Annotated in this window: 45 protein-coding genes, 1 tRNA gene and 2 pseudogenes (1 of these 48 running past the window's edge); 29 read left to right on the forward strand and 19 right to left on the reverse strand. The window is 68.2% G+C overall.

All coding sequences use genetic code 11. From position 1 onward, the window contains the following. The 9 genes from NDR87_RS29785 to proB all read left to right on the forward strand — a co-directional run. Window positions 1–1451: the 3' portion of a valine--tRNA ligase gene (locus tag NDR87_RS29785; protein ID WP_251916939.1), read on the forward strand. Its footprint begins 1243 nt before the window's first position; 1451 of the gene's 2694 nt are visible here — the last part of the coding sequence; the start codon falls outside the window, past its left edge; its stop codon occupies window positions 1449–1451. Window positions 1452–1519: 68 nt separating this feature from the next. Continuing rightward, entirely contained in the window at window positions 1520–2893 is a 1374-nt protein-coding gene (locus NDR87_RS29790; protein ID WP_251917106.1) for a folylpolyglutamate synthase/dihydrofolate synthase family protein, read from the forward strand. 38 nt (window positions 2894–2931) lie between these two features. Beyond that, entirely contained in the window at window positions 2932–3333 is a 402-nt protein-coding gene (locus NDR87_RS29795) for a DUF4233 domain-containing protein (protein WP_251916938.1), read from the forward strand. A gap of 46 nt (window positions 3334–3379) precedes the next feature. Further along, entirely contained in the window at window positions 3380–3796 is a 417-nt protein-coding gene (gene ndk / locus NDR87_RS29800; protein ID WP_251916937.1) for a nucleoside-diphosphate kinase, read from the forward strand. Window positions 3797–4323: 527 nt separating this feature from the next. Continuing rightward, window positions 4324–7728 (forward strand): translation initiation factor IF-2 N-terminal domain-containing protein, encoded by a 3405-nt coding sequence (locus tag NDR87_RS29805; protein WP_372494331.1) that lies wholly within the window; start codon window positions 4324–4326, stop codon window positions 7726–7728. 276 nt (window positions 7729–8004) lie between these two features. Beyond that, the gene (gene rplU, locus NDR87_RS29810) at window positions 8005–8316 is read left to right on the forward strand and encodes a 50S ribosomal protein L21 (protein ID WP_251916935.1); all 312 of its coding nucleotides are present in this window, start codon (window positions 8005–8007) and stop codon (window positions 8314–8316) included. Window positions 8317–8369: 53 nt separating this feature from the next. Next, window positions 8370–8636 (forward strand): 50S ribosomal protein L27, encoded by a 267-nt coding sequence (rpmA, locus tag NDR87_RS29815; protein ID WP_251916934.1) that lies wholly within the window; start codon window positions 8370–8372, stop codon window positions 8634–8636. 228 nt (window positions 8637–8864) lie between these two features. Then, window positions 8865–10322, forward strand: coding sequence for a GTPase ObgE (gene obgE / locus NDR87_RS29820; protein WP_251916933.1), 1458 nt, complete (start codon window positions 8865–8867; stop codon window positions 10320–10322). A gap of 66 nt (window positions 10323–10388) precedes the next feature. Next, the gene (proB, locus tag NDR87_RS29825) at window positions 10389–11498 is read left to right on the forward strand and encodes a glutamate 5-kinase (protein ID WP_251917104.1); all 1110 of its coding nucleotides are present in this window, start codon (window positions 10389–10391) and stop codon (window positions 11496–11498) included. 223 nt (window positions 11499–11721) lie between these two features. Here the strand turns inward: proB and NDR87_RS29830 are convergent, their stop codons facing one another. The 3 genes from NDR87_RS29830 to NDR87_RS29840 form a co-directional block, all read right to left on the reverse strand. Continuing rightward, window positions 11722–12804, reverse strand: coding sequence for a hypothetical protein (locus NDR87_RS29830; protein ID WP_251917126.1), 1083 nt, complete (start codon window positions 12802–12804; stop codon window positions 11722–11724). Further along, on the reverse strand, window positions 12801–13175 hold the full coding sequence (locus tag NDR87_RS29835) for a hypothetical protein (RefSeq protein ID WP_251916932.1): 375 nt from the start codon (window positions 13173–13175) through the stop codon (window positions 12801–12803). The genes NDR87_RS29830 and NDR87_RS29835 overlap by 4 nt, the downstream gene beginning before the upstream one ends. A gap of 93 nt (window positions 13176–13268) precedes the next feature. Then, window positions 13269–13973 (reverse strand): ESX secretion-associated protein EspG, encoded by a 705-nt coding sequence (locus NDR87_RS29840; RefSeq protein ID WP_251916931.1) that lies wholly within the window; start codon window positions 13971–13973, stop codon window positions 13269–13271. A gap of 301 nt (window positions 13974–14274) precedes the next feature. On the opposite strand from NDR87_RS29840, the gene NDR87_RS29845 reads away from it, so the two are divergent. Continuing rightward, a complete protein-coding gene (locus NDR87_RS29845) occupies window positions 14275–14775 on the forward strand; it encodes a DUF4254 domain-containing protein (protein WP_251916930.1) in 501 nt (166 codons plus the stop codon). Between the two features lie 380 nt (window positions 14776–15155). Here NDR87_RS29845 and NDR87_RS29850 read toward each other — a convergent pair whose 3' ends face one another. Both NDR87_RS29850 and NDR87_RS29855 read right to left on the reverse strand, forming a co-directional pair. After that, window positions 15156–15530 carry a hypothetical protein gene (locus NDR87_RS29850; RefSeq protein ID WP_251916929.1) on the reverse strand — a complete coding sequence of 125 codons (375 nt, stop codon included), beginning with the start codon at window positions 15528–15530 and terminating at the stop codon, window positions 15156–15158. Between the two features lie 109 nt (window positions 15531–15639). Then, entirely contained in the window at window positions 15640–16350 is a 711-nt protein-coding gene (locus NDR87_RS29855; RefSeq protein ID WP_251916928.1) for a GAF and ANTAR domain-containing protein, read from the reverse strand. A gap of 165 nt (window positions 16351–16515) precedes the next feature. Here NDR87_RS29855 and NDR87_RS29860 point away from each other — a divergent pair, with 165 nt between their 5' ends. Beyond that, a complete protein-coding gene (locus NDR87_RS29860) occupies window positions 16516–16968 on the forward strand; it encodes a pyridoxamine 5'-phosphate oxidase family protein (RefSeq protein ID WP_251916927.1) in 453 nt (150 codons plus the stop codon). Window positions 16969–16973: 5 nt separating this feature from the next. Here NDR87_RS29860 and NDR87_RS29865 read toward each other — a convergent pair whose 3' ends face one another. Then, window positions 16974–17909 (reverse strand): D-isomer specific 2-hydroxyacid dehydrogenase family protein, encoded by a 936-nt coding sequence (locus tag NDR87_RS29865; RefSeq protein ID WP_251916926.1) that lies wholly within the window; start codon window positions 17907–17909, stop codon window positions 16974–16976. Between the two features lie 14 nt (window positions 17910–17923). Further along, complete coding sequence (ligD, locus tag NDR87_RS29870; protein WP_251916925.1) at window positions 17924–18895, reverse strand: non-homologous end-joining DNA ligase; 972 nt, start codon at window positions 18893–18895, stop codon at window positions 17924–17926. Between the two features lie 115 nt (window positions 18896–19010). On the opposite strand from ligD, the gene NDR87_RS29875 reads away from it, so the two are divergent. After that, a complete protein-coding gene (locus NDR87_RS29875) occupies window positions 19011–19454 on the forward strand; it encodes a DinB family protein (RefSeq protein ID WP_251917102.1) in 444 nt (147 codons plus the stop codon). Between the two features lie 75 nt (window positions 19455–19529). On the opposite strand, the gene NDR87_RS29880 is transcribed toward NDR87_RS29875, so the two are convergent. Then, window positions 19530–20291 carry a hypothetical protein gene (locus tag NDR87_RS29880; protein WP_251916924.1) on the reverse strand — a complete coding sequence of 254 codons (762 nt, stop codon included), beginning with the start codon at window positions 20289–20291 and terminating at the stop codon, window positions 19530–19532. Between NDR87_RS29880 and NDR87_RS29885 the strand changes: the two genes are divergently transcribed. Then, window positions 20278–20499, forward strand: coding sequence for a hypothetical protein (locus tag NDR87_RS29885; RefSeq protein ID WP_251916923.1), 222 nt, complete (start codon window positions 20278–20280; stop codon window positions 20497–20499). The two genes, NDR87_RS29880 and NDR87_RS29885, sit on opposite strands and share 14 nt — an antisense overlap. A gap of 61 nt (window positions 20500–20560) precedes the next feature. Here NDR87_RS29885 and NDR87_RS29890 read toward each other — a convergent pair whose 3' ends face one another. Then, window positions 20561–21625 carry a P1 family peptidase gene (locus NDR87_RS29890; protein ID WP_251916922.1) on the reverse strand — a complete coding sequence of 355 codons (1065 nt, stop codon included), beginning with the start codon at window positions 21623–21625 and terminating at the stop codon, window positions 20561–20563. Between the two features lie 64 nt (window positions 21626–21689). Further along, window positions 21690–22583, reverse strand: a complete 894-nt coding sequence (locus tag NDR87_RS29895; protein ID WP_251916921.1) for an RNA polymerase sigma-70 factor — start codon at window positions 22581–22583, stop codon at window positions 21690–21692. Here NDR87_RS29895 and NDR87_RS29900 point away from each other — a divergent pair. Together NDR87_RS29900 and NDR87_RS29905 are read left to right on the forward strand one after the other, a co-directional pair. After that, entirely contained in the window at window positions 22582–25878 is a 3297-nt protein-coding gene (locus NDR87_RS29900; protein ID WP_251916920.1) for an AAA family ATPase, read from the forward strand. The genes NDR87_RS29895 and NDR87_RS29900 overlap by 2 nt on opposite strands. A 60-nt stretch (window positions 25879–25938) precedes the next feature. Continuing rightward, a complete protein-coding gene (locus NDR87_RS29905) occupies window positions 25939–26586 on the forward strand; it encodes an MBL fold metallo-hydrolase (protein WP_251916918.1) in 648 nt (215 codons plus the stop codon). Between the two features lie 34 nt (window positions 26587–26620). On the opposite strand, the gene NDR87_RS29910 is transcribed toward NDR87_RS29905, so the two are convergent. Continuing rightward, window positions 26621–28084 carry an NAD(P)/FAD-dependent oxidoreductase gene (locus tag NDR87_RS29910; RefSeq protein WP_251916916.1) on the reverse strand — a complete coding sequence of 488 codons (1464 nt, stop codon included), beginning with the start codon at window positions 28082–28084 and terminating at the stop codon, window positions 26621–26623. A 170-nt stretch (window positions 28085–28254) separates the two neighbouring features. Between NDR87_RS29910 and NDR87_RS29915 the strand changes: the two genes are divergently transcribed. Beyond that, on the forward strand, window positions 28255–29568 hold the full coding sequence (locus tag NDR87_RS29915) for an alpha/beta hydrolase (RefSeq protein ID WP_251916914.1): 1314 nt from the start codon (window positions 28255–28257) through the stop codon (window positions 29566–29568). A 58-nt stretch (window positions 29569–29626) separates the two neighbouring features. Next, window positions 29627–29699 (forward strand) — tRNA-Gln (locus NDR87_RS29920). Window positions 29700–29719: 20 nt separating this feature from the next. Here NDR87_RS29920 and NDR87_RS29925 read toward each other — a convergent pair. Further along, window positions 29720–30190, reverse strand: coding sequence for a hypothetical protein (locus NDR87_RS29925; RefSeq protein ID WP_251916912.1), 471 nt, complete (start codon window positions 30188–30190; stop codon window positions 29720–29722). A 467-nt stretch (window positions 30191–30657) separates the two neighbouring features. On the opposite strand from NDR87_RS29925, the gene NDR87_RS29930 reads away from it, so the two are divergent. Beyond that, window positions 30658–31713, forward strand: coding sequence for an AraC family transcriptional regulator (locus NDR87_RS29930; protein WP_251916910.1), 1056 nt, complete (start codon window positions 30658–30660; stop codon window positions 31711–31713). A 236-nt stretch (window positions 31714–31949) separates the two neighbouring features. On the opposite strand, the gene NDR87_RS37940 is transcribed toward NDR87_RS29930, so the two are convergent. Both NDR87_RS37940 and NDR87_RS29940 read right to left on the reverse strand, forming a co-directional pair. Then, window positions 31950–32765: a carboxypeptidase-like regulatory domain-containing protein gene (locus tag NDR87_RS37940; RefSeq protein ID WP_251917100.1), complete on the reverse strand. Its 816-nt coding sequence runs from the start codon at window positions 32763–32765 to the stop codon at window positions 31950–31952. A gap of 135 nt (window positions 32766–32900) precedes the next feature. Then, window positions 32901–35213, reverse strand: a pseudogene (locus NDR87_RS29940) (MMPL family transporter); the annotation flags it as partial. 940 nt (window positions 35214–36153) lie between these two features. Here NDR87_RS29940 and NDR87_RS29945 point away from each other — a divergent pair. The 4 genes from NDR87_RS29945 to NDR87_RS29960 are packed head-to-tail and all read left to right on the forward strand — an operon-like array spanning window position 36154 to window position 38615. Further along, the gene (locus NDR87_RS29945) at window positions 36154–36450 is read left to right on the forward strand and encodes a hypothetical protein (RefSeq protein WP_251916908.1); all 297 of its coding nucleotides are present in this window, start codon (window positions 36154–36156) and stop codon (window positions 36448–36450) included. Between the two features lie 38 nt (window positions 36451–36488). Further along, window positions 36489–37769 (forward strand): hypothetical protein, encoded by a 1281-nt coding sequence (locus NDR87_RS29950; RefSeq protein ID WP_251916906.1) that lies wholly within the window; start codon window positions 36489–36491, stop codon window positions 37767–37769. Then, entirely contained in the window at window positions 37766–38260 is a 495-nt protein-coding gene (locus NDR87_RS29955; protein ID WP_251916904.1) for a hypothetical protein, read from the forward strand. The genes NDR87_RS29950 and NDR87_RS29955 overlap by 4 nt, the downstream gene beginning before the upstream one ends. A 1-nt stretch (window position 38261) precedes the next feature. Next, window positions 38262–38615: a YbaB/EbfC family nucleoid-associated protein gene (locus NDR87_RS29960; protein WP_251916902.1), complete on the forward strand. Its 354-nt coding sequence runs from the start codon at window positions 38262–38264 to the stop codon at window positions 38613–38615. A gap of 48 nt (window positions 38616–38663) precedes the next feature. Here NDR87_RS29960 and NDR87_RS29965 read toward each other — a convergent pair whose 3' ends face one another. Then, on the reverse strand, window positions 38664–39224 hold the full coding sequence (locus tag NDR87_RS29965; protein WP_251916900.1) for a hypothetical protein: 561 nt from the start codon (window positions 39222–39224) through the stop codon (window positions 38664–38666). Window positions 39225–39566: 342 nt separating this feature from the next. Between NDR87_RS29965 and NDR87_RS29970 the strand changes: the two genes are divergently transcribed. Beyond that, window positions 39567–40172, forward strand: coding sequence for a dihydrofolate reductase family protein (locus NDR87_RS29970; protein WP_251916898.1), 606 nt, complete (start codon window positions 39567–39569; stop codon window positions 40170–40172). A 289-nt stretch (window positions 40173–40461) separates the two neighbouring features. Further along, window positions 40462–40758: a DUF222 domain-containing protein gene (locus NDR87_RS29975; protein WP_251916896.1), complete on the forward strand. Its 297-nt coding sequence runs from the start codon at window positions 40462–40464 to the stop codon at window positions 40756–40758. Window positions 40759–41145: 387 nt separating this feature from the next. Here NDR87_RS29975 and NDR87_RS29980 read toward each other — a convergent pair whose 3' ends face one another. After that, window positions 41146–42297: a DUF418 domain-containing protein gene (locus NDR87_RS29980; RefSeq protein ID WP_251916895.1), complete on the reverse strand. Its 1152-nt coding sequence runs from the start codon at window positions 42295–42297 to the stop codon at window positions 41146–41148. Between the two features lie 996 nt (window positions 42298–43293). Here NDR87_RS29980 and NDR87_RS29985 point away from each other — a divergent pair. Next, complete coding sequence (locus tag NDR87_RS29985) at window positions 43294–43797, forward strand: hypothetical protein (RefSeq protein WP_251916893.1); 504 nt, start codon at window positions 43294–43296, stop codon at window positions 43795–43797. Between the two features lie 493 nt (window positions 43798–44290). Here the strand turns inward: NDR87_RS29985 and NDR87_RS29990 are convergent, their stop codons facing one another. Next, the gene (locus NDR87_RS29990; protein ID WP_308212168.1) at window positions 44291–45316 is read right to left on the reverse strand and encodes an IS110 family transposase; all 1026 of its coding nucleotides are present in this window, start codon (window positions 45314–45316) and stop codon (window positions 44291–44293) included. A gap of 379 nt (window positions 45317–45695) precedes the next feature. Between NDR87_RS29990 and NDR87_RS29995 the strand changes: the two are divergent. Continuing rightward, window positions 45696–46019: pseudogene (locus NDR87_RS29995) on the forward strand (hypothetical protein); the annotation flags it as partial. Here NDR87_RS29995 and NDR87_RS30000 read toward each other — a convergent pair. Then, on the reverse strand, window positions 45952–46587 hold the full coding sequence (locus NDR87_RS30000) for a TetR family transcriptional regulator C-terminal domain-containing protein (RefSeq protein WP_308212170.1): 636 nt from the start codon (window positions 46585–46587) through the stop codon (window positions 45952–45954). The pseudogene NDR87_RS29995 and the gene NDR87_RS30000 sit on opposite strands and share 68 nt — an antisense overlap. 29 nt (window positions 46588–46616) lie before the next feature. Between NDR87_RS30000 and NDR87_RS30005 the strand changes: the two genes are divergently transcribed. The 3 genes from NDR87_RS30005 to NDR87_RS30015 all read left to right on the forward strand — a co-directional run bounded on the left by NDR87_RS30005 (window position 46617) and on the right by NDR87_RS30015 (window position 48664). After that, a complete protein-coding gene (locus NDR87_RS30005) occupies window positions 46617–47474 on the forward strand; it encodes an alpha/beta hydrolase (protein ID WP_251916889.1) in 858 nt (285 codons plus the stop codon). 455 nt (window positions 47475–47929) lie between these two features. After that, window positions 47930–48118, forward strand: coding sequence for a hypothetical protein (locus NDR87_RS30010; protein WP_251917123.1), 189 nt, complete (start codon window positions 47930–47932; stop codon window positions 48116–48118). 6 nt (window positions 48119–48124) lie between these two features. Further along, window positions 48125–48664, forward strand: a complete 540-nt coding sequence (locus NDR87_RS30015) for a GNAT family N-acetyltransferase (protein ID WP_251916887.1) — start codon at window positions 48125–48127, stop codon at window positions 48662–48664. Window positions 48665–48841: 177 nt separating this feature from the next. Here the strand turns inward: NDR87_RS30015 and NDR87_RS30020 are convergent, their stop codons facing one another. Then, window positions 48842–49915: a hypothetical protein gene (locus tag NDR87_RS30020; RefSeq protein WP_251916886.1), complete on the reverse strand. Its 1074-nt coding sequence runs from the start codon at window positions 49913–49915 to the stop codon at window positions 48842–48844. Window positions 49916–50665: the final 750 nt, after the last annotated feature.

The following is a 50665-nucleotide window of genomic DNA, read 5'->3' on the forward strand; positions in this document are numbered from 1 at the left end:
GGTGTATCTCGCGGCAGCTGTGGTGGGGCCACCGCATTCCGATCTGGTACGGCCCCGAGGGCGAAATCGTCTGTGTCGGACCGGACGAGCAGGCGCCCGAGGGCTATGTGCAGGACCCCGATGTGCTCGACACCTGGTTCTCCTCGGGGCTGTGGCCGTTCTCCACCATGGGCTGGCCGGACGCGACACCCGAGCTGGCCAAGTTCTATCCGACCAGCGTGCTGGTCACCGGCTACGACATCCTGTTCTTCTGGGTGGCCCGGATGATGATGTTCGGCACGTTCGTCGCCGACGATCCGGCCATCACCGCGGGCAAGCCCGCGGGACAGCGGCAGGTGCCGTTCCGGGATGTGTTCCTGCACGGGCTGATTCGCGACGAGTTCGGGCGCAAGATGTCCAAGTCGAAGGGCAACGGCATCGATCCGCTGGACTGGATCGACGAATACGGCGCGGACGCAACGCGGTTCACGCTGGCGCGCGGTGCGCTGCCGGGCGGCGACCTGTCGGTGGGCACCTCGCACGTGCAGGCCTCGCGCAACTTCATCACCAAGCTGTTCAACGCCACCAAGTTCGCGCTCATGAACGGCGCTGTGCTGGGCGAGATCTCGGATCGCGGCGCGCTGACCGACGCCGACCGCTGGATTCTGGACCGGCTCGACGCGGTGCGCGCGGAGGTGGACGCCGCCTTCGATCGCTATGAATTCGGCAAGGCGTGCGAGGCGCTGTACCACTTCGCTTGGGACGAGCTGTGCGACTGGTATCTGGAGCTGGCGAAGGTGCAGTTCGCGGAGTCCGAGCAGCGCGCCGAGAGCACTCGCGTGGTGCTCGGCACGGTGCTGGATTCGGTGCTGCGCCTGCTGCATCCGGTGATTCCGTTCGTGACCGAATCGCTGTGGCTGGCGCTGACCGGCGGCGAGTCGATCGTGATCGCGCCGTGGCCGCAGGCCAGCGGGGTGGCCGCCGACGACACCGCGGCCCGGCGCATCACCGACGCGCAGCGGCTCATCACCGAGATTCGCCGCTTCCGCAGTGATCAGGGCCTGACCGACAAACAGAAGGTGGCCGCCACACTGGTCGGCATCGACACCGCCGATCTGACCGGACTGTCCGCCGAGATCGCGAGCCTGGCGCGGCTCACCGAGCCGGGGGCGGACTTCTCGGCCACCGCCTCGGTCGAGGTGCGGCTGTCGGCCACCACGGTCACCGTGGAACTGGACACCTCCGGCGCGGTCGATCTGGATGCCGAGCGCCGTCGCCTGGAGAAGGATCTGGCCGCCGCGCAGAAGGAATTGGCCGGTACCACCGCCAAACTGGGCAACGAGGCGTTCTTGGCCAAGGCCCCCGACGAGGTGGTGGCCAAGATTCGCGCCCGAAAAGAGGTCGCCGAATCCGAGGTCGCGCGCATCGGCACCCGGCTCGAGGAGATCGCGCGGATGGGTAAGGACAAGTGAGCGAAGAGCCGCAGCACGGTTCGGCGGAGCGGCTGCACTTCGGGCCGTCGCCGGTGGAGCTGGCCGAAATGGCGCTGGTCGAGGCGGAACTCGATCAGCGCTGGCCCGAGACCAAGATCGAACCGTCGCTGGCGCGGATCGCGGCGCTGATGGATGTGCTGGGTTCCCCGCAGAAGGGTTATCCGGCCATCCACGTCGCGGGCACCAACGGCAAGTCCTCGGTCACCCGGATGATCGATGCGCTGCTGACCGCGCTGCATCGGCGCACCGGCCGGATCACCAGCCCACACCTGCAACTGGCGACCGAGCGGATCGCCATCGACAACGCGCCCATCTCCCCGGGCCGCTACGTGGAGACCTACCGCGAACTGCTGCCCTATATCGAGATGATCGATAAGCAGTCCGAGGCCGCGGGCGGGCCGAAGATGAGCAAGTTCGAGGTGCTCACCGGCATGGCCTACGCGGCCTTCGCCGAGGCGCCGGTGGATGTCGCGGTGGTGGAGACCGGACTGGGCGGCACCTGGGACGCGACCAATGTCATCGACGGCCAGGTCGCGGTGATCACGCCGATCGGCTTGGACCACATGGACTTCCTGGGGCCCGACCTGGCCTCGATCGCGGGGGAGAAGGCCGGGATCATCAAGAAGGCCCCGGCCGACGCACTGGTGCCGCGCGAGACCGTCGCGATCATCGGACAGCAGGAGCCCGAGGCCATGGAGGTGCTGCTGCGGCGCGCGGTGGCGACGGATGCGGCCGTGGCGCGGGCGGATTCGGAATTCCGGCTGCTGTCGCGGCGGGTGGCCGTCGGTGGTCAGGTGCTGGAGATCCAGGGCCTGGGTGGGGTCTACGACGAGATCTTCCTGCCGCTGCACGGCGAGCATCAGGCCCAGAATGCCGTGCTGGCGCTGGCGGCGGTGGAGGCGTTCTTCGGTGCGGGCGCGCAGAAGCAGCTCGATATCGACGCCGTCCGGGCGGGTTTCGCGAGCGCGGCGAGCCCGGGGCGCATGGAGCGGATGCGCAGCGCGCCGACCATCTTCATCGATGCCGCGCACAATCCGGCCGGGGCGCGGGCGCTGGCGGCGACGCTCAGCGACGAGTTCGACTTCCGCAAGCTGGTCGGCGTGGTCGCGGTCCTGGCCGACAAGGATGTCGCGGGCATTCTGGAGGCGCTGGAGCCGGTCTTCGACGAGATCGTGGTGACCACCAACGGCTCTCCACGCGCACTGGACATCGACGATCTGGCCAATGTGGCGGTGCAGCGCTTCGGCGACGAACGCGTCGTCACCGCGCCGACCCTGGCCGACGCCGTCGAGACGGCCATCGCCATCGCCGAGGAGGCCGGTGACGGTGGCGAGCCGGTGTCCGGGGCGGGCATCGTGATCACCGGATCGGTCGTGACCGCGGGCGCGGCCCGCTCGCTGTTCGGAAAGGACCCCGCATGAGCGGTCAGGGCCCGGCGGAGGCAGCGAAAGGACACAGCATGAGTGAGCAGCCCGTACCGCCACCGGCCACCGATCCCTGGAAGGGGCTGCGCGGGGTGATGGCCGGATCGCTGGTGCTCGAGGCGATCACGGTATTGCTGGCGCTGCCGGTGGTCGGGGTGGTCGGACGCGGACTGAGCTGGTGGTCGGTGACCTACCTGGTCGGCATCTCGGTGCTGATGATCGTCGGGGCCGGACTGCAGCGGCGGCCCTGGGCGATGACCTTCAACTGGGCGATGCAGGTGCTGGTGCTGCTGGGCGGGCTCATCCACCTGTCGATCGCGGTGATCGGGGTGGTGTTCATCGCGGTCTGGGCATTCATCCTGGTGCTGCGGGCGGATGTGCGGCGGCGCATGGAGCAGGGCCTGCTGCCGAGTCAGCGGTCGGGGCCGTCGGCCTGACCCGCTGGTTCTGTATCCGATACGGGTGGCGGTTAGGCTGTCGCCCGTGACTGAGCAGACGTTGGTACTCATCAAACCGGACGGCGTTGCCCGGAACCTGATTGGTGAGATCATCACCCGCATCGAGCGCAAGGGCCTGAAGTTCGTCGCCCTCGAGCTGAAGCAGGTGTCGCAGGACCTCGCCGCCGCCCACTACGCCGAACACGCCGAGAAGCCGTTCTACGGCTCGCTGATCGAGTTCATCACCTCCGGCCCGGTGGTCGCGGCCGTACTGGAGGGCCCGCGCGCCATCGCCGCGTTCCGCCAGATCGCGGGCGGCACCGATCCGGTCGAGAAGGCCGTCCCCGGCAGCATCCGCGGCGACTACGCCCTCGAGACCCAGTTCAACCTCGTCCACGGCTCCGACTCGCCCGAGTCCGCCAAGCGTGAGATCACCCTCTGGTTCCCCGGTATTTCTGTGTAGTCCGGTATCCACTGCGCCGATGCCGCGGTTCGCGGCCGTCTCGTCGTTCAGCGGTCGAAGCGCATGCGCGAAGCGCGAGTCTCGACCGCTGAACGACGAGACTTCGGGGCCGCGAACCCCGCCGGAGCGGAGCGGAGGCCGTCCCATACAGCGTCGGTGGCGAACTGTCGGCCTTGTATATGGGATACTGGCACTGGATGTGATCGTCGCCCACCGTTTGCGCGGGTGACGGACGCAACCGATGGCACCGCGGTTCGACGCCGATCATCGCTGCCCCGGACGGTTACCAAGACTCGGCTGTTCGGCGGCACGCTGGATGAGCGCTCGAGCCCAGGTGTTGAAGCCAACAGCCAGGCGCCGCGTGACCAGTTAGCCCGAACGACGAACGATACAGGTTATAACCGGGCACGCGGGGCGAGACCACTGACCTCGCGCCCTCCGGGCGTGAGGCGTACGGACAGTGCCCCCGCGTCGGCCGCGTCACACTCGTTTCGAGTGGGACGCGCCCGGGGGCCCGAGGAGATTTCGTGGCCGATCAAGAGCCGCTGGAAACGTCGCAGAGTAATGGTGATAGCGCTTCGAACGAGGCGATAGGGGCAGGGGAGGCGGCGCAGTTGCCGGAACGTATCCGGGTGCACGCGCTGGCGAAGCTTCTGGGCACCACCAGCAAACGCATTCTGGCCCACCTGACCGAGTTGGGGGCCGAGGCCCGCAGCCCGCAGTCGAGCCTGGACCGCACGGTCGCGGAATCGGTCCGCGACGCGCTCGTGCCGCCGGAGGAGGACCGGGCCGAGACCACCCAGACCACCGAGACCGACACCGCGGCCGCCGCACCGGTCGTCGAGGCGGAGACCACCGAGGCGGCCGAGCAGCCTCGGACCGCGCCCGCCGCACCCGAGCAGGCGGCGGCTACCGGCGAGCAGCCGCCGCAGCGCGTCCCGGCCATGGCGGGGATGAGCCAGCACGAGGTCGACGCGCCCCCGCCCGCCGAGCCGCCGCGCCCGCCGTCGCTGTTCTCCAGCCCCTTCCATCACGAACCGCAGGCCGCCGAGCCCGTGGTCTTCGAGCCCGCCGCCGTCGTCGCGGCCCCGCTGTTCCTGCCGCCGGACGCGGCCAAGGCCGAGGAACTGCGCCGCCCGCGCCGCGCCGAGCGCGAAACCAAGCCCGAGGAGAAGGTCGAGAAGCAGGCCGTCGAGCCGGTCGCGGAGGACTCCGACGCCGACTCGGACTGGGACGACGATCAGGAGCACGGCTCCGACGAGCGCGGCGAGGAGGGCGCCCGCTCCCGGCGTCGCCGTCGCGGCCGTCGCGGTCGCGGCCGCGGTCGTGGGGAGCAGCACTCCGAGCACGACAACGACGACGATTCCGACGACACCGAATCCGAGCAGCCGTCGACCGGTGAATCGGCCGATGCCGCGAGCGAATCCGAGACCGCCGACGCCGAGGACTCCGAGGACGGCGACACCCCCGTGCCGGAGGGCTCGAGCCGTCGCCGTCGTCGCCGTCGTCGCCGCAAGGCCGGTGAGGACAGCGAGAACGAGCCGGCCGACGACGATCCGCCGAATACGGTCGTGCACGAGCGCGAGCCGCGCAACAAGCGCCGGGCCGTCGACGAGGTGCAGGGCATCAGTGGTTCGACCCGGCTCGAGGCCAAGCGCCAGCGCCGCCGCGACGGTCGCGAGGCCGGTCGTCGCCGCCCGCCGATCCTGACCGAGTCGGAGTTCCTGGCCCGCCGCGAATCGGTGGATCGGGTCATGGTCGTGCGCGAGAAGACCTTCCCCGAGCATCCGAGCGCCACCATTCAGGTCGCCGTGCTCGAGGACAACATCCTCGTCGAACACTTCGTGACCAGCACCGGTCAGGCATCCATGGTCGGCAATGTCTACCTGGGCAAGGTGCAGAACGTGCTGCCCAGCATGGAGGCGGCGTTCGTCGACATCGGCCGCGGCCGCAACGGCGTGCTCTACGCGGGCGAGGTGAACTGGGAGGCCGCCGGGCTCGGCGGTAAGGAACGCAAGATCGAGCAGGCGCTCAAGCCCGGCGACACCGTGCTGGTCCAGGTCAGCAAGGATCCGGTGGGGCACAAGGGCGCCCGCCTGACCACCCAGATCAGCCTGGCGGGTCGCTTCCTGGTGTATGTGCCCGGCGGCACCTCCACCGGTATCAGCCGCAAGCTGCCCGATACCGAGCGCAAGCGGCTCAAGGAGATCCTGCGCGATATCGTCCCGCAGGACGCGGGTGTGATCATCCGCACCGCGTCGGAGGGTGTCAGCGAGACCGAGCTGGCTCGCGATGTCGAGCGGCTGCAGGCCACCTGGAAGACCATCGAGGAGCAGTCCAAGAACGGCTCCAGCGCGCCGAAGACGCTGTACGAGGAGCCCGACCTACTGGTCAAGGTCATCCGCGACCTGTTCAACGAGGACTTCTCGAAGCTGGTCATCGAGGGCGAGCGGGCCTGGACGACCGTCGAGAACTACATCCGCACGGTCGCGCCGGACCTGCTGGCCCGCATCGAGCGCTACGAAAGCAACGGCGTCGACGTGTTCGGCAGCTTCCGCATCGATGAGCAGCTGGCCAAGGCGCTCGACCGCAAGGTGTGGCTGCCCTCGGGCGGCACGCTGGTCATCGACCGCACCGAGGCGATGACGGTCATCGACGTCAACACCGGCAAGTTCACCGGTGCGGGCGGGTCGAACCTCGAGGAGACCGTCACCCGCAACAATCTGGAGGCGGCCGAGGAGATCGTGCGCCAGCTGCGGCTGCGCGATATCGGCGGCATGATCGTCGTCGACTTCATCGATATGGTGCTGGAGTCGAACCGGGATCTGGTGCTGCGCAGGCTCACCGAGGCCCTGGGTCGCGACCGTACCCGGCACCAGGTCTCCGAGGTGACCTCGTTGGGTCTGGTGCAGATGACCCGCAAGAAGCTGGGCACCGGTCTGGTCGAGGCGTTCTCCACCACCTGCGAGCACTGCCACGGCCGCGGCATCGTCGTGCACAACTATCCGGTCGAGACCGCGCCCGCCGAGGAGGGTGTCGGCCGCCGCGAGGGTCGCCGTCGCCGCAAGGAGAAGGCACCGGCCGCGACCGTCGCCCCCGCGCCGCAGCAGCCGCAACCGGAGCATTCGGAAGAGGACGCCGCGGTCAAGCGGGCGCATCCGGTTGCCCTGGCCATGGCCGCCCATCAGGCCGAGGAGGCCGCCGCCGTGGCGGTCGCCCAATCCGAGGTGGCGGCCGCGGCCGCCGAGGCGGTCGCGGCGGCGGTGGCCGACGAGGTCGAGGTCGAGTCGGCAGAGACCGGCCGGTCCGGTGGTCGCGGTGGCCGGGCGGGGCGTGCGGCCCGACGGGCCATGCGTCGCGAGGCACGGGCCGAGAGCGCGGCCGTCGCCGAGGCCGGGGCCGAGCCGGCGGGCACGGACGATGATCGGGCCGAGCAGACCGCGGGCGAGGAGGGCCGGTCGGAGCGGATCGCGAGTGCGGAACAGCAGGAACGTGATCCGGGTGACGTCCGGTCCGAGATCACCGCGAGCGACCGATCCGAGCGCGCCGCCGAGGAACCGGCCGCCGATGCCGATCGCGTCGCGAGTGGGGAGGAGCGGGCCGCGCGCAGCGGCAGCCGACCCGGCGAGGGCGATCGGTTCGATCGGGCGGCCGCGGTCGCGGACGCGCGGGCCGAGTCCCCTGCCGACGATTCCCAGGACGGGCAGCCGGCGGCCGACAGCGGTCGGCGCGGTCGACGCCGGGTGGCCCGCACGACGGCCGCCCCGAGTACCGACAGCAAGGGTGCGGTCTTCGTGCTGAGCAGTGCCGATCAGGAGCAGGGGCCGAGTTTCACGCTCGACGACATCGCCCCCACCGAGGTCGCCCCGCGCAGCCGTCCCCGCCGCCGGGCGGCCGGACGGGCCGCCGGAGCGCCGCAGCACTCCGACTGAGCGATGCGTGCCGGTGCCCCGCCAGGACGATCTGGCGGGGCACCGGCCGTTTCGGGGCGTGACGTCCGTGACCCCGGTTTGGTCGCGGAGCGGGGTGTCGGGTAGCCTTGGACAGTCGCTGCCCGGTGACAGCAGTCTGCTGCGTCATATGAGCCACCAGGCGCCGAGGCGGCATTATTACCAGACCAACTAGCGGCGGTCTCCGGTGTCAACCGGCAGGTGCGCCGCGCGAAGCCAAGTGCCGAGCACTAGTAGAGAGAAGAGGGCAGCCGACCGATGGCAACGTACGCGATCGTCAAGACCGGCGGAAAGCAGTACAAGGTCGCGGTCGGTGACCTGGTGAAGGTCGAGAAGCTCGAGGGTGAGCCGGGCACCGCGGTGTCGCTGGAGCCGGTGCTGGTCGTCGATGGCGCCAAGCTGACCACCGACAAGGACGCGCTGGCCAAGATTTCGGTGTCCGCCGAGGTGGTCGATCAGACCAAGGGCCCGAAGATCCGCATCCACAAGTTCAAGAACAAGACCGGCTACCACAAGCGTCAGGGCCACCGTCAGAAGCTGACGGTCCTGAAGGTCACCGGCATCAAGTAAGCGGCTACGGGGTTCTCGCCGAGAGAGTCCCAACGTACGAGGAGTCAACAGCTATGGCACATAAGAAGGGTGCGTCCAGCTCCCGTAACGGCCGCGATTCCAACGCGAAGCGGCTCGGTGTGAAGCGCTACGGCGGTCAGGTCGTCAAGGCGGGCGAGATCCTGGTCCGGCAGCGCGGCACCCACTTCCACCCCGGCGTGAACGTCGGCCGTGGCGGCGACGACACGCTGTTCGCCCTCGCGGCGGGCGCGGTCGAGTTCGGCACCAAGCGGGGCCGCAAGACCGTCAACATCGTGGTCCCGGAGCCGGTGCAGGCCTGAGCCGCACCGGAGCTTTCCGACACACTTCGAAGCGGGTCAGGGTGATAGCCACCCTGGCCCGTTTTCCTGTTTCCAGCCGACCGATTGAGGTCCGCGGCCCGGCTCGTTTCTGGACTGACGGAGCGGGGGAGCGAAGCGGAGGAGCGGAGGAGGGAAGGAACGAGCCTCGGGGGCCGCGGACAGCGGTGCCGGAGGCGCCGCCATCGAACACAGAGGATGATCAAAGGCATGTCCAAATTCGTCGATCGCGTCGTGCTGCACGTCCGCGCGGGCAAGGGTGGACACGGGTGCGCCTCGGTGCATCGGGAGAAGTACAAGCCGCTGGGCGGTCCCGACGGGGGCAACGGTGGCAACGGCGGGGATGTGATCCTCGAGGTCGATCCCAACGTGCACACCCTGCTGGACTTCCACTTCCATCCGCACGCCAAGGCCGGTAACGGCAAACCCGGTGAGGGCGGCAACCGAAACGGTAAGCAGGGCGAGGAACTGCTGCTGAAGGTCCCCGACGGCACCGTGGTGATGAGCACCGCCGGCGAGGTGCTGGCCGATATGGTCGGCGCGGGCTACCGGTTCGTCGCGGCGCAGGGTGGGCGCGGCGGTCTGGGCAATGCGGCGCTGGTGTCCAAGGCGCGCAAGGCCCCCGGTTTCGCGCTGCTCGGCGAGGAGGGGCAGGAGCGCGACCTCGTCCTCGAGCTGAAGTCGGTGGCCGATGTCGGCCTGGTCGGTTTTCCGTCGGCGGGGAAGTCGTCGCTGGTGTCGGTGCTGTCGGCGGCCAAGCCGAAGATCGCCGACTATCCGTTCACCACGCTGGTACCCAATCTGGGTGTGGTGCAGTCCGGTGACACCACCTTCACCGTGGCCGATGTCCCCGGGCTGATTCCCGGTGCCAGCGAGGGCCGCGGTCTGGGCCTGGATTTCCTGCGGCATCTGGAGCGCTGCGCGGTGCTCGCGCATGTCGTCGACTGCGCCACCCTCGAGCCCGGGCGCGATCCGATCTCGGATGTGGACGCGCTGGAGGCCGAATTGGCCGCCTACAAGCCCGCCCTGGCCGCCGACGCGGGGCTGGGCGAGCTGGCCGAGCGGCCGCGGGTGGTCATTCTGAACAAGGCCGATATTCCCGACGCCGACGAACTCGCCGAATTCGTGCTGCCGGAGTTCGCCAAGCGCGGTTGGCCGGTGTTCAAGATCTCGGCCGTGACCCGGGAAGGCTTGCGCCCATTGACATTCGCGCTCGCCGAGATGGTCCGGGCGTATCGCGAGGCGCATCCGAAGGCGGAGCCGAAGCGACAGATCATCCGCCCGATCGCCAAGGGCGACAGCGGTTTCCGCGTGATCCCCGATCCGGAGGTGGAGGGCGGGTTCATCGTCCAGGGCGAGCGGCCGGAGCGCTGGGTGCGCCAGACCCAGTTCGACAACGACGAGGCCGTGGGCTATCTGGCCGACCGCCTGGCCCGCCTCGGCGTCGAGGAGGAACTGGTGCGGCTGGGCGCCGAGCCCGGCGCGCCGGTGACCATCGGCGATGTCAGCTTCGATTGGGAGCCGCAGATTTCCGCCGGTGTCGAGATCATGATGACTCGGCGCGGCGTGGATCCCCGGTTGGATCAGACCGACCGCATCAGCGCCGCCGAGCGCAAGCACGCCTCGCGCGTGCGCCGCGGACTGGTGTCGGAGGACGACGAAGAGTAGCGCGAACAGGTTGGGGTCCAGGTGAATTCGAGTATTCCGCAGGCGCAGGCCGTGGTGACCGGGGAACTGAACGGGCTCAGTGACGCGCGGCGGGCCATCGCGACCGCGCGCAGCGTCGTGGTCAAGATCGGCTCGTCCGCGCTGACCAGCCTCGAGGGCGGGCTGTGCACCGATCGGCTCGACGCGCTGGCCGATGCGGTGGAGGCGCGCATGCGCGCCGGTTCGGATCTGGTGGTGGTGTCCTCGGGCGCCATCGGCGCGGGCATCGCCCCGCTCGGATTGTCCAAGCGGCCGAAGGATCTGGCGACCAAACAGGCCGCCGCGAGCGTGGGCCAGCTGGCCCTGGCGCATGCGTGGGGCACCTCGTTCGCCCGCTACGGCCGGGTGGTGGGGCAGGTGCTGCTGAGCGCCGGTGATTTCGGCCGCCGCGAACACCATCGCAATGCCCAGCGCACGCTGGACCGGCTGCGGTCGCTGCACGCCATCGCCGTGGTGAACGAAAACGACACCGTCGCAACGGAAGAGATCCGCTTCGGTGACAACGATCGCCTGGCCGCGCTGGTCGCGCATCTGGTCGGCGCGGACGCCCTGATCCTGCTGTCGGACGTCGACGGCCTCTACGACGGCGATCCCCGCAAGGGCCCCGCCAACTTCATTCCCGAGGTCCGCAGCAGCGCCGACCTGGACGGCGTCATCGCGGGCAGCGGCGGCGCCCTCGGTACCGGCGGCATGGCCTCCAAACTCTCCGCCGCCCGCCTGGCCGCCGACGCGGGCGTCCCCGTCCTGCTGGCCGCCGCCTCCGACGCGGCCGCGGCCCTCTCCGGCGCCACGGTCGGCACCGCCTTCGCCGCCCGCCCGGTCCGTCTCTCGGCCCGCAAGTTCTGGGTCCGCCACGCCGCCGACAGCCACGGCGCTATAGTCCTCGACGAGGGCGCCGTCCAGGCGGTCGCCCAATGCCGCCGCTCCCTGCTGGCCGCCGGCATCACCGAAATCCGCGGCCACTTCTACGGCGGCGACGTGGTAGACCTCATCGCCCCCGACAACACCCTGGTCGCTCGCGGCGTAGTCGAATACGACAGCACCGAACTGGAAACCATGAAGGGCCGCTCCACCACCGAACTCCCGGAGGGCATGCAGCGCCCGGTCATCCACGCGGACGACCTGGTGAAGGTGTAGCAACTAAAACAGCCGCGGCCCACCTCGGCCTTCGTGACCCACAGGGACCTGGCCTCGTCGTCGATCGGATACCAGACGCGGCCACCGGTGGTGACCTCGTACTGCCACTGTTCCGGCTCTCGGTCACCGAGTTTCACCGATCCGAGGTCCGCCTTCAGACGATGCCGCCGGCGCGGATTCAGTACTCCGTCGGTCAACATGGCCGATCGCTGTCGGAGCGACCTCAGCGGCCGGGGATTACGCCCGGCTGGTCGGGAGTGGTTGGGGTGGTCGACTGGTCGGGGATGGGGCCGGTGACGCCGGGTTGGCCGCCCTGGTCGTCGAGGGGTGGGCCGCCGGGTGGGGGTGGGGCCGGGGCTGGGGGAGGCGGTGTGGGGGAAGGAGTTTGGGGTGGGGGAGGTGGTGGTGGGGAAGACGACGGGGCGGGAGGTGGGGGTGTGGGCGTGGGGGATTCGGTGGTTGGGGTGGGTGGTGTGGGGGATTGCGGTGCGGGGGGTGGTTGCGGTGCGGGTGTGCTCGGCTGGGGAGTCGGTGTCGGCTGTGGTGCGGGCGGCGTGGGTGCGGGGGATTGCGATGGTGGGGGAACGGGCGATGGCTCCGGCCGGGGTGTGGGTGGCTGGGGAGCGGGTTGTTCGGGTGCGGTCTGCGGCTGGGGTGTCGGTGGTTGCGGCGTCTTTTGCTGCGGTGGAAGCGTGTGGGGCGCAGACGGTTTGGGCTTGGTTTGGCTGGGGGCGCCGGGCAGGGCGGGCGGGTCGGGGAGGGCCGGGATGCCCGTGCCCGCGGCCGAATAGGACGGCTTGTAGATCATATTCATGGCCAGCACCGCCTCCTGGCGGATGGCCTCGGCCGCCATGTGCGCATCGATGACGCGCATCGCCTCGAGCGCCCGGGCGATCGCACCGACCGGACCGGTATCCCCGGGCGGCATCACGGCCAGCTTCACGGCCTCGGCGGCCGCGGCCACCGCGCCCAGCCGCGCACCCACCTCGCCCATGACGGCGGCCAATTCGTCGATCGACTCGGCGAAGCTGCGCGTGCAGGCAGACGCCGCATCGGCGGCGGGTCCCTCCCACCGCACCTGGTCGATCACCCGATCGGCATTGCCCCGGGTGAGCGGCGCCGAGGCCGCCAGCGTCGCCGCCCCCTCCAGCCACACCATCGACGCCTGCAGAATCTGCCCCGCATCGATCTGCTGCGTCCCGGCATAGATTCGCTCGTGCGGCATGGACTCGAAATGCTCCATGGCGCTGATGTATTCGGGATCGGTGCGCCGCCGCTTGGGCCCGTACCGGAATTCCGTGGTCATCGGGGCAGCCTCGCCGCGGTGGCACGCAGGGCGGCGGAGTGCGCGAGGTCGGCCTCCTCGTACAGTCCGGCGCTGATCAGGAACGCCTCCTTCATCCGATAGGCGGCCGCGATGTACTGATCGAGCAGCGCCGCGGCATCGCGCGCCTTGCGCCCGAATCCGGCCTGTAATTGCTGCGCGGAGAAGAACCCGCCGAACCCGTCCGTCTCCGCCGCCGATTCCAACCGCTGCCGCAGCTGGCGCAGCCGCTGCGCCTGCTGTTCGTAGATCTCGGCGCAGCTGCGGGCCGCGGCCGGATCGAAGCGCACGGTGCCACTTCGGGCAGCCTGCAGGAACCGCGCGATGTCGGCCTGGCTGGTCTCGATGGTCATGCCTACCCCTGAGATCCGGTCGGTAGTGACTCAGCCTAATCGGTCGGCCATGTCCGGTCAGTACCTCTTGCCGGTATCGATGGCTCGAATCGGTCAGTGCGGAATACGTTTTTGCAGGTGAAGCCCGATCTGCTGGGCCGAGGCGGGGACAACGTGCACATCGTCCCCGGCCCGTATCAGATAGCGGCCGTCCCCGGCGACATCGATCCAGGTGTAGTAGACCGCGGGCGGCGGATCGTCGCGATCCAGCCGCGGCTCGATGCGGATGTGGCCCTCGGCGGTATGCGGTTTCACCAGCAGCCGCCGGATCCGCGGGGCCAGCGGCGCGGTGCCGCGCACGGTCTCCTCGTCGCGCACGGCCCCCGCGGGCGCCGAGCGCGCGGGTTCGCGGCCGGGCGGCGTATCGGGCAGCAGGGCGGCGATGCGGGCGCCGAGTTTGGTGCTGTGTCCGATCGAAATCGTCACGCGGCCGCCGAAATCCGGCGAGCGGCCCGGCTCCTGCACCGCCAGCACGGCATGGTCGTAGACGGCGGCCCCGAGCGCACGGATCTCGCTGCCGGGGGTGTGGCTGCCGCCGATCGCGACCACCCGGGTATGCGGCTGCGCCAGGATGCGCAGACATGCCGACAGATCCGGATCCGACCGCAGCGGCATGCGCTCCTGCAGGTTGCGGCGCAGGGCGGCCGCCTCGTCCTCGGTGCGCGGGGATTCCAGGATGCGGATCGGGAACGGGTGGCGATCCAGATCGGTCTCCCGCCAAATGTGCGCGAACTCGTCCGGTGTGAAAGACCAACTCACGCCGCCAAACACCCTTCACCCGATCGTCCCGAGCCTGCACGTAGCGTAGCCGGGTACCGGGCGGTCGGCCAGGCGACGCGAAAACCATTGCGCTGGGTCATCGGAAGGCCACCGAAAGGGCAGTGGGAGGGCCGGAGGAAACGAGCATCCTGTAATTGCACCCGGTGCCGCAAGAAGATGTCCCCTTCGCAAATTGCGGTGCCCCGGATCCGGTGCGGTCCGCCCTTGCCGCACCGGGCTCGCGGTCCGGTGCCCGTGTGCGGCGCCGGGTGCGCCCGATCGCCGCGTTGGAGGTACACGGATGTACGTACCGCAGCCGGACGGACGTGCGCAGACGCCGTCGTCCGGGCCCGTCGTGATGAGGCGACCCGCCTCCACTCCGCCCGACTGGCACGAGTTGCTGGCCGCGTTCTGCGGGCATATCGGCGATCAACCCGAGGACCACCCCGTCACCCGCTGGGCACGCGCGCTGGCCGAACTCCACCTGGCCCGTCGCGAACAACCCCTACACGCGGCCGAGATCGATTGCCGCCGTAACGAACTGGTCGCGCGCATCGACGACTGGATCGGCGCCAACACCACCCGCGGTCCGCGCTCGGAATCCCTCGGCGCGGTCGTCGACGGCATGGCCGCCGCGCAGGTCCGCGCCACGCACCTGCTCCGCAGCGTCGACGACGTCACCGACGAGCGCGTGCACGCCGCCTGGTTCCTGCTCGCCTCCATGGCCGACGGCTGGACCGACCTGGTGGAACAGGCCTTCGGCATCCGCCCCACCGCCCGCCGCATCGTCCGCGGCGCGTGACGCGGGCTTCGACACCGCCCGCGTGTCGGCCCATCCCGCGTGTCGGCCCATCCCGCGCACTGCCCAAACGCCGCCAGTGCGCCGACGCCCCGGTACTGCCCATGCCCCAGCGGCCGGGTGTGCGATGCCGCGCCGACCGGATGCCGCCGCCGCTTCGACGCGCGGGCAGCGCGCCCGAGGCGATGACAGGGCGATTGTTCGGACGCCGATGTCGTGCCGCCCGAGCGCTGCCCATGCCCCACGCCGGGGCCGCGAGGGCCGCGATGGCCGAGTACGCGCCAATTCCCCAGCGCCCGAGCGTGGCTCGTGATCTCGGCGCCGTCGCGCCCTTCTCCAGCCGCTGTGGTGATCCAAGCCTCCCGGGTGGGCGGAGCAACGCGTCAGGAGCGGCGGCGGCGTCGGTGAGGGCCTGCGGGGCGCACCGGGTTCGGGCGGGGTGGGTCGCGGCGGGTGGCCAAGTCGAGCATGGCGAGCCCGGCATCGCGGATCAGGGTGTCCAGGTCGTCGAGGACGGACAGGACGCAGTCGCTCGCGGTGCGGATCTGCTCGGGAGTGGAGGCGTGGCCCTCGAAAATCGCTCGGACCGAATGCAATTGCAGACCGATGTCGAAAAGGTGACGGACCAGGCGGTCGTGGGCCTCGGGGACCGCTTGCGGAATACCGATCGGCACGATGTCGACGTCGAACGGCGAGGAGACGGGTTCAGCGGTCGGCGCGGGCTCGGTGCGCACACGAGCGGCCTGGTCGGCGGACATGGCGGGCCTTCCTGCGTCGACGACGCGATCCCAGCCGCGCTACTGGACCGGGCGAACGGATACGTCAGAAGTGTAGCGCTACTGCCGCATTCGGACAGTATCCAAGTGGTCAAGAATTGCGCCGGATCGGTGTCGGGCGCGTCGGAACATTGAAATGCGGTGGAGTCGGATCATTTCCGGTAATCGCGCGAATGATCCCCGCCGCCACCGCGACGATTTTGATGTTCTCGTGCTGCGAGGCCACCCGCAGCACCTCGAAGGCCGCATCCCGGTCGCACCGGCGCTGTGCCATGGTGATCCCCAGCGCCTGATCGATGAGTGAGCGCGAGGCGAGCGCGGACTGCAGCTGCGCGGTCAACGCGGCCTGGCGCGCGCTCTGGATGGCCGCCGCCAGCAGGACCGCGGTGTGCGCGCTGGTCAGTGCGATGGCCGGCAGTGCGGCCGCGCCGAACATGTTCGGATGCGGCGAATACACATTGAGTGTGCCGACCGCCACCCCGTCGATTAGCAGTGGCTGGGAATGCGCCGATCGAATTCCCCGCGCCAGCATCCGCGCCGGATAGGCCCCCCAGCGCCGCTCGTCGGTCATATCGGGGATCGCGACGGGCGCCGCGGTGTGCAATGCCTCCAGGCACGGCCCCAATCCATGGTCGCGCGCCAATTCATCGATGAGCGAGGCATGCGGCCCGGTGGAGGCGACGGTCACCGTGTCCCCATTACGCCGCAACGTAACCGCGACCATGGGTCGATCGGGCAGCATCCGGGCGGTGATATCTGCGATCTCGCGCAGCGAATCCTCCACATTCGGGGTCGACAACACCAGCGCGGTCAGCTCCGACAGCCCGACCGCGAATTCGTCGAGGTGGAAGGGTTCTTCGGGTATCCAACCTTTTTAGCACCGGATTGGTTTGGTCAGTAGCGATTCGGGGAACGTGGATATGAACCGGGGGCCATCCGGTGCACGACGATCGGGGCAGACAGGGCAATGACCAGCCGAGCCGACGAATACCCGCGGTTCACGCGTCCGCCGAGCTCGGCCCAGCAGGTCTCGCGGGATCTGTCGACGGCCGAGGCACTACAGCTGCTCACCGAGGCTCGATTCGGTCGTATCGTCTACTCCCGCTATGCACTACCCACTATCCGTCCGGTCAACCACATCGTGGACGGCGAGACGATCGTCGTCCACGCCCACCGCGGCTCCAGCCTGACCACCGACCGGCAGGTGGTGGCCTTCGAGGCCGATACCATCGACGAGCGCACCCACCGCGGCTGGTGCGTCATCGTGACGGGCACCGCCGAGCCGATCACCGATCCGCAGGAACTGGCCCGCTACCGCACCCTGCTGCGGCCCTGGCTGCCGGGTCCACGCGACCATATGGTGCGCATCCAGCCCGACATAATCACCGGTATCGAGTACCTCGACCCCGATCCGGTCTGACCCGATCAGTATCCGGCGGCGAGGTCGATCCGGGCGTTCAGTTCGCGACCGGCGACGAAGCGGGCGACATTGTCGGCCACACGCTCGGCGAAGGCGACGGTGCGCAGCTGGGGCGGATTCGAATCATGCGGTGTGACAATGGCGTTCGGAAGATCCCAGAGCGGATGGCCGTCAGGGAGGGGTTCGGGGTCGGTGACGTCGAGACCCGCCCCGCCGATCGTCCCGTCCCGCAGGGCGTCGACCAGCGCATCGGTGTCGATCAGACGGCCGCGGGCGATATTGATCACCCAGGAGTGCGGCCGCAGCTGGGACAGTTCGTCCTTGCCGATCAGCTGTCGGGTCGCGGCGGTGGCGGGGGCGGCGACCACGACATGATCGGTGCGTGGCCACACCTCCGAAAGCCGTTCGGCTGGAATGGTTTCCAGCACCGTTGGATGGTCGATCGCCCGGCCCGAGCGATTGACCGCGATGACCCGCGCCCCGAGCGGTGCGAGCAGCTCGATGAGTTCGCGGCCGATGCCTCCGGCGCCGACGACGGCGACCGTGGCGCCACGCAACGTGCCGATGCGGGGGAAGAATTCGGTCTGCCGCCAGCTGCTCGCCCGGATGTGCTCGGGTAGGTGCCGGACGCCCGCCAGCAGCAGCGCCAGCGCGTGTTCGGCCACGCTCCGGGCGAAAGCGCCCGCGGCCGAGGTGAATACGACGTCGGGGTGCGCGTCGAAGACATCGGTCTCGAACCACTCCTCGACGCCCGCCGAGAACAGCTGGACCCATTCGATGCCCGCGGGCAGCCGCCGTGGGAAGCCCGCTGGGCCGCCGTCCCACACCAGGGCGCGGGCCCGGTCGAGATCCGACAGCGTGGCGCCGCTGCCGGTGATCGCCTGCCGGAGCAGATCGGAATGTTTGGGGCCCAGGGCGATTCGTACGGGCTCCGAGGTCATGCGTGGTGCTCCCATCAGTCCTGCTCGTCGGTGTCCTCGTCCAGATCTACCTCGAGCTTGTCGCGATCGGCCCATTCGAGCAGCGGGCTCAGGTCGAACACCGCGTCGTCGATACCGGCGTGCAGATCGCCGAGTTCGGCGTAGCGGGCGGGGACGGTGTTGATGGTGAACTCGCGCGGATCGATATCGGGGATCTCGTCCCAGCGGACCGGCGTGGACACGGTCGCGGCCGGGTTGCCGCGCACCGAGTAGGCGGCGGCGATCGTATGATCGCGGGCGTTTTGGTTGTAATCGACGAAGAGCAGTTCGGGGTCGCGATCGCGACGCCACCAGGTGGTGGTCACGTCGTCGGGCGCGCGACGCTCGACCTCGCGGGCGAAGGCCAGCGCGGCCCGGCGCACGTCCTGGAATCCCCACTGCGGCTCTATGCGCACATAGACGTGTAACCCGTGCCCGCCCGAGGTCTTCGGCCAGCCGACCGCGCCGAGTTCGTCGAGGACCTCGTGCACCACCCCGGCCACCCGCTGCACCCGCGGCCACGGGCAATCGGGCATCGGATCGAGGTCGATACGCCATTCGTCGGGCTTCTCGGTATCGAACCGCCGCGAGTTCCAGGGATGGAATTCCACCGTCGACATCTGCACGGCCCAGATCACATCGGCCAGCTCCCGCACGCACAGCTCGTCGGCGTGGCGTCCGTAGCGCGGAAAGTACACGCGCACCGTGGGAATCCAGTCCGGCGCCCCGGCGGGCAGCCGCTTCTGGTGCACCTTCCCGCCCGGCAGCCCCTTGGGAAACCGATGCAGCATGCACGGCCGATCGCGCAGCGCGTTGACGATGCCGTCGCCCACGCTCAGGTAGTACTGCACCAGGTCGAGCTTGGTCGCCCCGATCTCCGGAAAGTACACCCGGTCGGGGTTCGACACGCGCACCGTACGCTCACCGACGCTCAGCTCGACGGCCGGTACCGCAGACTTGCTGGCCACTCGTCCGACGATAGCGACTCGATCATCGCCAGGCACGCGTTAGCGTTGGTGGGTGAGCCCGTGCGCCGAATGTGGTTTCGTCTACGACCTGGACCTGGCCGCCCGGGTGTCCCGGCTGGCCATCGGGCATGCCGACGAATACGCCGACCTGCTGGGCGCGGAGCCCGCGGCGCTGCGTCGCCGCACCCGCCCCGAGGTCTGGTCCCCATTGGAGTACGCCTGCCACATGCGCGACGTGCTGCTCGTGCAGCGGGAGCGACTGCTGGCCGCCCGGCGCAGCGAGCGGCCGGTGGTCGGGCACATGGGCCGCGACGAGCGGGTCGAGCACGATGGTTACGCCCAGCAGCATCCGGACGACGTCGCGCGGCAGCTCCGGGATGCGGCGCTGCTGTTCGGCGGCGCGCTCGACCGGCTCGCGCCCGGCGACTGGGAGCGCACCCTGTACTTCCCCTTTCCCGATCCGGCCGACCCCACCGAGCGCTCGCTGCGTTGGCTGGCCGTGCACACCCTGCACGAGCTGCGCCATCATCTGCTCGACATCCGCCGCCAACTGGATTGAGGCGCAACGGTTCCGGCGTTGGATTGAACCCAATGCTCGTAGGAACAATGGAATTTATTCGACCTGCGACCGGGTTCAGGGGCGGCGGGTGGGGGATGTCGGGGTGGGACTGGGCGTCGGGGTGAGGGTGGGTGGCGTTGTCCTGGTGGGGGTTTGGGTCGGCCGCGAAGGTGAGGTGGAGGTCGGTGGCCGGGGCGTGGTGAGGGTGGGGCGCGGCGTGGGGGTGGGGCGGACGGTTGTGGTTCTGTTGTCCGGGAGCGTCGGGAGCGCCGGAATGCCGGGGAGGGGGACGGTACAGGCGGACGTTCGCTGCTGGACGGTGGTCGGCGTGGGGGTGGGTGTAGTGGACGAAACCGATGTGGGGGCAGGGCGGCTCGGGGATGGGCGGAGGATGCCGCAGGGGATGGGCGGGCGGCCGGGGAGGCGCAGGACGAGCTCGATTCGCAATTCCAGCCTCGGGGTCGTGGACGGGTGGTACCACGGGCTCGTGGTCGGGGGATGGGTGGTCTCGGAGGTGGTCGGGGCCTCGCTGGTGGTCGTCTCCGGGATCGTCGTCTCGGTGACGCTGTCCGCCGCGGCCTCGGTGGGGTCGGGCGTCGTGATCGACGGATCGGTGATCGGAGTTTCGCCGGTGTCGGTGTTCGACTCGCCCACCGGCTCGGTCGAGCCGCCGGTCGACGTATCCGGTGATTCGGCAGCGGGATCCGCGGGTGGGTCGGACTCGGTGTGCTCGGGAGCCGGTTCCTGCGCGGCGGGATCGGGGACGATCTCCACCGGTGTCGTCGGGTCGAAGGTCTGGGTGTACGGGTCGTCGAAGGTGGAGGTGGATGCGGGCATCTCCGCCGCCGAACTGGTTCCGGCGCTGTTCGACGCGGTGGGGAAAGCCGCCGAGGCGGACGTCATCAAACCCACCGCGGCCAGCGCCGACACGGTGATGGGAGCGGATATCCGCATCGACACACCGCCCTTCGCCGCCAGCGGTGCCACTGCCGACGAAAGCCATTGCCGGGCACGGCAATACACATCGGTCACGAACGCATGGTAGAAGAACCGATCCGCGTACGCCGGGGCTTTCGGGCGGTAAGTCCCGCTCCGCGGACCAACCCCTATCGGGCGGTGACGAGTTCGACCAGCCGTTCGATCGGGATACCGGGCACGCGGTGGCCCGCGCGGCCGGTCATGGTCCGGCCCGCGACCAGTGCGTTGAGCACCGCCTCCTCGACGGCCTGGACGACGGCGGTGTGGAAGGGATCGATGCGGTTCCACGAGATGGCGTGCAGCTGCTCGTAAGTCGGTTCGCCGGTGGGCATTCCCGTCCCGAACGAGCCCTTGTTGGCGGTGGAGAAGGCCAGGAAGATATCGCCGGAGAAGATCGACCCGGTCGTCCCGGTCCGGGCCAGCCCCAAGGGGACTCGGCGGGCCAGGGCGGTGCACTGCCCCGGTAGCAGCGGGGCATCGGTCGCCACGACGGCGATGACCGAACCGGCGCCCGGCGGCAGGTTCGTGCGCTGCTCGTCGGCGGGCAACCGGGTACCCACCGGAACCCCGCACACGGTCAGCTCGTGCCGGGCGCCGAAGTTGGCCTGTACGAAAACTCCTACGGTATAGACGGTTTCGCCGTAGGGAACCAGCCGTGACGCGGTGCCGCTGCCGCCCTTGAAGCCGTAGCAGATCATTCCGGTGCCCCCGCCGACCGAACCCTCGGCGACCGCCCCGGGCGCCGCCGCCTCGATCGCCGCGACCGCGTGCTCGGGCCGCACCCACGGTCCGTTGATGTCGTTGAGATAGCCGTCGTAGGTCTCGGCGACCACCGGCAGCATCCATTCCGCGGCCACCGCCGGATGGGCGCGCACCGTCCAGTCGATCACCCCGCGATGCACCGGCCCGACCGCGTGGGTATTGGTGATCAGCACCGGCAGCCGCAGCAACCCGGTTTCGGAAAGCCACGCGGTGCCGGTCATTTCGCCATTGCCGTTGAGCGCGTGCCACCCTGCCGCACACGGCAGCTGCACCTCCGCCCGCGGCCGCGGCAGCACGGCGGTCACCCCGGTGCGCACCGAATCGCCCTCGATCAGCGTGGTGTATCCGACCGCCACGCCGGGGACATCGGTGATCGCATTGTCCGGCCCGGTGCCACCGATCAGCGGCAGACCGAGTTCCCGTGCGCGCATACCGCTCCTTCCAGATCCTTCGGATACAAGCTACGGCCGATCTCGCGTCTCGAGCGCCCTCGGTTCACCGGGTCAGGACGGTTGCCTGATCCATGTGCGAGAGCTTTTCGGGATTGCGGACCGCGTAGATGCCGGTGACGAGCCCCTCGTCGATGCGCAGGGCCATGACCGTGTCGAGTTCGCCGTCGAGCCGCAGGACCAGGGCGGGGTGGCCGTTGACCTCGGTGGGCTCCAGCAGGGCGGCGACGGCCACGCTGTTGCTGCTGAGCAGCAGCCGCGCCACCTTGTCCGCGCCCGTGATCGGATTCAGCACCGCCTGCTTGATGCCGCCGCCGTCGCCGATCAGGACGACATCCGGCGCGAGCCGGTCGAGCAACTCGCGCATATCGCCGGTGGCGATCGCCCGCTGGAACGCCAGGAGCGCGTCGCGGGTCTCGGCGGCGGAGACCGTTCCGCGCGGTCGGCGCGCGGCGATGTGTGCCCGGGCGCGATGGGCGATCTGGCGAACCGCGGCCGGGCTCTTGTCGACCGCCGCGGCGATCTCGTCGTAGGCCAGGTCGAAGACCTCGCGCAGCACGAACACCGCCCGCTCGGTCGGAGCCAGCGTCTCCAGGACCAGCAGCATCGCCATCGATACGTGCTCGGCGAGTTCGATGTCCTCGGCGACATCGGGCGCGGTGAGCAACGGTTCGGGCAGCCACTGCCCGACATAGGACTCCTTGCGGCGGCCGAGCGCGCGCAGCCGGTCCAGCGCCTGGCGGGTGGTGATCCGCACCAAATAGGCCCGCTGATCCTGAACCGTGCCGAGGTCGACCCCCGCCCACCGCAACCAGGTCTCCTGCAGCACATCCTCGGCGTCGGCGGCCGAGCCGAGCATTTCGTAGGCGACGGTGAACAGCAGGTTGCGATGGGCGACGAAGGCCTCGGTGGCGGGGTCCGGGCGGCGGTCCTCGGGCATGACCGTGTTCCTGTCTCTTCGATCTCGACGGCGTCGTCCACGAGACGCCGCCTCCTCGCATTCTGTGACATCCGGGCGCTGTGACGGCCGTGACCCGGTTCGACCGTGCCGCCCGCACCCAAGAAGAAGCCCCGGCAGCCGGTACGGTGGGATTCGATATGGCCACCATCGAACAGCGACGTTGGGGGCGAGGGGCGTGGGGTTGATAGGGCGGGGGAGGGCGGCCGGGTGGCTGCGGGAGGTGTTGGGGCGCACTGTTTCCAGTCACGGTGGGGTGGTGTTGGTGTGTGGGGAGGCGGGGATCGGGAAGACCGCGCTGGTCGGTGAGGTGGTGGGGGAGGTGGGGGAGCGAGCGTTGGTGTTGGCGGCTACCGCGTGGAACGGGGAGGGAGCGCCGGGGTTCTGGCCGTGGGTGCAGGTGTTGCGCGGGTTGCGGCGGGCCGCGGGGCCGGGGCGGTGGGCCTCGCTGGATCGGGTGGCGGGGAGTGCGTTGTCGATGTTGATCGGGGAGACGCCGGTGGGGGCGGATGGGTCGACGCTGTTTCGGGTGGGAGATGCGATCACAGAGGCACTCGTCGCCGCCTGTGCCGTGCGGCCGGTGATCGTGGTGATCGATGATCTGCATCGGGCCGATGTGGCCTCGGTGCATTTGCTGAGTTTCGTGGCGCGCCATACCTGGTTCGAGCGGCTCGCCGTCGTGGCCGCGGTGCGCGACGACGAGATCGCCGAACCCGGACACCCGTTGCGGGAGGCGTTCGAGGAGTTGCGATCCGCGGCGCGCAGCCTGGAGCTGTCCGCGCTGTCGGCGGCGGAGATCGGCGAATTGGCCGCGGCGGCAACGGGTCGGCCGATCTCTGCGGACGAGGCGGCCACCCTGCACGCGCTGACCGGCGGTAATCCCTTCGCCGCCGAACAGGCCGCCCGGCTGTGGCATGCGGACGACGCGCTCGGCACCCTGAATCCCGGTGTCCGCCAGATTCTCTCGGCGCGCCTGGCGCTGCTGCCCGAGCCCGTCGTGGATCTGCTCACCACGGCCGCGCTGCTGGGTAACGAATTCCACGGTACGGTCCTCGATTCCGTCGCCGCCGCCATCGGACAGCACCGCGACAGCACCTCCGCGGCGCTGACCATGGCGATCCGTGCCCGGCTGGTGACAGCCGAATTCGCCGACCGCTATCGCTTCGTCCACGACCTCATCCGCGAGGCACTGGCCGACCGCCTCGGACCCGACGAGGCGCGAAAACGCCGCGCCGCCATCGTGTCCGCGCTCGTCTGCTCCGGCGCGGCCGCGGCCGAGATCGCCGAGCACGCCTACCTGGCCGCCGACGCCCTCGCCGCGGACGAACGGCTCCGCCTGCTGCTCGACGCCGCGCGCGATGCGTGCGGTCGGCTGGCGGCGGGCGAGGCGGCCCGGCACTACCGCCGGGCGGCGCAGCTCCTCGACACCGACGACGACCGATCCGGCGAGGTGCTGCTCGCCCTGGCCGACGCCCTGACCGATGCCGGTGATCTCACCGAGGCTCGAGGGGTCTTCGAAACGGTGCTCGACCACGCCACCCGGTTCGACCGCCCGGAACTGTTCGCCCGCGCGGCGCTGGGCCTGCACGAACTCGGCATGCCCGATCCGGAATTCGATGCCGACCGCGAGATCGCCCTGCTGGACACCGCGCACCAGCGCCTGACCGCGACCCGCCCGGAGACCGACCCGCTGGCGGTGCGGTTGCTGGCCGCGTCGCTGCGGGCCCGCATGCACACCGGGCGCACGCGGGCCGAGCGGAATATCGACGGCGACACCGTGTTGCGGCTGGCCCGGCGCTCCGGGGACGACGCCGCGCTGGTGGCGGGCCTGCTGGCGCGCCACGACGCGATCTGGCGGCCCGGCACCGCCACGGATCGCCTGACCGTCGCCAACGAATTGGTGGCCCTGGGAAACCGGCTGCGCCGTGACGAGATTCGACTGCAGGGCATGCTGCTGCGCTCGGCCGCGTTGCTGGAGCTGAGCGATCCCCGGGTGCACGCCGAACTGGCCGCCCTCACCCTGGACGCCGACCGGTCCCGGCTGCCCCGCTTCCGCTTCGTGGCGCTGTCGCGCTCCGGGGCGCTGCACCTGCTCACCGGTCGCTTCGCCGAGGCCAGGGCGGATATCGATGGGGCGTACGCGCTCGGGGAACGGCTCGGCGAGGTCGACCGGGTGCCGCTGTGGCTCGAACAGCGCTGGGCGCTGGCGATACTGGCCGACGATCCGGACGGCGCGGCGGCCTTCGTCGACCGCTATTACACGATGGCGGGGGAGTACACCGCGGTGACCGATCTCGTCACCGCCGCGCTCCGCGCCGATATCGAACGCGTCCGGCTGCGCCTCGAGGACGTCCGGCGGCTGGATCGGACATACCCCTTGCACTTCCAGGCCGCGATCCTGGTGGCACTGACCCATGCGGCGCTCGTCCTCGACGACCCCGAGCTACGAGACGCGTTGCGGCACAGGCTTGCTCCCCTGCGCCCCTATTGGGCGGTCGTCGCCGGAGGCGGCGCGGCCTACGGACCGTACGCGTACTGGCTCGGCCGCCTCGCCGCCGCCGCGGGCGACCACCGCTCGGCCACGACCGAACTGCGAGCCGCCGCCGCCTCGGCTCGCCGACTCCGCGCGCTCCCCTGGGTGGCAGCGGCCGAACGCGAACTCCGCCTACTCGCCCACGGCGATCTCGAGCCGCCCGACCCCGACTCCAATTCCCCAGCAAACATCCAGGCGGAGAACATTTTTCGCCGCGAGGGTGCGGTGTGGACCCTCCGTTTCGCCGACCGCACCGCGCACCTGCCCGACGCCAAGGGGCTGCGCGACCTGCACCTGCTCCTGGCGAATCCCGGATACGACATCCCCAGCATCGAATTGATCGGCGTCCCAGGCGATCCCACCGCACGGGCCGCCGAATCGCTCGGGGCCGAACCCATGCTCGACGAACAGGCCAAGGCCGCCTACCGTCACCGACTGGCCACTCTGGACGCCGAAATCGACCGGGCCACCGCACTCGGCGCCGACGAGCGCGCCGTCCGGCTGGACCGCGAACGGGCGGCCCTGCTGGCGGAATTGCGCCGCGCCGCGGGTCTGGCCGGGCGCACCCGCACCCTCGGCGACGAGGCCGAGCGGGCCCGCAAGACCGTATCGGCGCGGGTTCGAGACACCCTGCGCCGCCTCGACCGCGAACATCCCGAACTGGCCGAACATCTGCGGGCCAGCGTCGCACTGGGCGTGGTCTGCGGTTATCACCCCCATCGCGAGGTGCGCTGGGCGCTGTGAGGCCCGGCATCTCGCGCCGCGAGAACCGATCTCGCGCCTTCGGTGTGAAAGGAGCACACCATGCAGCAGATCGCCCCCGAACTCTGGGAAACCGAAACCGAGAACCCGGCCCCCGGCCTGACCACCCACGCCTACCTGTGGACCGGCCCGCAGGGAAATGTGCTGTTCTACAACACCACCCTGGCCGCGGATCTGGATCGCATGGCCGAACTGGGCGGCGTCGCCCATCAATACCTGAGCCACCGCGACGAGATCACCTCCACCCTGGCCACCATTCGCGAGCGCTTCGGCGCGAAACTGCACATCCACAAGGCCGATGCCGACCAGGTCACCCAGACCACCGTCGACGATGCCTTCGACACCCGGCACACCCCCTTCCCGGGCCTCGAGGTGATCCCGGTTCCGGGCCACACCCCCGGCAGCGCGGTGTTCCTCGCCACGATCTCCGGCCGCCGCTACCTGTTCACCGGCGACACCATCATCCACGGCGGGAACGGCCAGTGGTGGGCGGGTTACCTGCCGGAATTCAGCGACCGCGACACCCTGCTCGCCTCCCTGAACGTGCTGGCGACCCTGACCCCGGACGTCATCGTCTCCAGCGCCTTCATCGGCGACTCCGGCGTCACCGAACTCGGTGACCGGCCCTGGGCGGAGTGTGTCGCTCAGGCCCGCGAGGCCCTCGAGAAGGGCGTGCAGCCCGAGTGGTGATCCGGTGCGGCCCAGCAGAAATCGGGCGTGTCGATCATCTGATGTGGTAATCGGCGGGATCCGGTGCGGTGAGCAGCCGGGTCAGGGTGCTGCGGTCGAAGGGCCACAGGTCGATCGTGCCGTTCTCGCTGAAATACCAGGAATGGCAGCCGGTGTTCCACACGGTCGGCCCGAGCGCATCGGCGACGGCGGTATTGAAGTCGTCCGTCGCCTGCTGGGTGACCTCGACCTCGTCGAATTCGTGGTTCCGGAACCGCTCGAGCCAGCCCACGATGTATCGCGCGGTGAGTTCGGCCGTGTACTGCTGAGAGATCGACCCCGTGGTGGGATTCGGTCCCAGGACCGTGAAGAGGTTGGGGAAGCCGGGGATCGCCGTCATCCGGTATGCGCGCGGACCTTTCGCCCATACGTCGTCGAGGGTCGTGCCGTCGCGTCCCGTGATCGACATCGGGCGCATGTAGTTGTGGGCGTGGAAGCCGGTGGCCAGTACGACCAGGTCGACGTCGTGGTGCTCGCCGGTGACGGTTCGCACACCGCGCGCGGTGAACGCATCGATGGGGTCGGTCACCAGTCGAGCGTTGGATGCGCTGATCGCCCGATAGTAGTTGCCGGACACCACCTGTCGTTTACACAGGGGCTGGTAGTCGGGAGTGAGCGCGGCGCGCAGCTTCGGATCACGAACCTGGATACGCAGGCTCGTGCGCGCATACCACTGCACCAGGCTGCGCCGCCAGGACGGCGTCGTCGTGATATCGGCGAGAATGTCCGACGCCCGCAGCAGACGCCGGTAGAGGAGGTCGTGCCAGGCGGGCCGGCGCCGGAGCACCGCGGTAAGGGCCGACCACTGGCGCGCGCCGATGGGCGCCCACAGGATCCATTGCGGTGAACGGGCGAAGTGGACGACGGTTTCCGCATCCGGCTGGAGCGCGGAGACCACCTGCACCCCGGTCGAACCCGCACCGATCACCGCGATCCGCCGACCGGCGGTGGGCAGGTCGTGATGCCATCGCGCGGTATGGACGATCGGGCCCTCGAAGGTGTCCATGCCGGGAATGTCGGGCACGAACGGATGGTGCAGGACGCCGGTCGCGCAGATGACGAAATCGGCCGCCATCTTCTCACCGTCGGCGGTGGTAACCGTCCAGCAGCTGCCGACTTCGTCGTAGTCCAGCGCGGTGACCTCGGTGTCGAGCCGTAGCCGCGCGTCGAGTCCGAACCGCTCGACGACGTCGCGGTGATAGCGCCGAATATCCTCGCCGCTGGCGAAGATATGGGTCCAGTCCGGCTTCGGCGCGAACGAGAACTGATAGATCTGCGCCGGAACATCGCAGGTGAGCCCCGGATAACGGTTCCAGTGCCAGACCCCGCCCACATCGGAACCCTTCTCCAGGACGGTGAGATTCGTGAATCCGGCCTGCTTGATCGTGTAGGCCGTGGCGATTCCGGCCACGCCCGCGCCGATGACGATGACACGGACATCGCGGTCCCCGGTGCTCATCGGACGGCCCCCATGTTCACGCACTGCTCCTGTCGATCTGTCGGTGCGCTGCGCATTGCTACCGCTGGTATCAGCGTGTCTGGTCGCACGGGCGATGTCGAGAGCTCGCATCGGATTCGGCGAGTTGTTCCTCGGCGTCTCCCGTGATGGATGCCGGGATAGGCTGGGGGATGGCCAGGATGCCGGGCGAGCGCCGATGGTGGCATCGCGGGCTGACCGCGCTCTCGGCGGTCGTGGCGGTGCTGCTCGGCTGGGTGGCGGCGGTGGCCGCATTCTTCGGTGCGGCGCTCGCGGTGGCGTGGATACCGGTGCTGTTGATCGCGGCGGCCGTTGCGGGCTTTGCGATTTCGTGGGGTCTCGCCCGGTTGCTCACGCGGCTGACGCATCCGCGACCGCGGCGAACGGCGACCGTCGTCGCGGCGGTGGGTGTCGCCGTACTGCTGATTCTGGCCTCGCTGACGGTCTTTCAGCCGCTACCCACCACGCCGGAGGCGCACCGACCGGCGCAGCCCGCTGCCCCGATGCGGTATTGGACGCTGGAAACGGGCTCGACCCTGGCGGTGATCGAGATCGCCGCGGTGGGGCCGAGACGCGGGAGCCCGATCGTGATCGTCGGGGGCGGTCCGGGGGAGGCCGATGTGGCGGATCGGGCGATGGTCGAATTCTTCGGTCGGCTGGCGACGCTCGGCCATGACGTGTACATCTACGACCAGATCGGGGCCGGGCTGTCCGAGCGGTTGGCGAATCCCGCGGAGTACACGGTCGCCCGGCATGTCGACGATCTCGAGGCGCTGCGGCGGCGCATCGGGGTCGAGCGCGTGGTGCTGCTGGGCTCGTCCTGGGGCGGCAGTCTGGTGGCGAGCTATATGGCCCGGCATCCGGGCCGGGTCGAACGGGCGCTCTTCACCTCGCCGGGGCCGATCGACTTCGCGCAGTGGCGTAGCGTCGGAACGAAATCACCCTCGCTGCGCCTGCCCCCACGTGAGCGCCAGCGCGCGGACGACATGCTGCCGGGCGCGCCGCGGTTCCTGCTCTGGTATCTCCTCGGCATGGTAAATCCCTCGGCCGCACGGAATCTCATATCCGACCGGGAGGCGGACGCCTACTTCACCAGCTATCTGCACCTCGTCGGCCCGGGCACCGTCTGCGATCGCACCCGTCTCCCGAACCAGAACGTCACCGGAAACGGCTTCTACGACAACGTTTTCACCGTGCTCGACGCCGACAGCGGCACGCAGTCCCACGTCCGCGACGCCCTCGCGCGCGATCCGACACCCGCGCTCATCCTCACCGGCGCCTGTGACTATCTCCCCTGGGAGATGGCGCGCCAATACGCGACCACCTTCCCCGACGCGACCCTCGTCTGCTTCCCCGACGCGGGCCACGTCATCCGGCTCGACCAGCCGACCCGATACTTCGACACGATCCGCGCCTTCCTGTTCGACCAACCCCTGGCGCCCTGGACGCATCCGCAGCGCTGCTGAGCGCGGGACACGAAATTGGGGTGCGCGACCATGCCGCCGACTCGTAGAGTCGCTGAATTGTCCCGTGGTGCAATGGGTAGCACGGCGGAGTTTGGTTCCGCAGGTTCCTGGTTCGAGTCCAGGCGGGACAGCGCGGTGCCGGATCCGCGTGTCATCGCTGCTGTCCGGCCTCGCGCCGTCGGGTCAGCAACCAGGTGGTCAGCCAGGTCGCCGTCAGGACCGTGACCAAGATTTGGGCCAGGGCACCCACTCCGAGCCCGATCCCGCGCCAGACGGCCGCGCTCGCGGGCTGCGGTGGGCCGCTCGGCCGACCGTCGGGCCCGAGCCACAGGGCGAGGTCGTCACCGAGTCGGGCGGTGGAATCGACCTCGGCGGTGGCCTTTCCGTGCCTGCCCTCGCGGTCCCAGCGCACGGTGGCCTCGTAGTGGCGGTGGTACGCGCCGTTGGCGTTGGACCACGTCACCGGTTTCGGGGCACTGGTAATCAGCGCTGACACTTGGGTTTTCGACGCGTTCTCGGCGCGGATCTCCCGTTGGGCCGTGTGGTAGCGAGCCGTGCCGAGCGCTGCGCACAGGGGGACGGCGGCGAGGACCGCCACGATTGCCAGGATGCGGATTCCCATGGCAGTAAATTTGCCATCGTTTACTTACTGCCAAAAGTGGCAGTCAAGACGATATTCGCAAATATGCTGCCAATGGATCGTGCCTCGGCGGCTCGCACCGTCCGGCCGGATGTTCGCGAGCAACTCTCAGCGCGGACGGCTTGTCCAGCTTCCAGCGCCACTGCTCGGCATAGCCCTTGGATCACCGGGGCACGTCGCTGCGCACCTCGTAGACCGACCTGAGCTCGCCGCCGGTCCGTGCGATCACGGACTCGACGGCAGCGGTCGGCCAGATCCGGCGAAAGATTCGTTCCGCGTCGTGTGCGCCGCGATTCCCCACCACCGCGACAACATAACGAGACCACGCCGGGGTGGGCCATCGAATTAGCGCCTGCCGACGCGATCGCGATCGCTTACCGGCGATGAGAGCTCCTGTGTCGCTTACGATTACTGGACGGCTGGCGCGCAGACAGTGAGGGGTGGGCGCGATGGTGGTGGTGCCGTGGTCGCAGGACCTGAGCTTGTCCTACGACGTCTGCCGGGCTTCCCTGGGCGAGGAGTATTCCGCGGTCGACCGGACCGATATCTGGTGCGGCATGGTCGGTTGTGGCCTGGGTACCACCACGACGCGGTTCGGCTCCCCGAGGGGGTTCTGGGGAAAAACCTGGACGCAGCGGGCTCTGGCCAGGTGGGACAGGGATCCCGATCAGCTTCAGCTGATCGAGTTCGCCTCCGGCGCCGTCACCTACGATCGCAGCGACAAAGCCGCCGCGTCGGACGGCGACGACAGCGCCGGGCTCTACATCGCGCTCAACGGGCGGATCCGGTTGCTCCAGTCCGACCATGCCGCGGAATTGGGTCCCGGCCACATGGGTGTCGTCCGTTATTGCCAGGGTGCGCGGGTGTCTTACGACGACGGCTTTCACGGCTACCTGCTCAGTATTCCCTCCTACGCACTGCCCCCTGCCCGTGATCCCCACGGCCGGTTGGGTTTACGGCCGCAGAACGCCGTCTTGCGAACGGTCCGGCTGCTCGCCGACAACCTCGCCGCCGAACGCCTGGAGTTGGAGGGGGCGGAGTTCATCGCGATCAGCAGAGCGCTTGTCGATCTCGTCGCGGGGGCGCTGGACGAGCGACGGGCGCCGCAGCTGGATGTGTACGCCAGAATCGCGGCGGACGCGTGTCGGCGCATCGACCTGTACAGCGACGACCCGCGGCTGTCGGTGCAGACCCTGGCCGACAGCCTCGGATGTTCACGACGCCAGCTCGAGATAGCGATGAAAACCGTCAGCGGGACGACGCCCGGTGAGCAACTGCGCGAAACCCGGCTGCGGCGGGCGTACGAGCGGCTCGCCGATCCGGACAACACCCAGGCGATCGTCGACGTCGCGACATCGTCCGGCTACAACTCCCTGAGCGGATTCAGGGCCTCCTTCGCCGCTCGGTTCGGCATCCAGCCCGGCGAGCTGAAACTCCAGGCTCGCTCGACCGACCAGGCACAGCCCCGACCGAAGCCCCACAGACGATCCCCCGGTTCGCACTAGCAGCGCTCCTCGCTCGCCTGCGCGCTCTGCTGCGCAAAAACGGCTACGCAAAACCGGTTCCGCCGAAAATGCCGCGTTGACTAGCCTTTCCGTGACGGAACCCGCTACCGCGGGAGTGTGGTTTCGTCGGGCAAGGGAGGGGACGGCTGCTGCGGCGCCGCCGCAGCAGCTGCCCCGCGAATCGCCTTCGGCCGGCTGCCGCGATCGGCCTGGTTTCCGACCCGGGTGCCAGTCGCTTATGACAGCTCCACGTGTTCGTCGACGTCGAAGCCCAGCCGTACGTCGTGGTCGACTCGGCTGCCGCTGACGGTCACCTGCGCGGTCACCAGTGGGTAACCGCGCGCCACGACGGTGTACTCGCCTTCGGGCAGATCGGCCACCGCGTAGCGGCCGTTCTCGTCGGTGTGGGCGGTAGCGACGGTCGCGCCGGACCAGTCGAGCACGGTGACTCGGGCATCGCGCACCGCTCGGCCGTCGGCGCGCACCGTTCCACACAATGTCGCCATGGGCGCCAACTCGACGTCGAAACGCGACGAGCCGCCGTCCGGCACGGTGAGTGTCGTTGCGGTGGGGCGCATTCGAGCGGCGACCGCCACCAACGTGTAGGTTCCGGCCGCCACGCCGTGGCAGGCGTACGCGCCGTCCGCCGCGGTCACCGCCACATCGACCACCTCCCCACGCAGGTCGGCCACGGTGACCGTGGCGCCGGCCACCGGTTCGCGCGCGGAGGTGCGCACCACGCCGGACAACTCGCCGGACCGCCGCAGCGTGACGTCGAAACGCTGTGCGCCGCCGTCCACGGCGGTGACATTCACCGCGGTCGGTTGATGCCCCTGCGCCGAGACGATGAGGACATAGCTTCCCGGCGCGGGCGGCTCGATGGTGTAGGCGCCGCCGTCGTCGCCGGTCGCCCGCGAAACCTGATGTCCGCCCTGGTCGATCAGTGTCAACGCCGCGGCCGCCACCGGGTGCCCGTCGTCACGGCGAACGCGGCCACCGATCGTCCGGCCACCCGCCGAGGTGACGGCAGGTCCGGCCGCCAGGCCCGACATCCGGTGCGTCCCACCGTTGTTCGTGGTCGCGGATGGGACGCCACTCGCTGCGGGACCCGAGATTCGCTCCCCGATACGCCCCGCGCTGGCCTGCGCCGAGAGCTCCAACACCGCAGACACGGAGTGCGCGGCGACGACCGGCTCGGGCTCGTCGTGATCGGACCGCGGCCGCCGTGACTGTCGCAGCTTCACGCCCTCGACGTCGATATTCGGCAGGATGCGGTCGAGCCACTTCGGCATCCACCAGGACCATTTGCCCATGATCACCAGCAGAGCCGGAACCAGCACCATGCGCACCACGAAGGCATCGATGGCGACACCGGCGGCCAGCGCGAAGCCCATGGACTTCGCGGTGGCGTCGGACTCCAGCAGGAAGGAGCCGAACACCGAGATCATGATGATCGCCGCCGAGGTGACCACACGGGCGCCGTGGTGATAGCCAAGGATCATGGCGTCCTTCGGCGACCTACCGTGCACGTATTCCTCGCGCATTCGGGTCACCAGGAACACCTGATAGTCCATGGCGAGACCGAACACCAACCCGATCAACATGATCGGCAGGAAGCTGACGATCGGCCGCGGATCGGAAATCAGCCCGAAAGTGCCTTCCTGGAAGATCAAGACGGTGGCGCCGAAGGTCGCCGCCATGGAGAGCAGAAAACCCACGGCCGCGGTGAGCGGAACAAGGATGGACCGGAATACCAGGATCAACAGTACGAAGGCCGCACCGGCCACGATCGCCAGATAGGGAACGATCTTGCCGAGCAGGACGTGGTCCATATCGGCGTAGATGGCGGTGGTACCGGTGATGCCGTATTCGATGCCGTACCGCTGGCTCAGTTCGCCCTCGGCGTCGCGGGCGTCGCGCACCAGGTCCTTGGTGACCTGATCGTTCGGCCCCGACTTCGGGACTCCGCTGAGAATGGCGCCGAGTCCGTTCGCACTGAACTGTGGCACGGTGACGTAATCCATCTCCGGGAACTCGGCGAGCCGGTCGCGCAGCGCGGTGACCGCGGTTTTGCGCTCATTCTCCGGCACCGTCTCGAGGTCGACGGCGACGGTCAGGATGCCGTTGCTGCCCTCGCCGAAGCCCGCCGTCCGGATGTCGTAGGCACGCCGGACGGTGGAGTCGACCGGGAAGCTGTCCGCGCCCGGCAGGCCCAACTGCAACTCGAGCGCGGGGGTGGCCAGTGTTGCCAGTGCGGCGACGGCGAATACCAGTGCGACCCATGGCCTTTTACCGATCCGGCGAGCCACCCGCATGCCGTTGGTGACGGAGGCGTCGTCCTCCGGATCGTGCCGGGCGACCAACGGCATCTTCGGCCTGAACAGCAAGCGGCCGAAGACGCCGAGCAGGGCGGGCATCACGGTGATGGCGGTGAGGACGGCGAAGAAGGCCGCAATGGCGCCACCGAGACCCATGAAGGTCAGGAAGTTCACTCCGACGACGCTCAGCGCACTCAGGGCGACGATCACGGTGAGACCGGCGAACACCACCGCGGATCCGGCGGTGCCGACCGCGACGCCAGCGGCTTCTTCGGGACTTCCCGCTACGCGCAGTTCGTGCTTGTAGCGGGACACGATGAACAGGGCGTAATCGATGGACAGCGCGATACCGATCATCGATGCCAGGAACGTCGTGAAGCTCGGCACCTCGATGACCGAGGTGCTCAGCGAAATCACCAGCATGGCGGCGCCCAGGCCGACGATGGCGGTGATGATCGGCACGAAGGCCGCCACGATGGCGCCGAAGGCGATCACCATGACGACCAGTGCCACGCCCATGCCGATCATCTCGGCTCGGCCGCTCGGCTGCTCCTGCTCGTGCGCGATGGCCCCACCCAACTCGACGGTCAATCCCCGCTCGCGGGCGGCGACGGCCACGTCATGGGCGGCGTGCCGCGCTTCGTCGCTGATCTCCATCGGCGAGGCGATGTCGAACGGCACCGAAAGCACGGCGACGGTGGCCGGAGCGTCCTTGTTCAACACATTGAGCGGGGCGCCGGAGCACACGGTCGGGTCGGCTGTGGTCAGACAGCCCATCGCCTTGGTGGCGTCGACGGGGTTCTTCAATGCCGCGGCGTCCCTGTCGGTGACGAGCCGACGCTTGCCGCCTTCGACCGACAGCGCCTTCAGGTCTGCGATCAGCGCGTCGATGGCGGCGCTGTTCTTCTTGTCGGTCAGCTTCGTACCCTCGGGTGCCTTGATGACATAGGCACCGCTGACGGCGTGGATACCGAACTGTTCGGACATGCCGGGGAACTGCCTGTCCAGTATCTCGGTGGCGCGTTCCGACGGCAGCGACGGCATGCTGAACTCGTCACTCATCGGCTTACTCAGCAAACCGCCCGCGGTGCCGAGCACTCCGAGGAAGACGAACCACACCGGCAGAACCATCCATTTGCGGCGGAAGGCGAACTTCCCCCACCGATAGAGGTATGCGGACACGAACGGGCTCCTAGAGGTAACCGGGTTGTGCTGGTTTCAGGGCCCGCGTACAGAACCCTCGCGGCCCGCCTTGCCTGCGAACGGCTGCCCCGACGCCCTCCGTCTACCTTCCGCACGGTAGGGCGGCGGGTAGATGGATCGCTACAAGCGGAGGAGCAACCTCTGGGGTCGAGAGCTTACCGCACACCCTAATTCGGCATTTGGGTGTGCTGGGAAGTGTTGCCCGGCAAGTGATCCGAGCAGCCGACCAATGCCCGATTAGCGGCAATCGCGAATGTTCGGGTGGATCGGAAGAATTGGGACCGCGGGGCGCTTCGCTGCCGATGCCCGCTATCGGCTAGGGGACGGTAATGCGGGCCGGGGCCTTGGGCCCAGGCCTCCGGTCCGCATTCCTTGCTACTACGTTAAAGCGCGGCGATGATTGCGCCCAGCGCAATGCCAACGAAGCCGACGACCGAAGCGACGGCGAGACCGAGGAGACTTCCAACACCGGGGAGAAGCATGGTTCTTCTTCCTTTCTGTCGTTTGTTCCTGGCATTCGCGTACGCGCGATGCGAATGGGTGGAGCGTGATGCGGGCAAGAAGCCCCATCTGCAGGGTGGTGCGAGTCTGCAGGTCATACGTATGAGGTCTTGCCTGCTCGATCGACGTCGACACCGGCAGCGTACCCCCGTCGATCGACTCGAAAACATCTCGAGTGCAAGACTTTTGAGCAATCTACTGGCTACCGCAGCTGTGTCGAACCATCATTTGTGTGCGTGCCTCGACAGCGGACAACGGCGTAGTGCCAACCGCCGGAGCCTCACGATGGGGTGGCAAAGATGTTGGCGCGCAGGGAGTATCACCGCGGACAGGAGACCGCAGTTTCAGGGGCTGCCGGATCCCGAGAGTGGTGGCTTGAATTGTGGGATCCGGCACACTCTGGTGTGGAGAGAGATTCATGAGTGAGATAGTGCAGGCCGACTCCGATGCGCTGCGCGGGCTGGGGAAGGCCTTGGCGGGGCATGCGGATGCCATCGACGGGTTGAAGGTCGAGCCCGACGTCACGATGCCGGGCTCGCCGGTTCACGGCGCCGTCGACGAGGTCGGCAAGGCGGCGCAGGCGGCATTTCGCGCCCTGGGCAAGAACATTCGCCAGATGTCCCAGGCGACGCAATCGGGCGCGAAGGAATACGACGACTTCGAGCGGGCTTTCGTCGGCCACTTCCGGCGCTTGCAGAGTGAGAAGCCGTCGTGACGTCGGTCGGTCATGTTCGCGGGTGTGCCCCATCGACAATGGTGAGCTTCGCTTCCCAACTGCTCGGCCAGAGCAAGAACTTCGCCGGACGTGTCTCGCAGATGGGCCGCGACGTCGACAAGGTCGCGCAGGGCTGGCGCGGGAAGGGCGCGACGGCCGCGTCGGCGCGCGCCCTGGGTGAGCGCATGTCGGCCACCAATATCGACGAGGTCGTGGTCGCCGTCGCGGGCTATCTCAACCTGTACGGCAAACAGTTGGACCAGACGAGAACCACGCTGTTGAACATCGTCGACAAGGAGGCGGCGGGGGCCGGTATGAAGGTCGCCGACGACGGCTCCGTCACGCCGGCCACCTTCCCCAATTGCGGGCAGAATCCGCTCGTTTGCCGCGTCATGCAGCAGCGGCTCAACGAGCAGGCCGCCTTCGTCGAGGCCCGGATCAAGGAGCAGTTGAAGAACTTCGCCAATGGCGAGAAGCAGGCCGCGACGATGCTGAAGCAGGGGGTGAAATTCCTGCGCGTGCTGGAGAAGGCGCCGACGACGCCGATGCGGTCGAAGGATGGCCGCTATGCGCTCGGTATGCCGGAGCGGCCGGGTATTCCGCATGACGATACGTTTCCGTACAACACGAAGGACGCCAATTTCGGCGACTACCTGAGCATGTTGAAGTGGCAGGCGAAGTTGTCGGGTGCCGAGGCATTCACCGGGCTCGACGACGCGACCATGATGTATCGCCACTACTGGGAGAACAATGGCAAACCCATGGAGTTCGACCTCAGCGAGGCGTACCGCGAGGATTCGGTCATCAAGAATGCTATCGACCAGGAGATCGGTAGGGCGATCGCCGCGGCCGACCAGTTCGCGCAGGCCGGAAACAAGAATTTCCAGATGACCGGCGCCCGGACCGACGTCGATAAGAATCCGGCGACCGAGAACTGGCAGAAGACCATTGGCAGACACCACCAATGGAGTTACTCCAACGTTCGGGTCGAGGGTAACCGGGTCGTCATGGACGTCACCGTCGAGGCCAGGGACTACTACAACTTCAACAAGGGGGAGAACGATATCGCGACCGGAATATCCGATAAGCAGAATGGGCGATTCGCCGAGATCGGGTGGGCCAAGCCGTTCGAATCGCACGGCAGTTTGAAAAGGACCGTGTCCTGGGAGATGGGCCATCCCCCGGCGGCTGGGAGCGGCGACACCTCGGACCCGCAACGGAATCAGGGCCGGGAGGATCGAACGGACAACAGACATTCGGGTGACGGCAAGCGAGCCCCGGACAACGATCGGGACACCGGCCGGGTGGGGTACAAGTGAGGCCGCTGACCCGAGTGTGCGGCGCACTGCTGGCCCAGGCCGCCGTGCTCGCGACCCTCGGCTGCAACGTTCTCACACTCGATCCGGAACGACACGGCGAATCGAGCCCAGCGGCCGGTGCCGTCCGCCACGACCCCGAACCCTTGATGAAGAACTTCCCGCTCATCGGCAGGCCGGTAGCCGTCTCGTGGGTCACCTGGGACAACTCTTCCGGCAGGGCTCCGGGGCCCAGCACCTACTGGCTCGACGCGATAGTCGAGCTCGAGCCGGAGACGGCGGCCGCCCTGCGAAGTCGTTACACGCCAACGGAACCCGCGGATCCGCCCGCGCTCCACGACGCCCTGCGATCCGCCGTGCCCAGCGGCCCATACCTGTCCGGGGCCGAATTCGACGCCGTGCTCGGCGGTTCCGAGCAATGGGACGGCAGCGCGACCGGATATCTGCATCGCGACCGGCCGATTTTGGTATTCCAGGCCTCGGCGGGGGGATGAGGTGGCAAGCCAATACGACGAGCTGGGTTTGAAGGTCCAGCGCGCCCAGTACGAGCTGGAGCAGATCCGCGGGAGCGGCACCGTCGACGGCGTGACCGTGGAGGTCGACGCCGAGAACCGCCTGATCTCCGTCGATGTCCCCGGCGGCGAAACGATCGTCGCCGCATACCGAGCCGCCCTGCGGGATATCGAGCCCAAGGTGGCCGAGGCGACCCGAGAGCTTTTCGCCGACCCCCAGGTGCAGTCCGCACGAGTTTTCGCCGAGGCGAATTCCGCGCGACTGGAGGCGGAGCGACGAGCGCAGCAGCAGTCCGAGGACGCGAGCGGCGGCTCGTATCTCAAGAACAGCTGGTGAGCTGGCTTGCGGCAGTAGGGTGCATCCGCGAGTGACCTCGCGAGTCGATCATTGCTCGAGGCGGGTGGGGGATGGGGTGTGCTGGGTAGCCCAGCCGGGAAATGGGTTCGAGGAGCATCCCAAAGTGATCCCGGTGTGGTCCAAGGTTCGGACCGCGTCGAGTGTGTAGCCGTCGGGGAGGGCCGCCTCGAGGGTGGAGTCGCCCACCTCGTTCGTCCCCGCGGTGACTCGCCAGCCGAAGTGGTTCCAGATGTCGGCGACGTCGGCGAAGGCGGCGTCCTGGGGTCCCGTGGGGTAGCCCAGCAACCAGAAGTCGAGCCAGTATCTGCGGGGTACCGGGAAGGCGCCGCCGTCACTGCTGCCGAGCCAGCCCACCGGCGGTACCTGGGCCGTCCTTCTCGGCGACTTCGGCTTGTCTGGATTCTCGATGTCCAGATGGGTGCCTGCGGGCATCGCGCGAATCGTACGCAGCAGAAAGTCGATACAGGCGTCCTGCGCTTGCTGGGCGGTGGCTGCTGGTGCGGCCTGGGCGGGAGCCGACAGCGTTGAGGGTGTCGCAAGTGCGATGGATCCGCTGAGCAGGGCTATGGCTAGCTTCTTCGTGGGCATGGATGTCACTCCTGATCGCCGTAGCTGTCTAGTAGCTAAAGGATAGCATCAATTGGTAATTTGGATTTTCAGTTTCCCTTACGCGGGGCGGGCTGGGCGCGTGGACTGCCGGGGAGTGACGGCCCGCTGTCCCTTCAGCGCTGCACGATTCGGCCCCCGGATCGGCACGGTCAGCGTCTCGACGTCTCTTCGGTCAACAGCGCTTGCCACGTTGGCTCCCACTCCTCGGGCGAGACGATCGGCCGCCGCGTCATGGGTTTGCTCGTTATCCCACGGCGCGGCCGATGAGTTTGTGGCTTCCGGCCGGTCGAAGCTCGTGACCCCTTTGGAAAGGACAGTGCCATGTCGGAGCTTCTCGTCGACTTCATCACCTCTCTCGACGGCTACGCATCGGGAGAGGGATGGCCCGGGTTCTGGGGCCTCGAGGGCCCGGAGTACCTCGCTTGGCTCGGCGAGCAGCCCGAGGCCACCTACCTGATGGGAGCGAACACCTACCGCCTGATGTCGGGCTTCGCCGCCGGCGAGGTCCCGAGTGGCCAAGACGAGTTCAGGCCCGAAGAAGAGGCGTCCGTCGACGAGCTGACGCAAGCGTCCAAGGTGGTGTTCTCCTCCTCACTCGAGGAGCCACTGACGTGGGCCAACTCCACGCTCGTCCGCGACGACGCCGTCGAGGCGGTCCGCGCCATGAAATCGAGTGGCTCGGGGCTCCTCAGCACGATCGGCAGCCTGAGCCTGTGCCGGTCCCTGCTGCGAGCCGGACTCGTCGACCGCTTCCGGGTCGTGATGTTCCCGGTGATCACCGGTGCCACGGGCGCAGAACGCATCTATGACGGCTATCCCGACGTCGCCCTCGAGATGATCGAGCACCGCACCTTCGACGGCCGCATCCAGCTGGTCGAGTACAAGCCCCGCGTGCTCGAGCACCCGCCGCTCGGCGCCCCTGCGTGACGTCGTCCGTCCCCCGGTCCGGACAGCCGCCAGGCATGGCACCCCACTCTCCGTAGTGGCCGCCGGGCGGGCGGTGCTCGCCGCGAGATCGGCTGCGGCGCTGAACGTCCGGTATGGCCTGCGGTTTCAGGCGGTCGTCGCAACGCGTCGTCGAGTGCTTCTGATGGTGGCTTGTCCGACACTCTTTCGCGGTGCGGCCCGAACACGGTGTACCCAACTCGACCGATTATCGAACATAGGTTCGATATGGTGCGGTAAGCTGCTTCGGGTGAACACACATTCGACTGCAGTGGCACCGGATGCTCCGGCACGGAGATGGTCGGAACTGGCCGATGTCGATTTGTTGCGCACCCTCGTCGAAATCGAACGCCGTCGGCGTCGACTGGGTGCGGCCATGGTCGCGGCCGTCGCCGAGGCGGAGCGCCGTGGTCTCGCCGCCGACACCGGCTACCGCGACACAGCGGAGCTATTGAGCGATTTGCTGCGGATCAGTACCTCCGAGGCGCGTCGGCGGATCGAATACGCCGCGCCGCAGGCCCGCTCGCGTTCCCGAAAGGCGTGGAGGGCGCTGACGGCGGCAGGCTGAGGCCGAGCCTGGGTGCGGGACGGTGGATCCAACGGTGTTTCCGACCAGATGCTGAACCGATTCAGCTGGGGCCGCGGCGGCCCGGCCGTCGTAGTCTCGGAAGCCACGGAGGGTCTGCGCTTCGCGAATTCGATCCTGTGCGCGCTGCTTGGTCGTGTAGACGCCGAGTGGCTTGATGTCGTCTCCCTCTCGCTCGTCCCATCAGAGCGAGACGGGCCTACCCCCGCCAGACGACACCGCGGCGCTCCAGCGTACTGCGCCACCGCCAGCGTGGCGGCTGGTCCGGATCGGTCATCGTCCACTGACGCGAGCGGTTCGACGAACAGTCCGACCGTTAGGCGGCCGGAGGCTGCGCCGGGCCTGGATCGCGTTCGCGCGCGGAGCTTTTCATTCGCCGGGTCGTGAGGCCGGTGCGATGCGCGTGGCGGCGGCCACCAGGAGATCGATGAGCCATTCGATCGGGCCGCGTCCAACCACGCGCAGCCACAGGTGTGCCCCCACCGCGAGGACGGCCAATTCGGTGATCAGCACGATGGAACGGTTCAGCGTGTCGAGTGGTAGACCGGCCGTTCCCAGAATGGCCGCGGTGTAGGCGGTGAGCGGCAGTGAGCCGACGGCCGTCACGGGGGCCAGCCAGCGCCACAACGCCTGCGGGACCGCCAGGACCAGACCCAGGATCAGCGCGGCCACCCCCGCCGACCCGATGATCGCCAATATCGTAGCCGGAGAGGACGGTCCGGCCGCGAGCATAGAATCGAGCGCCGGGTCCGGGGCCATCCCGATCGCGACACCGATGATGCTGTCCGTGTCGAGGACGCACTCGGACACGATCTCGGTCCAGTCCGAATCCATCCGGGATGCTTCGGGATCGTTCCGGGCGAGTCCGAGCAGCCAAATGGCACCGTAACCCAGTATGGCCGCGCCGAATCCGAAGCCCAGCAGGCGGTTTCGGGTTCGGAAGGCCGTCAGATCGGTGCGGCCGATCGCGACACCGACGAGGAGGAAGGGCGCCCAGATCAGGACGGGATAGGTGTGGGTGAGGGCCAGCGAGGGGATCGCGCCAATGCTTTCCGACCGGTCCGCCAGTGTCGGGTGAAACAACCCCACGACCAGCGGTCCGACCACCCCGAGGATCGCGGCGGCGATGAGCAGCCGTCGTGGCCGCCACCCCAGGACCCCGATCGCCAGAGCGACGAGCACCGCGAAACTCTCCAAAATCACGGTCTGCGATTCGGTTACGGCGAGGAGTGCGCCACCCAGGACGAACAGCAGCCCGGCACGCACCAGCACCGCCAGTCGCGCCGAAACCAGCGACTGCCCCTGCTCGAGCGCGGCCCCACCGGTCGACAGCCCGAGCGCGACCCCACCGAAGACCACGAAACACACCGCCGCACGCCCAACCGCGACCGCATGCCAATGCTCGGGCTGCGACCACGACAACGGAAAACTTCCCAGCACATCGGCGACGATCATCCCGATCACCGCCACCCCCAACGCCAGTGCCACCGCCGTCGCGCTGCGCTGCCCTTCTTCCACCACCCGGGCAGTCTCTCTATGCCGCGACCGTCGACTCAAGATCGAAACACTACCGGCTTGACGAAACATCAGAACCGAACTCCGCGGCACCGGCGAAGCCCCGTAGGTCTCGGCTGCACCGATCATCGTCAACGCGCCGCTTTGAGCGGTGCCCTTCCAGTCCAACACATCGGACCCGCTAGCGATGGCCTTGTCAGTGGACACGGCCACCGGTTTGGTCCGGCCATCGAACCACTGCCATCGCAGGTAATCCGAGCAATGGAGCGACGACCTGGTCGTGCGAACGCACTACTTTGCCGCGTCGCGCGCGATTCGGAACGGTCACGCGGCATCCGTAAAGGTCAACGGGCAGAGATCACCTCAGGCTTCCGAACCTCCGCTCATGCCGAGAAGCGGGTATCCCGGTGGGCATGCGCTTCGGCCGCTGCAAACCATCCGGTACTGTCCGCAGAAGCTTCCGATCGGGAATTCCGTATGATCTTCACCCGGGATCGGGGTCGGGCTCGGATATTGCCGCTTTAGCTAAACCTGTTGCTGCGTAACGGGTTTGAGTCTCTTATATCGCCCCTTGTCGTGACCTTCCGTCCGAGACGTTGGATGGAGCGACCTGCGCCCCGACCGTTACGCGCCTTGCTCGTTCATGTTCCTTCTGCGCACCCCTCGCGCCGAAAAGGGCTCGCACCCTAGATAAGAGAAGCCGCGCAGGATGTCGAGTGATGGTTGGTGCCGCGGTCGAGCCCGAAACCGACCCGTATCAGTGCGCTTCACGCGAAGGAGGCTGAGCTCAGCGATCTCGCACGCTCCGGGACTACATCGGAGGGCCGCTCGCCGATCAGCGGTCCGGGCCGACTCGCTCACCAAATACATTGCGAGCGAACATGTTCCATTTCCTCGCCGGTGACACTTGCTGAAATCCGTTGGCCTATCGAGGTGTTGCGAGACCTGTCTCGGGTACTTCACAAACGTCCGAGATCGAAGCTCTGTCAAGGAGATAGAAGGATGGACATCAAAACCGATTACCCCTACTACATGGTGCTCGGGGACGACCCCGGCCGGGGAGTGACCTTCGAGGCTTACAGCAACTGGGACTGGGTGCTGTTCGCGAATGAGGCCGGCACTCCATCGGAGCCGACCGGCACTCCGGTGAGGTTCACGCGCGTCGATCGCGGCTACTACCTGATCCACTCAACGGGGTGCAACTGGGCCGACTACCAGACCTGGCGGGCCGATTCAGGATTCGCCCGCCCCGGTATCTGCCTGGTTCCCGACAACCTGGACAACCCGAAGACGCGGGAGCGACCCACTGTGTGGCACGTCGACTGGTGGTTCGGCGACACCTTCAGACTCCAAGCAGATTACGGCGGGCGGGAGCACCAGGTGACCTGGAGCACCAGCGGCAAGCGCTGGCTGGCACATGCCAACCGCGATAGCGATCTACAGTCGGATGTTCCGGGCATCTCTGGCACCTATGCCTGGGCGTCATTCAAGCTCCTCGAGGCATAAGGGATCCTCGATCCGCTGCCATATCCGATGCCAGAGGCAGCGGAGGGTTCACCACACCGCAGGCCCCGTCATCGATGACACCTGTCAGCGGTTCTTCGACGCAATCGATGCAGCGTCTTTCCTGACTGGCTACAGAATCGGTTATCTGTAGGACCAGCTCCAGAGCAAGCAGTCCGATGAAGCGGCCACGTCCGACGACCTATCGGGCGTGGGCGCTTCTGAACCATGGTCTGCAACACCGCCACCTCGACCTCCCACTGACCATCCCCGTGCCTGGTCGTCACCTGCCACCGAGGCGCGCCATCGGCGGGCACCGCCGCCGCCCTGCCGGAACATCCGCAAATGGCTCCCCTTTAGGTCAAGGCCTTGTTGGCGTGTTGGGGTTAGCCTGGTGGGTGGGTCCGGGTTGTGGCTTGTCCGAAGGGCCGGTGTGCGGGTTGGAGCCGGTCGCGCTGGAGCCAGTAGTCGTTCCCGATTGCCCTCCCGGGCCCGCTCATTCACGCCGCTGCTGGTCGGAAAGCATTTGTGCGTAAACGACATTCGACAGGCGGCGTTTGAGCGCGCGGAGTGCTTCCATCGAGGTCTTGCCGCCGCTGCGGCGGGCGTCGTAGTAGACGCGGCCGACGGTGGGGTGGCGTAGTTGGACCACGGCCATGATGTGGAGCACCCGGTTGATCTTGCGGTTGCCTGCGCGGGAAAGCCGATGCCGCTGCTGCTGTCCGGAGGAGGCGTCCAGGGGTGCGGTGCCGTTCCAGGATGCGAACCGGTCCCGGTTGGCGAACCGGTGGATATCGCCGGTATCGGCCAGAAGCCTTGCCGCGGACGACGGTCCGATCCCGTGCAACTCCATCAACGTCGAACCACGCGCCGCGACCAGTTGCCGCAACTCCTTGTCGGCTTCTTTGATCTTGCGGTCGATGCCTTCCAGTTCTTCGATCAATTCCACGACCAGTCGCTTGTGGACCTGGGCGACGGGGTCACGCGGTGCGATCGTCGCGACCAGCTCGCGGGCTTGGCGGGCGGACAGGAACTGTTTGGCGCCGCCGGGGATCAGTTCGAGCAACTGTCGATGCAGGCGATTGATGGTGTCGGTGCGAGCGCGGCCGAGGCCGTCACGGCGGTCGGCGAGAAGTCCGAGCGCGACCAGTTCCGGATCAGCGGTGACGCGACGCAGGTTCGGTGCACGCAAGGCCGCGAGCGCGACCGAATGCGCGTCGACGGGGTCGGTCTTGCGGCCGTTGCCGGTGGCGAACACTCGCACTTGTGCCGACAGTTTCGTCGGCACGTCGATGACGGTCTCTCCGTCGTGGACCAGCCGATGCGCCAGATGCCGGCCGATACCATTACAGCCTTCCACCGCCCACACCCGATCAGCGAATCGCCTGCCCGCGGTGAGCATTTCCGCATACCCAGCACTGTCGGTGGCGTATCGGCCGGTGGCCAGGACACGTCCGGTCGGGTCGATGGCTTCGATGGTGGCCGAGCGTTTGTGTGGGTCCATCCCGATGATGACGGTCATCTTCGCTCCCGTGGTCGGCGACAATGCGGTGTCCGTGCGGGAGGGCACCGCTAGTTCGAGCCGCGGGCACACCACCTTTCGAGCCACTCCCGGCACGGCACCCGGTGGGAGGCAAGCCAATTTGAGAGCCACACCAGCGAAGACGGTGGGCAGCCGCTGTGAGAGCACCCCACCGGGCACCTGGACCGAATCCTGGCCGGGACCCGATCCTGATACCAGTTTCTAACTAGCCGCGTGGCGCGCGATTCGGAACGGTCACGCGGCATCCGTAAAGGTCAACGGGCAGAGATCATTTCAGGCTTCCGAACGTCCCCTCATGCCGAATTGAGGACGTCGGGAACCGTCGGATCGGCGAGCGCACCAGCGTGGTACACCGCCGGACGCCGGTGCCGAGGATCTGCGGGACGTGGTGTGGGTCGAGCCCCGTTACGTGGGCGAAGTCGCTTTCACCGCGTGGACCCGCGAGCGGATTCTGCGGCGTCCGACGTGGCGCGGCCTCCGGCCGGACAAGCACGTCGATCAGATCGACTGCCCGCCTCGGAAATCTGAGACGCAAGCCGGTGCGGCCAGCCCGAGGGCGCGATTCATGACCTGCGTGATCTCCGCGCGGTCGGGTTCGCCGGGAGTGGCGAGCCTTAGGTGCAGTCGAAGAGGCGGTCGAGGTAGTAATCGATGGCCGCCAGCGCGGCCTCGGGATCGATGACGTCGAACTCGAGCAGCGGGGTGAAGCCGGTCAGCGCGAGCAAGAGGTTCGTCTCGATCGCCGGTTCACGATCCGGGGGGAGGTGGCCGTCGGCGATCGCCTGCCTGATCAGGCGTTCGGTGAGTGCTCTGCCGTCATGGAGTCCGAGGCGGGCCTGCTCGTGCAGCTCCGGGTCGTGGAGCGCCTCGAGGGTGTAGGCGGCGCTCATCCGGCTGGTGGCGCGGGCATCCGGGTGCAGGGGGAGCATCTCCATGAGCGTCACTCGCAGCACGTCTCGGGGGTGCGGAGGTGAGCCGAGACGGTCGAGGCCCTGGGTGACGCGCCGTGCGGTCTGTTCGGCAGCGAATTCCATCGCGAAGACGAGCATCGCTGTCCGGGAACGGAAATAGTGCTGGACCTGCCCCAGGGAAGCATCCGCCTCACGGGCGACCTCGCGCATCGTTGCGCGGGCCCAACCTTGTTGTTCGACTACTCGCCACAGGGCGCGCGCGATGGTTTCGCGACGTTCTCGGTGGTCGACCTGTTTCGGCACCCGAACCCTTTCCATTCGTTTCCATACGTCTGACATAATACAGTTGACTTGCAAAAGGAGATGCGATGAGTACATTCGCCACCCCTGAGCTGGAGGCAGCATATTTCGGGGCCTACGACGCGGTGCTGGCCCACTGGCCGGTACCGGTCGAGACGGTAGATCTTCCGGGTCGGTACGGAACGACGCGGGTCACCTCCGCCGGCCCGGCCGCGGCGCAGTCGCTGGTCCTGCTGCACGGATACGGCGGCACGTCCGGGATGTGGTACCCGGTCGTCGGTGCGCTGGCCGAGGAGCATCGCGTGCGGGCCGTGGACATCATGGGCGAGCCGGGCCGCAGCCGGCATACCGGCGCGGCCTTGACCAGCATGGACGATCTCGTGGACTGGCTGGCGGAAACGTTCGATCTGCTCGGGCTACCCGCGGCCGACCTGTGCGGCCAGTCCCTGGGCGGTCACCTCGCGCTCCGGTTCACGCTCGCCCATCCCGAACGGGTGCGACGGCTGGTCCTGCTCGCCCCGCCCCTGGTCTTCGCCGGGCTCAGTCCCGAATTCGAGGAGCTGGGCCGAAACCGCGACCCGCACCCCACATTCGAGGCCGCCCGCGCGATGCTGGCACCGGAGGGCCCAGGCAGCGGGCCGGCGCACGTGGAGGCCTACTTCGATCTGCTCGCGCACGGAGCCGCACACTTCCCGGCCTCGCCGATCGTCTATCCGCACCTGCCGGATGGGCTGACCCAGCTGCCGGTCCCGACCTTCGTCGCACTGGCCGGGGCGAGTGAGGTGCACGATTCGGCGGTGGCCGCGGAGGCCGCGCGGCGCGCCGGGGCCCATACGATGGTTCTCCCCGGTGCTGGGCACGGCCTGCTGGCCGACGTCGAACCCGTCCGCGGCCTCGTCCTGGAACACCTCCGGCTGCACGACTAGCCTGGTCCAGGCCGCCCAGGCACCCTTCTCGCAGACCGGCGCGCGGCCCTCGGCGGTGCGGCCGGTCTTGGCGATGGACGGGTCGCCGGCCTCGTCGCGGCCGGTGCCCACGTTGTACGGGCCGGTCGACTCGGGCAACAGCCCATACGCGTGCACTTCGAAATGCCTCGAACGTCCGCTACTGCCGCTGGTCGGGCGATCTGAGCGGTGAGATCGACTGCGGTGCAGACTGTTCGACGATGCTGGCGGCACGTCCGGTTTCCTGGTAACAGACCCGACCTCATGTCCACGTGGACGTGAAAATCGCACCCATAGATGGCTGTCGATGTTACGGCGGGCAGGTCGTCGACTATGGCCTGCGTTGGTGGGTCAGCGACTCCATGTACATCCGCTCATGCCGACGAGCGTGCAAAAAGGCGTGGCGTTTCGTCGGGCGTTCTGATTAGTTCGACCGTATGGATTGGGTGCGGGATTTCTACTCCGTCAGTGGCGGGTCGTGGGCCAAGGCCGATGCGAAGGTCACCGATCACCTGGTCACGCTCGTCCGCAACGGCGCTGTCTTCCACAAGGGCAAACTGCTGGAGCAACCCATCGATGTCACCTCTGCCAACCCCGATGAATCACACGCCACGGCAGTCGCGTGAAACACCATGAACAGCGATGAGGTAGTCCTCCGACGCGCCATAGACTCCGACGCATCGGCCATCGCCGACGTGTGGCTGCGGTCCTTCGCGGCCGCTCTGCCGACCGTCCGCCGCGCCCACGACGACGAGCAGGTCCGCCGTTGGATCGCCGATCTCGTCGTCCCGCACCACGAGACCTGGGTCGCGGTCGCCGCAGGCTCAGTAGTCGGGCTGCTGGTGCTGGACGGCGAGGAGCTGGAACAGCTCTACCTGGAACCAGCCTGGCGTGGCCGCGGCCTGGGTGACCGGCTCGTCGAGTTGGCCAAGCAGCGCCGACCACAGGGCTTGCGACTGTGGACTTTCCAAGTCAATACCGCAGCGCAACGGTTCTACCGACGGCACGGCTTCATCGAGACCGACCGCACCGACGGCATGCGTAACGAAGAACACGAGCCGGACATCCGCTTGACATGGCAACCGACACGCTCACAGTGCCCCGGCCTCGATGCACTCCGGCGCGACCGCCACGAATATCTTGCGATCCTCCCCAGAACACCCGACACCTGAACCACATACGCACATGCCGCGTTCCGCGCGGTCGTGGAAGTCCGCTCGGAACGCGGAACATCAACTGGCGGAGTCATCTCAGCTGGCTGAACGCGCCAAAATGCCGAATACAGTGCGCGGCACCCTCCGGCTCGGAATTACGCATGGATTTCAGATTTCTGTCAACGCGGTCGCGAGTCAGGCGGTCGGGAGGAGGCGGGTGAGGTTGGCGCGGATTCGGTCGGCCAGTAGTTGTGCGCCGGTGTCGGGTCTGACGACGTCGATGGTGAATTGCCCTTCGAAGGTATGCAGGATGCAGCTGTTGCGGGGATAGGACCATCCCAGTGCGTCCACGTCGCCCGGTTTGTACGTGACCAGGTAGGGACGGAAATCGTCGATGGTCAGCCCGTCGGGGGTGGCCAGCTTCGGGATCACGCCCCAATTCGTCGTCGACGCACTGGGCATCCCCGAGCGCGGGTAGGTCATGCCGAGGCTGTGCTCCGGGTGGCGTAGGTAGTAGCGCTGGACCTCGCCGGTGGCGAGATCGCGGGCGAGTTGGTCGGTCACCGCCTGGGCGAGTGTCTCGGTGTCGGTGGCCGTCTCGGGTGTGGCGGCGAATACGGCCAAACCGAGGATGTTGGTTCCCTCGGCGTCGCCCACCGGCGGGGTCAGCCGGGTACGGAGATCGACCGGATACCCGTAGACCGGCTGATCGATCTCGAGCCCGTCGACCTCGGCCACGGCCTGCAGCAGCGCCGCGGACGCCAGGCCGTTGAGCGTGGTCCCGGCTCGGCGGGCGAGCTGGGTCAGCGCTGCGGTCTGCTCGGCGGTCAGCCGGACACGCGGGCTTGTCCGCAGTGTGGGGGCGATCATGGGCGGCTTGGGCGGCGGCAGCTCGCCGGGTTCGGACTTCTCGGCGGTGATGCCGCGTTCGGTCAGCACCTGTTCCAGGGATCGGGGAAAGTCGCTACGGCACGGTCGCACCGCACGCCCTTCGGTCAGGCCGGTGTAGTAGTTCCACAGATCGGCCAGCAGGTGCACCGAGTGCCTGCCGTCGGCGGCCGAGTGGTGCGTCAGCAGTGTCACCCATGCCGTATCGGTGCTTTCGCGCACGATATGCAGCACCGCTGCGCGGCCGTCGAGGTCGGGTAGCGGCTCGTCGCTTCGATCGGCCCAGATGAGCAGCGGCGGGGCCGCTGGCTTCACGAAGACCGCCCGCCCGTCCGGGTCGTCGACGATCCGGCACGACAGCACCGGATGCGATCGTGCCAACGCCGCGAACGCTGCGGTCAATACCTCGGGGGCGAGGCGACCACGGACCCGGACGGAGTACCCGACGTAGTGCCCGACCGTAGCGGCCTGCCTCTCCAGGGGACCGAGGGGGCGTACTAGCGTGCCCGTTGCGAACGTGCCGGTCATGCCGATCACTTCCTGCCTTGTCTCGCATCCGTCGTCACTCAGCCACTCGGTCGCCTGGTGCGGCCTCGGTTGGCGTTGTGGCGGTCGGGGTTTCTTCGATCGCCCCTCACCTCCTCAGAATACATTCACGCATTGCTATGTATTTATGTGATTGCGGTCTCAGTGCCGCAGACAATGGGTACGCGATGCGGCCGTAGTCGGGGGCCGGTCCGCTCGAATCGCGAACGTCTGCTCGCGGCTGGCGTGCATCACGGAGCGGAGGGTGACGGGCGTCACCCCGAACAACGGTCGACGACGCCCCGAATGCAAACGCCACCACGATCGGCCAAAACCCAAGAGCAACAAGCTGGAAACCGCCGCGGCTCAGACGTAACGAACGCACCATAATGCCGCGACCCGCGCGTTTCGCAGCGACCCACGCATGCGACGGAAGATCAATGGGCCGAGATCATCTGGCGCGGCCGAATGCCCTCAATTGGCACCCCTTTAGGTCAAGACCTTCTCGGGGTGTGGGGGTTAGCCTGTGTGGTGGGTCCGGGTTGTGGCTTGTCCGAAGGATCGGTGTGCGGGTTGGAGCCGGTCACGCTGGAGTCAAGAGTCGTT

The sequence above is a fragment of the Nocardia sp. CDC159 genome, from assembly GCF_023740735.1.
Classification (GTDB): domain Bacteria; phylum Actinomycetota; class Actinomycetes; order Mycobacteriales; family Mycobacteriaceae; genus Nocardia; species Nocardia pulmonis.

Bases quoted from the DNA above. Each gene is read 5' to 3' on its own strand.
- NDR87_RS29790 (WP_251917106.1), top strand. From the start codon at position 1,520: ATGGCGCTGGTCGAGGCGGAACTCGATCAGCGCTGGCCCGAGACCAAG.
- NDR87_RS29795 (WP_251916938.1), top strand. From the start codon at position 2,932: ATGAGTGAGCAGCCCGTACCGCCACCGGCCACCGATCCCTGGAAGGGG.
- rplU (WP_251916935.1), top strand. From the start codon at position 8,005: ATGGCAACGTACGCGATCGTCAAGACCGGCGGAAAGCAGTACAAGGTC.
- rpmA (WP_251916934.1), top strand. From the start codon at position 8,370: ATGGCACATAAGAAGGGTGCGTCCAGCTCCCGTAACGGCCGCGATTCC.
- obgE (WP_251916933.1), top strand. From the start codon at position 8,865: ATGTCCAAATTCGTCGATCGCGTCGTGCTGCACGTCCGCGCGGGCAAG.
- NDR87_RS29830 (WP_251917126.1), bottom strand. From the start codon at position 12,804: ATGACCACGGAATTCCGGTACGGGCCCAAGCGGCGGCGCACCGATCCC.
- NDR87_RS29835 (WP_251916932.1), bottom strand. From the start codon at position 13,175: ATGACCATCGAGACCAGCCAGGCCGACATCGCGCGGTTCCTGCAGGCT.
- NDR87_RS29845 (WP_251916930.1), top strand. From the start codon at position 14,275: ATGTACGTACCGCAGCCGGACGGACGTGCGCAGACGCCGTCGTCCGGG.
- NDR87_RS29850 (WP_251916929.1), bottom strand. From the start codon at position 15,530: ATGTCCGCCGACCAGGCCGCTCGTGTGCGCACCGAGCCCGCGCCGACC.
- NDR87_RS29860 (WP_251916927.1), top strand. From the start codon at position 16,516: ATGACCAGCCGAGCCGACGAATACCCGCGGTTCACGCGTCCGCCGAGC.
- NDR87_RS29865 (WP_251916926.1), bottom strand. From the start codon at position 17,909: ATGACCTCGGAGCCCGTACGAATCGCCCTGGGCCCCAAACATTCCGAT.
- NDR87_RS29880 (WP_251916924.1), bottom strand. From the start codon at position 20,291: ATGCCCGCATCCACCTCCACCTTCGACGACCCGTACACCCAGACCTTC.
- NDR87_RS29890 (WP_251916922.1), bottom strand. From the start codon at position 21,625: ATGCGCGCACGGGAACTCGGTCTGCCGCTGATCGGTGGCACCGGGCCG.
- NDR87_RS29900 (WP_251916920.1), top strand. From the start codon at position 22,582: ATGACCGTGTTCCTGTCTCTTCGATCTCGACGGCGTCGTCCACGAGAC.
- NDR87_RS29895 (WP_251916921.1), bottom strand. From the start codon at position 22,583: ATGCCCGAGGACCGCCGCCCGGACCCCGCCACCGAGGCCTTCGTCGCC.
- NDR87_RS29905 (WP_251916918.1), top strand. From the start codon at position 25,939: ATGCAGCAGATCGCCCCCGAACTCTGGGAAACCGAAACCGAGAACCCG.
- NDR87_RS29910 (WP_251916916.1), bottom strand. From the start codon at position 28,084: ATGAGCACCGGGGACCGCGATGTCCGTGTCATCGTCATCGGCGCGGGC.
- NDR87_RS29915 (WP_251916914.1), top strand. From the start codon at position 28,255: ATGGCCAGGATGCCGGGCGAGCGCCGATGGTGGCATCGCGGGCTGACC.
- NDR87_RS29925 (WP_251916912.1), bottom strand. From the start codon at position 30,190: ATGGGAATCCGCATCCTGGCAATCGTGGCGGTCCTCGCCGCCGTCCCC.
- NDR87_RS29930 (WP_251916910.1), top strand. From the start codon at position 30,658: ATGGTGGTGGTGCCGTGGTCGCAGGACCTGAGCTTGTCCTACGACGTC.
- NDR87_RS37940 (WP_251917100.1), bottom strand. From the start codon at position 32,765: ATGTCGGGCCTGGCGGCCGGACCTGCCGTCACCTCGGCGGGTGGCCGG.
- NDR87_RS29945 (WP_251916908.1), top strand. From the start codon at position 36,154: ATGAGTGAGATAGTGCAGGCCGACTCCGATGCGCTGCGCGGGCTGGGG.
- NDR87_RS29950 (WP_251916906.1), top strand. From the start codon at position 36,489: ATGGTGAGCTTCGCTTCCCAACTGCTCGGCCAGAGCAAGAACTTCGCC.
- NDR87_RS29965 (WP_251916900.1), bottom strand. From the start codon at position 39,224: ATGCCCACGAAGAAGCTAGCCATAGCCCTGCTCAGCGGATCCATCGCA.
- NDR87_RS29970 (WP_251916898.1), top strand. From the start codon at position 39,567: ATGTCGGAGCTTCTCGTCGACTTCATCACCTCTCTCGACGGCTACGCA.
- NDR87_RS29985 (WP_251916893.1), top strand. From the start codon at position 43,294: ATGGACATCAAAACCGATTACCCCTACTACATGGTGCTCGGGGACGAC.
- NDR87_RS29990 (WP_308212168.1), bottom strand. From the start codon at position 45,316: ATGACCGTCATCATCGGGATGGACCCACACAAACGCTCGGCCACCATC.
- NDR87_RS30000 (WP_308212170.1), bottom strand. From the start codon at position 46,587: ATGTCAGACGTATGGAAACGAATGGAAAGGGTTCGGGTGCCGAAACAG.
- NDR87_RS30005 (WP_251916889.1), top strand. From the start codon at position 46,617: ATGAGTACATTCGCCACCCCTGAGCTGGAGGCAGCATATTTCGGGGCC.
- NDR87_RS30010 (WP_251917123.1), top strand. From the start codon at position 47,930: ATGGATTGGGTGCGGGATTTCTACTCCGTCAGTGGCGGGTCGTGGGCC.
- NDR87_RS30015 (WP_251916887.1), top strand. From the start codon at position 48,125: ATGAACAGCGATGAGGTAGTCCTCCGACGCGCCATAGACTCCGACGCA.